At 75.3% G+C, this 55,364-nt stretch carries 51 protein-coding genes, 2 tRNA genes, 1 pseudogene and 2 riboswitches (2 of these 56 cut by a window edge); of the genes and pseudogenes, 27 read left to right on the top strand and 27 right to left on the bottom strand.

Going from position 1 to position 55,364, the window contains the following annotated elements:
- From LQU92_RS09740 to LQU92_RS09730, 3 genes are all read right to left on the bottom strand, one after another.
- Positions 1-221 carry the start of a di- and tripeptidase gene (locus tag LQU92_RS09740; protein ID WP_230780302.1) on the bottom strand. It extends 586 nt beyond the left edge of the window, so only the first 221 of its 807 coding nucleotides appear in the window; its start codon is at positions 219-221; its stop codon lies beyond the left edge, outside the window.
- A gap of 131 nt (positions 222-352) precedes the next feature.
- Positions 353-1,327, bottom strand: coding sequence for an acyl-CoA thioesterase (locus tag LQU92_RS09735; RefSeq protein WP_058857132.1), 975 nt, complete (start codon positions 1,325-1,327; stop codon positions 353-355).
- A 52-nt stretch (positions 1,328-1,379) separates the two neighbouring features.
- Positions 1,380-3,230 carry a pyruvate kinase gene (locus tag LQU92_RS09730; RefSeq protein ID WP_230780299.1) on the bottom strand — a complete coding sequence of 617 codons (1,851 nt, stop codon included), beginning with the start codon at positions 3,228-3,230 and terminating at the stop codon, positions 1,380-1,382.
- A 277-nt stretch (positions 3,231-3,507) separates the two neighbouring features.
- On the opposite strand from LQU92_RS09730, the gene LQU92_RS09725 reads away from it, so the two are divergent.
- A complete protein-coding gene (locus tag LQU92_RS09725) occupies positions 3,508-4,194 on the top strand; it encodes a cyclodeaminase/cyclohydrolase family protein (protein ID WP_230780296.1) in 687 nt (228 codons plus the stop codon).
- A 136-nt stretch (positions 4,195-4,330) separates the two neighbouring features.
- On the opposite strand, the gene LQU92_RS09720 is transcribed toward LQU92_RS09725, so the two are convergent.
- Entirely contained in the window at positions 4,331-5,809 is a 1,479-nt protein-coding gene (locus LQU92_RS09720) for a DHA2 family efflux MFS transporter permease subunit (RefSeq protein ID WP_374229683.1), read from the bottom strand.
- A 123-nt stretch (positions 5,810-5,932) separates the two neighbouring features.
- Between LQU92_RS09720 and LQU92_RS09715 the strand changes: the two genes are divergently transcribed.
- On the top strand, positions 5,933-6,703 hold the full coding sequence (locus LQU92_RS09715; protein WP_230780289.1) for a spermidine synthase: 771 nt from the start codon (positions 5,933-5,935) through the stop codon (positions 6,701-6,703).
- A 55-nt stretch (positions 6,704-6,758) separates the two neighbouring features.
- Positions 6,759-7,172: a DUF779 domain-containing protein gene (locus LQU92_RS09710; protein WP_230780286.1), complete on the top strand. Its 414-nt coding sequence runs from the start codon at positions 6,759-6,761 to the stop codon at positions 7,170-7,172.
- 24 nt (positions 7,173-7,196) lie between these two features.
- Here LQU92_RS09710 and LQU92_RS09705 read toward each other — a convergent pair whose 3' ends face one another.
- Genes LQU92_RS09705 through LQU92_RS09685 form a run of 5 tightly spaced genes read right to left on the bottom strand, consistent with a single transcriptional unit; the run spans position 7,197 to position 10,083 of the window.
- Positions 7,197-7,679 (bottom strand): nucleoside deaminase, encoded by a 483-nt coding sequence (locus LQU92_RS09705; RefSeq protein ID WP_230780284.1) that lies wholly within the window; start codon positions 7,677-7,679, stop codon positions 7,197-7,199.
- A gap of 31 nt (positions 7,680-7,710) precedes the next feature.
- On the bottom strand, positions 7,711-8,079 hold the full coding sequence (locus LQU92_RS09700) for a hypothetical protein (protein WP_230780281.1): 369 nt from the start codon (positions 8,077-8,079) through the stop codon (positions 7,711-7,713).
- Positions 8,069-9,034, bottom strand: coding sequence for a cation diffusion facilitator family transporter (locus LQU92_RS09695; protein WP_230780279.1), 966 nt, complete (start codon positions 9,032-9,034; stop codon positions 8,069-8,071). Before LQU92_RS09695 ends, LQU92_RS09700 begins: the two co-directional genes overlap by 11 nt.
- 39 nt (positions 9,035-9,073) lie before the next feature.
- Positions 9,074-9,412: an acylphosphatase gene (locus LQU92_RS09690; RefSeq protein WP_230780276.1), complete on the bottom strand. Its 339-nt coding sequence runs from the start codon at positions 9,410-9,412 to the stop codon at positions 9,074-9,076.
- Entirely contained in the window at positions 9,409-10,083 is a 675-nt protein-coding gene (locus LQU92_RS09685; protein WP_230780273.1) for an NAD(P)H-binding protein, read from the bottom strand. The genes LQU92_RS09690 and LQU92_RS09685 overlap by 4 nt, the downstream gene beginning before the upstream one ends.
- A gap of 134 nt (positions 10,084-10,217) precedes the next feature.
- On the opposite strand from LQU92_RS09685, the gene LQU92_RS09680 reads away from it, so the two are divergent.
- Positions 10,218-10,418, top strand: coding sequence for a hypothetical protein (locus tag LQU92_RS09680; RefSeq protein WP_058857141.1), 201 nt, complete (start codon positions 10,218-10,220; stop codon positions 10,416-10,418).
- A 54-nt stretch (positions 10,419-10,472) separates the two neighbouring features.
- Here the strand turns inward: LQU92_RS09680 and LQU92_RS09675 are convergent, their stop codons facing one another.
- Genes LQU92_RS09675 through LQU92_RS09665 form a run of 3 tightly spaced genes read right to left on the bottom strand, consistent with a single transcriptional unit; the run spans position 10,473 to position 11,879 of the window.
- Complete coding sequence (locus LQU92_RS09675; RefSeq protein ID WP_058857142.1) at positions 10,473-10,805, bottom strand: hypothetical protein; 333 nt, start codon at positions 10,803-10,805, stop codon at positions 10,473-10,475.
- On the bottom strand, positions 10,793-11,332 hold the full coding sequence (locus LQU92_RS09670) for a DUF488 family protein (protein WP_058857143.1): 540 nt from the start codon (positions 11,330-11,332) through the stop codon (positions 10,793-10,795). The genes LQU92_RS09675 and LQU92_RS09670 overlap by 13 nt, the downstream gene beginning before the upstream one ends.
- A gap of 46 nt (positions 11,333-11,378) precedes the next feature.
- Complete coding sequence (locus tag LQU92_RS09665) at positions 11,379-11,879, bottom strand: pyridoxamine 5'-phosphate oxidase family protein (RefSeq protein WP_230780270.1); 501 nt, start codon at positions 11,877-11,879, stop codon at positions 11,379-11,381.
- A gap of 140 nt (positions 11,880-12,019) precedes the next feature.
- Here LQU92_RS09665 and LQU92_RS09660 point away from each other — a divergent pair, with 140 nt between their 5' ends.
- A complete protein-coding gene (locus tag LQU92_RS09660; protein ID WP_230780267.1) occupies positions 12,020-12,859 on the top strand; it encodes an NAD-dependent epimerase/dehydratase family protein in 840 nt (279 codons plus the stop codon).
- Here LQU92_RS09660 and LQU92_RS09655 read toward each other — a convergent pair.
- Together LQU92_RS09655 and LQU92_RS09650 are read right to left on the bottom strand one after the other, a co-directional pair.
- Entirely contained in the window at positions 12,817-14,082 is a 1,266-nt protein-coding gene (locus tag LQU92_RS09655; RefSeq protein WP_230780264.1) for a cytochrome P450, read from the bottom strand. The two genes, LQU92_RS09660 and LQU92_RS09655, sit on opposite strands and share 43 nt — an antisense overlap.
- Positions 14,083-14,426: 344 nt before the next feature.
- Entirely contained in the window at positions 14,427-15,356 is a 930-nt protein-coding gene (locus LQU92_RS09650; RefSeq protein WP_230780261.1) for a hypothetical protein, read from the bottom strand.
- A gap of 313 nt (positions 15,357-15,669) precedes the next feature.
- Between LQU92_RS09650 and LQU92_RS09645 the strand changes: the two genes are divergently transcribed.
- The 4 genes from LQU92_RS09645 to nhaA all read left to right on the top strand — a co-directional run bounded on the left by LQU92_RS09645 (position 15,670) and on the right by nhaA (position 21,020).
- On the top strand, positions 15,670-16,797 hold the full coding sequence (locus LQU92_RS09645; protein ID WP_230780258.1) for an acyltransferase: 1,128 nt from the start codon (positions 15,670-15,672) through the stop codon (positions 16,795-16,797).
- A 106-nt stretch (positions 16,798-16,903) separates the two neighbouring features.
- Positions 16,904-17,896, top strand: a complete 993-nt coding sequence (locus LQU92_RS09640; RefSeq protein ID WP_230780255.1) for an ABC transporter ATP-binding protein — start codon at positions 16,904-16,906, stop codon at positions 17,894-17,896.
- Positions 17,893-19,500, top strand: coding sequence for an ABC transporter permease (locus tag LQU92_RS09635; protein ID WP_230780252.1), 1,608 nt, complete (start codon positions 17,893-17,895; stop codon positions 19,498-19,500). Before LQU92_RS09640 ends, LQU92_RS09635 begins: the two co-directional genes overlap by 4 nt.
- Positions 19,501-19,631: 131 nt before the next feature.
- Positions 19,632-21,020: a Na+/H+ antiporter NhaA gene (gene nhaA / locus LQU92_RS09630; protein WP_230780248.1), complete on the top strand. Its 1,389-nt coding sequence runs from the start codon at positions 19,632-19,634 to the stop codon at positions 21,018-21,020.
- Between the two features lie 75 nt (positions 21,021-21,095).
- On the opposite strand, the gene LQU92_RS09625 is transcribed toward nhaA, so the two are convergent.
- Positions 21,096-21,638, bottom strand: a complete 543-nt coding sequence (locus tag LQU92_RS09625; RefSeq protein WP_230780246.1) for a type 1 glutamine amidotransferase domain-containing protein — start codon at positions 21,636-21,638, stop codon at positions 21,096-21,098.
- A 60-nt stretch (positions 21,639-21,698) separates the two neighbouring features.
- Complete coding sequence (locus LQU92_RS09620; protein ID WP_230780244.1) at positions 21,699-22,124, bottom strand: DUF302 domain-containing protein; 426 nt, start codon at positions 22,122-22,124, stop codon at positions 21,699-21,701.
- A gap of 282 nt (positions 22,125-22,406) precedes the next feature.
- Between LQU92_RS09620 and LQU92_RS09615 the strand changes: the two genes are divergently transcribed.
- The 4 genes and pseudogenes from LQU92_RS09615 to LQU92_RS09600 all read left to right on the top strand — a co-directional run bounded on the left by LQU92_RS09615 (position 22,407) and on the right by LQU92_RS09600 (position 26,403).
- Positions 22,407-23,270 carry a sulfite exporter TauE/SafE family protein gene (locus tag LQU92_RS09615; protein WP_230780242.1) on the top strand — a complete coding sequence of 288 codons (864 nt, stop codon included), beginning with the start codon at positions 22,407-22,409 and terminating at the stop codon, positions 23,268-23,270.
- Positions 23,271-23,400: 130 nt separating this feature from the next.
- A pseudogene (locus LQU92_RS09610) lies at positions 23,401-24,752 on the top strand (rhodanese-like domain-containing protein).
- Between the two features lie 74 nt (positions 24,753-24,826).
- Positions 24,827-25,891 carry a HoxN/HupN/NixA family nickel/cobalt transporter gene (locus LQU92_RS09605; protein ID WP_230780240.1) on the top strand — a complete coding sequence of 355 codons (1,065 nt, stop codon included), beginning with the start codon at positions 24,827-24,829 and terminating at the stop codon, positions 25,889-25,891.
- Positions 25,892-25,896: 5 nt separating this feature from the next.
- The gene (locus LQU92_RS09600; protein ID WP_101851700.1) at positions 25,897-26,403 is read left to right on the top strand and encodes a metallophosphoesterase; all 507 of its coding nucleotides are present in this window, start codon (positions 25,897-25,899) and stop codon (positions 26,401-26,403) included.
- A gap of 27 nt (positions 26,404-26,430) precedes the next feature.
- Here LQU92_RS09600 and LQU92_RS09595 read toward each other — a convergent pair whose 3' ends face one another.
- A complete protein-coding gene (locus tag LQU92_RS09595; protein WP_230780238.1) occupies positions 26,431-27,003 on the bottom strand; it encodes a hypothetical protein in 573 nt (190 codons plus the stop codon).
- Between the two features lie 313 nt (positions 27,004-27,316).
- Here LQU92_RS09595 and LQU92_RS09590 point away from each other — a divergent pair, with 313 nt between their 5' ends.
- The 3 genes from LQU92_RS09590 (at position 27,317) to LQU92_RS09580 (ending at position 30,907) form a co-directional block, all read left to right on the top strand.
- On the top strand, positions 27,317-28,297 hold the full coding sequence (locus LQU92_RS09590) for a hypothetical protein (RefSeq protein WP_230780236.1): 981 nt from the start codon (positions 27,317-27,319) through the stop codon (positions 28,295-28,297).
- A 148-nt stretch (positions 28,298-28,445) separates the two neighbouring features.
- Positions 28,446-29,240 (top strand): cyclase family protein, encoded by a 795-nt coding sequence (locus LQU92_RS09585; RefSeq protein ID WP_230780234.1) that lies wholly within the window; start codon positions 28,446-28,448, stop codon positions 29,238-29,240.
- Entirely contained in the window at positions 29,237-30,907 is a 1,671-nt protein-coding gene (locus tag LQU92_RS09580) for a thiamine pyrophosphate-binding protein (RefSeq protein WP_230780231.1), read from the top strand. The genes LQU92_RS09585 and LQU92_RS09580 overlap by 4 nt, the downstream gene beginning before the upstream one ends.
- A gap of 181 nt (positions 30,908-31,088) precedes the next feature.
- Here the strand turns inward: LQU92_RS09580 and LQU92_RS09575 are convergent, their stop codons facing one another.
- Positions 31,089-32,429, bottom strand: a complete 1,341-nt coding sequence (locus LQU92_RS09575; protein ID WP_230780228.1) for a hemolysin family protein — start codon at positions 32,427-32,429, stop codon at positions 31,089-31,091.
- 130 nt (positions 32,430-32,559) lie between these two features.
- On the opposite strand from LQU92_RS09575, the gene LQU92_RS09570 reads away from it, so the two are divergent.
- The gene (locus LQU92_RS09570; protein ID WP_230780224.1) at positions 32,560-33,780 is read left to right on the top strand and encodes a glycerophosphodiester phosphodiesterase family protein; all 1,221 of its coding nucleotides are present in this window, start codon (positions 32,560-32,562) and stop codon (positions 33,778-33,780) included.
- A 57-nt stretch (positions 33,781-33,837) separates the two neighbouring features.
- On the opposite strand, the gene LQU92_RS09565 is transcribed toward LQU92_RS09570, so the two are convergent.
- Both LQU92_RS09565 and manA read right to left on the bottom strand, forming a co-directional pair.
- The gene (locus LQU92_RS09565; protein ID WP_101851695.1) at positions 33,838-34,050 is read right to left on the bottom strand and encodes a hypothetical protein; all 213 of its coding nucleotides are present in this window, start codon (positions 34,048-34,050) and stop codon (positions 33,838-33,840) included.
- Positions 34,051-34,115: 65 nt separating this feature from the next.
- The gene (gene manA, locus LQU92_RS09560) at positions 34,116-35,270 is read right to left on the bottom strand and encodes a mannose-6-phosphate isomerase, class I (protein WP_230780221.1); all 1,155 of its coding nucleotides are present in this window, start codon (positions 35,268-35,270) and stop codon (positions 34,116-34,118) included.
- A 63-nt stretch (positions 35,271-35,333) separates the two neighbouring features.
- Here manA and LQU92_RS09555 point away from each other — a divergent pair, with 63 nt between their 5' ends.
- Positions 35,334-36,734, top strand: coding sequence for a phosphomannomutase/phosphoglucomutase (locus tag LQU92_RS09555; protein ID WP_230780218.1), 1,401 nt, complete (start codon positions 35,334-35,336; stop codon positions 36,732-36,734).
- Between the two features lie 74 nt (positions 36,735-36,808).
- Here LQU92_RS09555 and LQU92_RS09550 read toward each other — a convergent pair whose 3' ends face one another.
- The 3 genes from LQU92_RS09550 to LQU92_RS09540 form a co-directional block, all read right to left on the bottom strand.
- A complete protein-coding gene (locus LQU92_RS09550; RefSeq protein ID WP_101851693.1) occupies positions 36,809-37,996 on the bottom strand; it encodes a globin domain-containing protein in 1,188 nt (395 codons plus the stop codon).
- 58 nt (positions 37,997-38,054) lie between these two features.
- Positions 38,055-38,537, bottom strand: coding sequence for an Rrf2 family transcriptional regulator (locus LQU92_RS09545; protein WP_230780215.1), 483 nt, complete (start codon positions 38,535-38,537; stop codon positions 38,055-38,057).
- Between the two features lie 187 nt (positions 38,538-38,724).
- Positions 38,725-40,590 carry a phosphoenolpyruvate carboxykinase (GTP) gene (locus LQU92_RS09540; RefSeq protein ID WP_180814641.1) on the bottom strand — a complete coding sequence of 622 codons (1,866 nt, stop codon included), beginning with the start codon at positions 40,588-40,590 and terminating at the stop codon, positions 38,725-38,727.
- Between the two features lie 378 nt (positions 40,591-40,968).
- On the opposite strand from LQU92_RS09540, the gene LQU92_RS09535 reads away from it, so the two are divergent.
- The 7 genes from LQU92_RS09535 to cycA all read left to right on the top strand — a co-directional run bounded on the left by LQU92_RS09535 (position 40,969) and on the right by cycA (position 50,959).
- Positions 40,969-41,044, top strand: a tRNA-Arg gene (locus tag LQU92_RS09535).
- A gap of 165 nt (positions 41,045-41,209) precedes the next feature.
- Positions 41,210-41,310, top strand: a riboswitch (glycine riboswitch).
- A 160-nt stretch (positions 41,311-41,470) separates the two neighbouring features.
- The gene (gcvP, locus tag LQU92_RS09530; RefSeq protein ID WP_230780212.1) at positions 41,471-44,365 is read left to right on the top strand and encodes an aminomethyl-transferring glycine dehydrogenase; all 2,895 of its coding nucleotides are present in this window, start codon (positions 41,471-41,473) and stop codon (positions 44,363-44,365) included.
- A 30-nt stretch (positions 44,366-44,395) separates the two neighbouring features.
- Entirely contained in the window at positions 44,396-45,517 is a 1,122-nt protein-coding gene (gene gcvT, locus LQU92_RS09525; protein ID WP_230780209.1) for a glycine cleavage system aminomethyltransferase GcvT, read from the top strand.
- Positions 45,518-45,547: 30 nt separating this feature from the next.
- A complete protein-coding gene (gcvH, locus tag LQU92_RS09520; protein ID WP_058857169.1) occupies positions 45,548-45,928 on the top strand; it encodes a glycine cleavage system protein GcvH in 381 nt (126 codons plus the stop codon).
- Positions 45,925-47,262, top strand: coding sequence for a serine hydroxymethyltransferase (gene glyA, locus LQU92_RS09515; RefSeq protein WP_230780207.1), 1,338 nt, complete (start codon positions 45,925-45,927; stop codon positions 47,260-47,262). Before gcvH ends, glyA begins: the two co-directional genes overlap by 4 nt.
- A 99-nt stretch (positions 47,263-47,361) precedes the next feature.
- On the top strand, positions 47,362-48,795 hold the full coding sequence (locus LQU92_RS09510; RefSeq protein ID WP_101851688.1) for an L-serine ammonia-lyase: 1,434 nt from the start codon (positions 47,362-47,364) through the stop codon (positions 48,793-48,795).
- Positions 48,796-48,998: 203 nt separating this feature from the next.
- Positions 48,999-49,099, top strand: a riboswitch (glycine riboswitch).
- A gap of 399 nt (positions 49,100-49,498) precedes the next feature.
- A complete protein-coding gene (gene cycA / locus LQU92_RS09505; protein ID WP_101851687.1) occupies positions 49,499-50,959 on the top strand; it encodes a D-serine/D-alanine/glycine transporter in 1,461 nt (486 codons plus the stop codon).
- Positions 50,960-51,014: 55 nt separating this feature from the next.
- On the opposite strand, the gene LQU92_RS09500 is transcribed toward cycA, so the two are convergent.
- From LQU92_RS09500 to upp, 4 genes are all read right to left on the bottom strand, one after another.
- The gene (locus LQU92_RS09500; RefSeq protein ID WP_230780204.1) at positions 51,015-51,998 is read right to left on the bottom strand and encodes an aldo/keto reductase; all 984 of its coding nucleotides are present in this window, start codon (positions 51,996-51,998) and stop codon (positions 51,015-51,017) included.
- Between the two features lie 74 nt (positions 51,999-52,072).
- Entirely contained in the window at positions 52,073-52,606 is a 534-nt protein-coding gene (locus LQU92_RS09495) for a histidine phosphatase family protein (protein ID WP_230780201.1), read from the bottom strand.
- A gap of 85 nt (positions 52,607-52,691) precedes the next feature.
- Entirely contained in the window at positions 52,692-53,516 is an 825-nt protein-coding gene (locus tag LQU92_RS09490) for a winged helix-turn-helix domain-containing protein (RefSeq protein ID WP_230780198.1), read from the bottom strand.
- Between the two features lie 496 nt (positions 53,517-54,012).
- Positions 54,013-54,648, bottom strand: a complete 636-nt coding sequence (upp, locus tag LQU92_RS09485; RefSeq protein ID WP_101851684.1) for a uracil phosphoribosyltransferase — start codon at positions 54,646-54,648, stop codon at positions 54,013-54,015.
- Between the two features lie 157 nt (positions 54,649-54,805).
- Here upp and tadA point away from each other — a divergent pair, with 157 nt between their 5' ends.
- Both tadA and LQU92_RS09475 read left to right on the top strand, forming a co-directional pair.
- Positions 54,806-55,327 carry a tRNA adenosine(34) deaminase TadA gene (gene tadA, locus LQU92_RS09480; protein WP_230780402.1) on the top strand — a complete coding sequence of 174 codons (522 nt, stop codon included), beginning with the start codon at positions 54,806-54,808 and terminating at the stop codon, positions 55,325-55,327.
- Between the two features lie 29 nt (positions 55,328-55,356).
- Positions 55,357-55,364: transfer RNA gene (locus LQU92_RS09475), tRNA-Ser, on the top strand; it runs 82 nt beyond the window's last position.

The following is a 55,364-nucleotide window of genomic DNA, read 5'->3' as shown; positions in this document are numbered from 1 at the left end:
CCCACGGCGCCGCCGCCGAGGGTCACGGAGCGGACGTAGATCTTCTCGAGCCGCCTGGCGATCTGCTCCGGGGTCTCCCCGGGGTGCTCGGCGAGCTCCTTCTTCACGAACGCCAGCACCACCGGGCGCTGGACGCGCAGCAGCGTGTCGAGAACCTTGTTCATGGCGGGCCTGGGCCTGCCCTGGTCGTCGAACGCCTTGTTCAGGGGGTTGAGGTCCATGGGACGTGCTCTCCTCGGGACGGGAACGGCTCTGGCTGCCCCCACTCTATGCACAGCAGGCTGAGCAGGTGCCGGGCTTCGCCCTCGGCGCACAGCACGCGGGCGGGCCGGGCGCGGGCGGGCCGGGCCGGTCAGGCGCCGGGCAGCCGGGAGACGGTGGGGTCGACCTGCTGGAACGAGTCCGGGAACTCCGCCCGCAGCCGCACGAGCTCCCGGGCGAAGGCGTCGAGGTCCCGGTCCTCCTGGCTGACCGGCTCCCACGGGCGGGCCGGCAGGGCGTGGCCCTCGTCGTCGAGGGCCACCATGACCATCAGGCAGTTGGTGGTCAGCTGCAGCTGCCCGGTGGCGGGATCGCCCGAGAAGCAGTTGACGGAGATGTGCAGGCCGCGGGCGGCGGTGTGGATGAGCCGGGCGCGGAGCTCCACGAGGTGGCCGATGTGCATGGGCCGGTAGAAGCGCACGCCGCCGGCGTAGACGGCGATCACCGGCCGCCCGGCCCAGCGGGAGCCGCAGACGTAGGCGGCCTCGTCGATCCAGCGCATCGCGGTGCCGCCGTGGACCTTCCCGCCCCAGTTGATGTCCGTGGGCGCGGCGAGGAAGCGCAGCACGGTCTCCTCGGCGGTGCCCTCGTCCGTGTACTTCTGCTCGGCCATGAGCTCCTCGATGCGGTTGCGCAGGGCGATCCGCCGCCGCGTCACCGCCTGCTGGCCGCGCTCGTGCTCGGTCTCGGGTGCCCACTGGGGCACCGGGGTGGGCCGGCCCTCGCCGTCGACGGCGACCATGATGATCAGGCACGTGTCCTTGAGCACCACGCCCTCGGCGCGCGGGTCCGCGGAGGCGACCTCCACGCGGATGTGCATCGAGGAGCGGCCGGTGTGCACGATCTTCGCGACGACCTCGACCATGTCGCCCACGCACACGGGGCGGTCGAAGTGGATGTTTCCCACGTAGGCGGTCACGCAGTAGGAGCGGGACCACCCCACGGCACAGGCGTAGGCGGCCTTGTCGATCCACTCGAGCACGCGGCCGCCGTCGACCGTGCCGGTGCGCCCGGCGTCGGTCGGGGCGGCGAGGAAGCGGAGGACGGCGGTGTCACGGGCGGCCATGCCCACCAGTGTGGCACGGACCACCCCGCCCGGGGGGGCGCGTCCGGTCCGCTCAGTCCACGAGCGGCGACCACGCCTCGAGGCGGCGGAGCAGGTCCGACTTCTTGCGCGCGTGGCCCTCCATGCGCACGAGGATGTCGTCGAGGGCCTCGATCGCGTCGACCACGAAGGGACCCTTGTTGAGCATCACGCACTCGGCGCGCTGGCCCATCGCGGCGTCGGTGACCTCGGCCCGGGACGGCAGGCCCTTCTTGGCGAGGGACTCCAGCACCTGGGTGGCCCACACCACGGGCACGTGCCCGGCCTCGCACAGCCACAGGATCTCCTCCTGCACCTCGGCCATCCGCTCGAACCCGGCCTCGACGGCGAGGTCCCCGCGGGCGATCATCACGCCCACGTCCTCCCAGCGCATCGCCTCGAGCAGCATCAGCGGCAGGGCCTCGAACCCGCCCACGGTCTCGATCTTGAGCGTGACGTCGAGGTCGTGGCGCCCGATGGCCCCGAGCTCCTCGAGCAGCGCGGCGACGTCGTGGCGCGAGCGCGCGAAGGACATGCTCACGACGTCCGCGTGCTCGGCCACGAAGGGCAGGTGGGCGCGGTCCTCGTCGGTGAGGGCCTCGAGCCGCAGCTGCGTCTGCGGGAGGTTGATGCCCTTCTCCGCCTTGAGCTTCGCCCCGCCGGGGCCGGCCTGGAGGACCTCGAGCTCGATCTCGTCGGGGTCCACCGTGCGGATCCGGCAGCGGATGCGCCCGTCGTCGATCCACACCGGCTGCCCGGGCCGGGCGTCGGCGAAGACCTCGGGCAGGGAGCAGCCGATCCGGTACGGGCCCTCCGCGGGGGCCGGGGCGGGGGTGAGGTCACGGGTCAGCACGACCGTGTCCCCGGTGCGCACCCGCACGGACTGCTCCACGGCGGGCAGCTCGCCGAGCCGGGCGCGCGTGCCGTCGGGGGCGGTGACGGCAAGGCCGGTGGCGAAGTACACGGTCTTGGCGCACTCCACGAGCACCCCGGGGCCGGTGGCCTCCAGCACCCGCAGGGTCCGCCCGGAGCCGCGGGCGTCCTTGAGCCGCAGCCGCTCCCCCGGGACGCGAGCGGCGGCCCAGGCGGGGTCGGCCAGCGGGACGGCGGGGGCGTCGTCGTCGACGGCGGGGTCCGGGTCCCCCAGCCACAGGCGGGCGGGCGCGACGACCCGGCCGGAGGCGTCCCGCACCGGCTTGATCTTCTCGACCTGGGGACCGGGCTCGAAGGGGCCGGTGCGCAGCTTGGGCCCGGCGAGGTCCATCGCCACGCGCACGTCGCGGCCGAGCTCGCGCCCGGCGGAGCGGACGTGGTCGATCATCGCCGCCCACTGCGCGGGGCCGTCGTGGGCGCAGTTGACCCGGGCCACGTCCATGCCGGCCGCGACCATGTCCCGCACCAGGGCCGGGTCCCCGGCCGCCTCGGAGGGGAGGGTGACCATGATGCGGGTGCTGCGCCCGGGGCCGCCGGGCCCGAGCAGGGCCTCGGCGTTGCGCACGAGGACGTCGTGGCCCTGCTCCCCCGTGCCGTCGGGGGCCTCGGGCAGGGACAGGTCCTCGTCCGTGCGCCCGGCGAGGACCTGCAGGGTGGTCACGACGGCGCGCAGGTGCTCGAGCACGCCCGCCTCCATGCGGCCCAGCGAGGACAGGCCCAGGGCGCGCAGCTCCAGCTGCAGCTCCCGGACGTCCTGGCTGCGCACGGCGACGTAGTCCACGAGGTTCAGCGCGGAGGCCCGGTGGCGGGGGATGACGCGCTCGAGGTCGGGGGCGGCCCGCTCCCGGGCGCGCACGACGACGTCGACCAGGGCCAGCACCCGGTCCAGCAGCGCCCCGGCCCGCTCCCGGCGGGATCCGCCCGGCTCCGTGGTCCTGCGGCTCGCGCCCATGGGGTCCTCCTCGTGCTCCGGCCGGGGGTGCCCGGCGCTCCTGCGGGTCGTCCGGACAGCACCGTAGCCCGCCCGGGCGAACGCCGGCTGAACGCCCGGGGGCCGCCCGCCCCGCCGGGCCCGGCCGTCCCGCCGCGGATCCGCCCTCCCCGTGCCCACCCGTCGCCGCCGCGCGGCCGGACCCGTCGTGCCCGGGGCCGAGCCGGGCGGCGCGGACGGGCCGCGGGACGGCTAGGCTCGGGCCCACCACGCCGTCGACACCCCGGGAGGGACCACCGTGACCGGATCCGAGCACCGCCCCGAGCCGTCCGCCGAGCCGTCCGCCACCGAGGGCCGCGGGGAGCGCCCGCGGATCGGGTCCGAGAACGTCCGGGCCTACGTCGAGCGGATGGCCTCGGGCGAGCCCGCCCCCGGCGGCGGGGCCGCCGGGGCGCTGCAGGCGGCCCTGGGCGCGGCCCTCGTGGCGATGTCGGCGCGCTACACCCACGGGGACGAGCGCGCCGCGGACGCCGAGCGGGCGGCCGCCCGCGCCGACGCGGTCGTGCCCGGGGCGCTGGGCCTGGCCGACGCGGACGCGGCCGCCTTCCGGGAGCTCTCCGCCGCCTACGCCCTGCCCGCGGACGACGAGGCGCAGCGCGCCGAGCGCTCCCGGGCGGTGCAGGCGGCCACGGCGGGGGCCGCGCAGCCCCCGCGCGAGCTCATCGCGGTCGCCGCGGAGGTCCTCGAGCTCGCCCGGGACCTCGCGCAGTGGTGCAACCCCAACGTCCTCAGCGATCTCGCCGCGGCGGCCGAGGCCGCCCGGGCCGCGGCGGCCACGGGCCTGGTCACCCTCGAGATCAACCTCCGCTCCCTGCGGGACGGGCCCGAGCGGGAGGCGCTCGCCGAGGCCGTGGGCCTCGGGGAGCGCACCGTGGCCGCGGCCGCCGAGCTGGCGGGCGGGATCCGGGAGCGCGTGCGCTCCTGAGGCCCCGGGCCGGACGGAGCGGACGGGCGGGCTGCCCCGGGCGGAGCGGACGGGCGGGCTGTCCGGGCGGAGGCCCCCGGGCCCTGCGCCCGGACGGGCGCGGCGCACGGGGCGGATCCCGTGCACGGGCCCCGGGTCAGGGCGCCGGGACGGACGGGGCCTGCGCCCCGGCCGGGCGGCGGACCCGCACGGCGCCGGCGACGGCGAGCAGCGACAGCACCGCCCCGCACAGGAACGCCAGCCGCACCCCGGCGGCGACCGCGCCCGCCTCCCCCGCCGCGGCCGGGGCCGCCTCGGCGCCGAGGGTGAGCACGGCGACGAACAGGGCGGCCCCGGCGGCGCCGGCGACCTGCTGGACCGTGCCCACCACGGCCGAGCCGTGGGCGTGCAGGTGCGGTGGCAGCGAGCCCAGCCCGGCGGTGAACAGCGGGGTGAACACGAGGGACAGCCCCGTGCTCAGCAGCACGTGCACGGCCAGCACCGCGGCCACCGGCGTGGCGGGCGAGGCCAGGGCCAGGCACCACAGGGCGAGGCTGACCACGGCCGTGCCGGGCACGAGCAGGCGGGTCGGCCCCCACCGGTCGTAGGCGCGCCCGACGACCGGGGCCAGCGCGCCCATGACGATCCCGCCGGGCAGCAGGAACAGCCCGGTGGCCAGGGGGTCGAGGCCGCGCACGTCCTGCAGGTAGATCGGGAGCACGAGCAGGGTCCCGAACAGGGCGGTGACGCTGACCCCCAGCACGGCGGTGGCCGCGCGGAAGGTCGGGGCGGCGAAGGTGCGCAGGTCCAGCAGGGCCCGGTCCGCGCGCTGCAGGCGCAGCTGCCGGCGCACGAACCCGGCCAGCGCCGCCGCCCCCACCGCCAGGGGCAGCCACGCGGGCACGGCGGCGGACCCGCCCTCCCCGAGGGTGCTCAGCCCGTGGACGAGCCCGCCGAAGCCCAGGGCGGAGAGCACCACCGAGCTCACGTCCAGCGGCGCCGGTCGGGGCTCGGTGACGTCCGGGATGCGCAGCGCGCCCAGCAGGAGGGCCCCGAGGGCGATCGGCAGGACCGCCCCGAACATCCAGCGCCAGTCCAGCACGCTGAGGATCAGCCCGGAGACGGTGGGGCCCACGGCCGGGGCGACCGAGATGACCACGGAGATGTTGCCCATCACCCGGCCCTGCCGCTCCGCCGGCACGAGCGCGAGCACCGTGGTCATCAGCAGCGGCAGCATGATCGCCGTGCCGCAGGCCTGCACCACCCGCCCGGCGAGCAGGACGCCGAAGCCGGGGGCGAGGGCGCAGACGAGGGTGCCGAGGCTGAACAGGCCCATCGCCGCGAGGAAGACGGGACGGGTGGCCAGGCGCTGGAGCAGGAACCCGGTGACCGGGATGACCACCGCCATGGTGAGCATGAAGGCGGTGGTCAGCCACTGCCCGGCGAGCGCCGTGATCGACAGGGCCTGCATGAGGGTCGGCAGCGCCACGCCCATGATCGTCTCGTTGAGGACGACCACGAACGTGGAGACCAGCAGCAGCCCGAGCACCAGCCGGTCGCGGGAGGCCCGGTCGGGGGCGTGCGGCGGGGCGGCGGGCTCCGTCGTCGCCGACGGGACGGAGGAGGCGGTCGTCACGGGCGGGGCGGGGGCCGCCGGCTCCTCGGGGACGGGCGCGGTGCGGGGGGAGGATGTCACCGCACGAGCATAGAGGTCCGGCCCGGGTGCGCCGCCCCGGGGCGGCGAGGGACAATGACGGGCATGCGCAGATTCCTCAAGGACGCCGGCGTGCACGCCGAGATCGCCCCCGACGGCTTCACCGAGGGCGGCTGGGTGCTGAGCATCGGCGGGGCGGAGCAGTCCCACGTGGACCTCGCGCACCCGGAGGAGATCTTCTACGAGTACCTGCGGCGGATCGGCCACGTCGCCGACGCCGTGGCCCCCGAGGGCCGGCCCGTCGCGGCGGTGCACCTGGGCGCCGGGGCGCTGACCCTGGCCCGCTACGTCGCGGTGACCCGGCCGGGGTCGGTGCAGGTGGCCGTGGAGCTCGAGCGGGAGCTGCCGGCGTTCGTCCTGGAGGCCCTGCCCCTGCCGGCGGGGGCGGACGTGCGCGTCGTCGTCGACGACGCCCGGGCGGCGCTGCCGGGGCTGGTCCCGCCGGGCAGCGCGGACCTCGTGGTGCTGGACGTCTTCGCGGGCCGCGACGCCCCCGCCCACCTCACGGAGCCCTCCTTCTACGCCGAGGCGGCCGCCCTGCTGCGCCCGGGCGGGGTGCTCGCCGTCAACGTGGGCGACGACCCCGGCCTGGCCTTCTTCGCCGCGCAGGCGCGGGCGGTGCGCGCGGCCCTGGCCGACGTGTGGTGCCTGGCCGACCGGGGAATGCTCACCGGCCGCTACCCGGGCAACCTCGTGCTCGTGGGCGGGACCCGGCCGCTGCCGCGGGAGTGGGCCGAGCGCTTCGCCGCGGCGGGCCCCCACCCGGCGGGCGTGCTCGACGGCCTGGGTCTGGAGGAGCTGATCGCCCGGCGGTAGCGTGGGGCCACCACCGGGCCCGTCCGGCCCGCCCCGAACCGAGCAGGAGGCCCCCGTGAGCACCGCCGAGAGCACCGAGATCCTGGAGTCCGCCCCCGCGATCGAGGGCGAGGACTTCTCCCGGGTGGCCCTCACCCCGGCGGCCGTCGAGCTGCTGGGCCGGCTGCGGGAGGTCCACGGCGCGCTGATGTTCCACCAGTCCGGCGGGTGCTGCGACGGCTCCGCGCCCATGTGCTACCCGGCCGGGGACTTCCTCACCGGACCCGCCGACGTGCTGCTCGGGGTGTTCCGGCTGCCCGGGGACCCCGCCACGGCGGAGCTGGAGTTATGGATCTCCCGCGAGCAGTTCGAGTACTGGCGGCACACGCACCTGACGGTCGACGTCGTGGCGGGCCGCGGCTCGGGCTTCTCGGTCGAGGCTCCCGAGGGCAGGCGCTTCCTCATCCGCTCGTCCCTGCTGCCGGGCTGAGCGCCGGCCGGGGTCCGGCGGGCGTCAGCGGCGGACGGCGTGCGCCCGGTGCAGCGCCCGGACCTCCTCGGCCAGCTCGGGGCACGGCCCGTCGACGGGCACGCCCGGGGCCACGGTGCGGATCGGCAGCGGGGCCACCGGCGCGGGCGGGACGCCGAGCTCGCCGAGCCACTGCACCAGCTGCGCGGCGGACGCGGCGTGGACGATCCGGCCCAGGCCCACCCAGGCGTGGGCGGCCGCGCACATCGGGCAGTGCTCCCCGGAGGTGTAGACGGTCGCGGCGGCCCGCTGTCCCGGGTCGAGGTGGGCGGCGGCCCAGCGGGCGATCGCGAACTCCGGGTGGCGGGTGGCGTCCCCGCCGGCGACCCGGTTGCGGTCCTCGAGCAGCACCTCCCCGTCCGCGGAGACGAGCAGGGAGCCGAAGGGCTCGTCGCCCGCCTCGAGGGCCTCGCGGGCCAGCTCGGCGCAGCGGCGCAGGTGCCGGAGGTCGGTGCCGGTGATCGTCATGGGCCCAGCCTAGGGGGCGGGACCGGACCGGTCAGCCCTCCCGCAGCCGGCCCTCGTCGTCGAAGGACGGGCCGCGCCCGTGCACGGGGAAGGTGTGGAAGGCCGGCACCTCGTAGGGGTGGGCGCGGGCCATGGCCCGCAGCACGGTCTCGCGGTCGGCCGCCGGGTAGAGGACCTCGATGCGGACCTCGTCGACCTCCTCGGGCCGCCCCACCGTCCCGACCGCGGGGTGGGCCCCGGGCAGCGGGGTGAACCGGCCCGTGCCGCGGGAGACGAAGGCCGCGTGGGAGTAGTTCCCGGCGCGCCCGGCCCCGGCGTCGCCGAGGGCCTGCAGCACCTGCTCGGCGTGGCCGGCCGGCACGAACACGACCAGGGCGTGGGTGGCGGGCTCAGTGCTCATGGGGGGTGCACACCTCCGGCTCGACGTGGTCGGCGGGCTCGAGCTGGATCGTGGAGTGCTGGACCGAGACGGGGAAGTGCTCGGCCACGCAGCGCTGGATCCGGCCGAGGGCCTCGGCCGAGCCGCCGGAGTAGAAGTACTCGTCCTCGAGCACCACGTGGGCGGTGAGCACGGGCAGGTCCGAGGAGATGCGGGAGGCGTGCAGGTCGTGGACCTCCACGACGTGGGGCAGCTCGAGGATGTGCCCGCGCACGTCGGCGAGGTCGAGCCCGGGCGGGGCGCTCTCCATGAGCACCGACAGCGACTCCGTGAGCAGCCGGATGGTGCGCGGCACGATGAGCACCCCGATGAGCAGGGCGACCAGGGCGTCGGCCTGCACCCAGCCGGTGAGGGTGATGACCACCGCCGCCACGACGACGGCCACCGAGCCCAGGGCGTCGTTGAGCACCTCGAGCATCGCCGCGCGCAGGTTCAGGTTGGAGCGGCGCCCGCCGAAGAGCACGACCATGGCGACGAGGTTGCCCAGCAGGCCCACGACGCCGAAGACGACCATCTCGGCGGAGGCCACCGGCTCCGGGTCGAAGAACCGCCGCACCCCCTCGACCAGCACGAACAGCCCCACGGCCAGCAGCACCCCGGCCTGCAGGGCCGCGGCGACGATCTCCGCCCGCCGCCAGCCCCACGTGCGCCGGGCCGTGGGCGGGCGCAGGCTCAGGTGGGCGGCGACCAGGGCGAGCAGCAGCCCGCCGGCGTCGGTGAGCACGTGGGCGGTGTCCAGGAGCAGGGCCAGGGACCCGGTCCACAGTGCGCCGACCAGCTGGACGACGAACAGCCCCGCGGTGATCCCGAAGGCCGTCGCGATCCGCCACCGGTCCGTGCCGGGCCCGGCGTGCGAGTGCCCGGGACCGTGCGCGTGGCCCTCGTGCCCGGGGTCCGCGGGATGCGCCTCAGCCATGGTCCCATCCTAGGCCGGGCACGGCCGCGGGGGCCGGTCTCAGCCGGTGGTGAACTCCGCGAACCCGCCGGTGGCGGCCCCGAAGTGCGCGTCCACGCGCATCACCGCGCCGGGGGTGTCGTTGCTGTTGAGCGCCTTGAGCAGCTCGCCCACGGCCCAGCGGGGGCCCTCCGCGATCACGCCCACGGTGCCGTCCGCGTTGTTGACCGCGGAGCCGCGCAGGCCCAGCTTCTCGGCGTGGCGCCAGGTCCAGTAGCGGAAGCCCACGCCCTGCACGGAGCCGTGGACCACGGCGGTCAGCCGCAGCGGCTCGTTGAGATCGAGCTCCTCGCGCCGGCGTCCCCCGGAGGGTCCCTGGTGGATGGGCGGCAGGCTCACCGGTCCGCCGCCTTCGGCTCGCCGAGGGCCTCCGCGATCAGGGTCCCGCCGTCGGAGAAGTCGATGGTGCGCCCGACGGTCGAGGGGTCGTCGAGCACCGCGGCGGCGACCAGGGCCACGTTGGCGCGGGAGGTGTGCTGCTCGCCCTCGCGCTCGCCGCCGTCCGCGACGTCGATCTTGCCGGTGGCCTCCTCCAGGGTGAGGGCGCCCGGGCCCAGCACCGTCCAGTCGAGGCCGGAGGCCCGCAGGTGGTCGTCGGCGTCGGCCTTGGCCTGGGCGTAGGCGAAGAAGGAGTCGTCCTCGGGGATGCCGTGGTCCTGTCCGGCGCCGAAGTAGGAGATCATCACGAAGCGCTTGACCCCCGCCTGCTCGGCGGCGTCGATCGCCCGGATCGCGGCGTCGCGGTCCACGGCCCAGGTCCGCTCCGGGTTCCCGCCGCCGGCGCCGGCGCTCCAGACCACGGCGTCCTGGCCCTCCAGCAGCCGGGCGATCTCCTCGGTGGAGAGCTGCTCGAGGTCGGCGACGCGGGCGGTCGCGCCCGTGGCCTCGACCTCGTCGGTGTGGTCGGGGTTGCGGAAGACGCTGGTGACGTCGTTGCCGCCGGTCTGCAGGAGGCGGGCGAGGATGAGGGCCACCTTGCCGTGGCCGCCGAGGATCGTCACGTGGGACATGGGGTGCTCCTTGGGAAGAGGGGTGTGCGGGTCGTCCGTCGTCGACGCTAGCCCCGCCCCGCGGGGCGGGGGAACGCCTCACGCGCAGGGCGAAACCGGGAATGCGGGGGTCCGCCCGGCGTGCGGTAGCGTCGGTGCGGCTGCCCGTCCCGTCCCCGGAGGTCCCCGTGCTGCTCTTCCAGCTCCTGCTGACCCTGATCGCCCTGGTCCTGCTCGTCCTCGCCCTGCTGGACGGCTCGGGGACGCTCGCGCTGCTGGCCACGATGATGCTCGTGGTGGCGCTGTCCGGGGTGCTCGTCGCCTGGCGGCGGGACCGTCGCGCGGGCCGCCGCTGAACCGCCCGCTCCCGCGCGGTCGGCGGCCCGCCAGGCGGCCCGCTCCGCGGCGGCCTACTCCGCGGCGTGCTCGATGCCGGTGACGGTGGTCAGGATGAACACGGCGTCCTCGAGCGCCGTGACGGCGTGGCGCTCCTGCGGGATCTCGTGCAGCTGCCCCGCCTCGAGGACCACGTCGGTGCTCGCCGCGAGCCGGATCCGCCCGTGCAGCACCTGCAGGGCGGCCGCGTAGGGGGCGTTGTGCTCCGCGAGCTCGGCGCCCTCCCGGAGCGCGATCAGGGTCTGGCGCAGGACCTTCTGGTGCAGCAGCTGGGCCGCGCTGCGCCCGTGGGCGCTGTGCCGGGCCTCGTTGAGGTGCTGCATGGCGATCTCGTTCAGGTGCTGCATGGTTCTCCTCCTGGGTAGGTGATCCGGTCGCCGTCGACCACGGCGAAGTCCCGCAGCCGGGCGGGGGTGAGCTTGCCGGGGCCCATGACGTGCTGGACGTCGTGGCCGCGCACGAGCAGCGCCTCGGCCACGAGCGAGCGGTGGCAGCGCCACCACACGGCCTCGGCGCACATGATCGCGACCGTGTGCTCGGCGGCGAGCTCCTCCAGCCCGGCGAGGGCCTCGCGGAACTCCTCGGTCTGCATGTGGTCGGCGTAGCCGCGGAAGGACGCGTTGCGCCAGGCGGTGTTGACCGACTCCGGCGAGGTGCGCCGCAGCCCGCCCAGTCCCTTGCAGTAGGTGTGGCCGATCCCGGCCCGCTCGAGCGTCGCCGGCAGCACGTCCAGGTTGAACTGCGGGTTCGTGCGCGAGCGCGGGACGGTGCGGATGTCCACGAGGTGGTCCACGCCGACCTCCGCCAGCAGCGCCACGAACTCCTCGGCGGAGCGCGTGGAGTGCCCCACGGTGTAGACGGTGTGCCCGGTCATGCCCCCACCCTACTGATGATCCCCGGCGGTGCGGGGGCGCCCGGGCTCAGTCCCGGCCGGGGCGCTCCTCGGTCCAGCGGGCGGAGCCGGTGGCGGTGCGCCGGCCCGCGGCGGCCCAGGACTCCCAGGCGCCGGGCTCGACCACCGGGAAGCGGCGGCCGGTCACGGCGGTGGGCACGATGCGCACGAACCGGTCCTTGATCCCGGCCTGCAGCGGGTACAGCGGCAGCTCGAGGGCCCGGAACAGCGCGTGCCCGCGCGGCACGGGTTCGGCGCGGCCCTTGAGCAGCACGCTCCACGCGCGGCCGGCGGCCTCGTCGTACCCGTCGGCCTCCAGGGCCACGGGCGCCGCCTCGAGCGCCGCGGCGGTCTTGGTGCCCTCGGCGGAGCGGAAGACGGCGGTGCGCCCCTCGACGGCGTAGTTGACGGGGAAGACCTCCGGGGCGCCGTCGACGACGACGGCGAGGCGGCCGATCCCGGCCCGGCCCAGCAGTGCCCAGCACTCCTCGGCGGAGAGCACCGCCACGTCCTCGTGGTACCACTGCACGGTTCCTGCCCGTCCTTCCCGGCCGCTTCCGCGCGGTGTCCGCGCGCGCCGGGTCCAGCCTACGGCGGGACCGGGGCCCACCGGCGGACGGGTCGCCGCGTGACGCCCCGCGCGGGGCCCGCGGGTGCGAGGATGGGCCCATGAGCGTGGTGATCGCGGGATGCGGAGACCTGGGCACGGAGATCGGGCTGCGGCTGGCGGAGCAGGGGCACGAGGTGGTGGGCCTGCGCCGGCACGCGGAGCGGGTGCCGGCGCCCCTGACGGGCCTGCCGGTGGACCTGCGCACGGAGGTGCCGCAGCTGCCCGGGGACGTGGAGCTGCTCTTGGTGGCCACCGCCGCCGACGGGCGCACCCCCGAGGACTACCGGGCGGCCTACGTCGACGGGCTGCGCAACCTGCTCACCGGGGTGCTCGAGGCCGGGGCCCTGCCGCGCCGGGCCCTGCTGATCTCCTCCACGGCCGTGTGCGGGGACGGCGACGGCGAGGAGGTCACCGAGGACGATCCCCCGGCGCCGGCCACCCCGACCGCCGAGGTGCTGCTGGAGGCCGAGGAGATCTTCCACGAGCACTTCCCCCACGGGACGGTCCTGCGCCTGGCCGGGATCTACGGGCCCGGGCGCACGCGGCTGATCGACCGGGCCCGCGCGGGCGCCGCGGCCGGGGCGGCCTGGACCAACCGCATCCACCGCGACGACGCCGCGGCCGCCGCGGTGCACCTGCTGACCACGGCGGCGCAGCCGCTGACCCTCTACCTGGGGGTCGACGACGAGCCGGCCCGCGAGCGCGACGTCCTGGCCTTCCTCGCCGAGCAGCTGGGGGCGCCGCCGCCCGAGGACGTGCCGGAGGCGGACGCCCCGCGGCGGGGCTCGAAGCGGCTGTCGAACCGGCGGCTGCGCGCGTCCGGCTTCGCGCTGCGCTACCCCACCTACCGGGAGGGCTACCGGGCGGTGCTCGCCGGGGAGGGCGAGCGCCACTCCTGAGCCGCCCCGACCCGCAGCACGAGCTCGCGCACCTCGTAGGCGGCGATCGTCTCGAGCCACGCGACGCGCGGCGGGTGCACGAGCTCGAGGGGCAGGCGCAGCAGCCGCTGCAGGAGCACGTCGCTCTCCTGGATCGCGAGGAACCCGCCCGGGCAGCGGTGGGCGCCGTCCCCGAAGGACAGCACCTCGGCGCGCACGCCCCGGGGCCGGGCCCGCCCCGGGCACAGCGCGGCGGCGTCCGGGCCGAGGGCACGGGCGTCGGTGTTGGCCGCGCGCACCGAGAGGTCGAGCAGGGCCCCGGCGGGGACCTCGTGGCGGCGCCCCTCGTGCTCGAGCACGAGCTCCCGGGTGGTGCGGCGGCGCAGGTGCCCCACGACCGGCTCGAGGCGCAGCACCTCGTGCAGGATCGCGTGGCGCCCGGCCTCCTCCGCCGAGAGGTAGCGGGCCCGCAGGGCGTCGTCGTCGAGCAGGTGCCAGGCCGCCACGGCGATGAACTCGCGGGTGGTGACCATGCCCGCGGCCGCGTAGGTGAGGCACTCCACGAGGATCTCCCGGTCGGTGTACCCCTCGGCCAGCAGGTGCGAGACGACGTCCTCCCGGGGCCGCTCCCGCCGGGCCCTGATCGCCGGGCGCACGTCGAGCAGGTGGAAGGCGCCCATCGCCCAGGCCGGGCGCACGGCCGCGGCCGCCGCCCGGGCGCGGCCCGGCACGCCCCGGGGCCGGTCCCCGGGCGGGGCCGGGATCGCGAAGAAGCGCTCGAGGCGCCGGGCCATGCCCTCGGTGCCCGAGTCGGTCAGCCCCACCACCTGGGCGGCGACCTCCACCGAGTAGCGCAGCGTCACCGCCGAGAGCTCGCAGCCGCCCTCGGCGCGGATCCGCGCGACCAGCTCGTCGGCGCGCTCCTCCATCAGCCCCCGGTAGCGCCGGCCCACGGCGGCCGGGGTGAAGAACCGGGCGGTGGCGCTGCGCTGGCGGCGGTGCTCGGGGCCGTCGGCGTAGAGCACCGGCGGGTGGTCGCCGGTGAGCCCCTGCGCGGCGGCCTCGGCGTTGAAGCCGGCCTGGACGGTGGCGTCGGCCTCCCGCAGGACCTCCCGCACGAGGGGCAGGGTGCGGAGGTGCCACACGCCGTCCACGACCTCGACCGGCGGGCCCGCGGGCTCGCCCGGCGGCACGGTCCGGCGCCGGTCGCCGTGGGGGACGGGGCAGCGGGAGGGCTCGTTCATGGGCTCATGCTAGTCCCGCCCCTCCCCCGCCGCGCCGAGCAGCGGCGACCGGTCGTTCCGGGCGCCTCGTTCCCGCCGGACGCCGCTCCTCGGGGCGCGCCGCCGGAGGGCGGGCGAGGGGACCGCCAGTCATTACTGATCAGTAGTGCGAGGCCGCGCGGGGACGGACCCGGAGGGGCCGGACACGGTCAGCATGCTAAGGTTGACGTGTCCCGCCGCAGGTCAGGAGGCTCTCGGCCCCCCGCGGCGGCGTCGCCCGCAGCGCCGGGGCGAGGCGTGGTCGTGGTCGCAGCACCGGTCCCGTGGGGGGACGACCCCGCCCGCCCGGCGCAGGCGGGAACGCCTCAGGGACGCTCCCCCAGGTGGAAGGCCGAGGCCGAGCGCTCGCCCGTGTCGGTCGGGAAGACCGTGTGCGCCTCGGACCACTTGTGCGCCACGAACGCGCGCAGCTTCTCCGCGAAGGCCCCGGGCCGCCACTCGAGGTAGGGCATGTCCTGGCTGGCGTCGAGCAGGTAGTAGCTGCTGTAGGCGCGCACCAGCTCGGGCTCGCGGCCGGCGTCGTCGTCGGCGCCCGCGGCGCCGTCGTCGAGCACGACGAAGACCGGGGCCCCGGGCTGGCCGTCGTAGACGCGCACCTCGAGGCGCTCGGCGACCACCGGGTCCATCGCGCCCAGGGCCCGCAGCTGGTGGCTGAGCGTGTCGAAGCCGCGCCGCAGGTCCATGGGCGAGAGCCCGTAGCGGTGGCGGATGTCGCGCAGCAGCGAGGCCAGGGCCGGCGAGCGGGGGTCGAGCAGCAGCAGGCGGATGCGCACCCCCGCGCCGAGGGCCTTGTGGATGGCGTCGAGGTCGCCCGCGAGGGTCAGCGGGAAGGTGTCCATCCACCACAGCTCCTGCCCGGGCCGCACGCCCCGCAGCACGTCGACCGTGTCGAGCTCCTCGCGCACCCCGGCGAGCCCCAGCCGGTCCTCGCGGACCGCCGGCGGAACGGGCTCCGGCGGCGGGGGCGCCGCGGCGGGCGGAGGGGCCTGCCGGCGCGCCAGGGCGGCGTCCAGGAGCAGCCCCACCCCGCCGACGGTCAGCAGCACGACCGCGGCGTCCAGGGCCAGCTCCGACCACGCCTGCCCGGCGGCCACCGCGACGACGGCGAGCGCCGCCCCGAGGCCGAGCAGCACGGCCGGGGCCGCGCTCGGGCGCCGCGGCGGCACGGCGCGCACGGGCGCGCCCCGGCCCTTCCCGGCGGTGTGGTCCTGGGTGGCGCTGCGGGTCTCCAGCACGGGACTCCCCCTTCCTCGAGCGGATCTGCCCACAGACTCCCACGCCTCCCGACCCGGGCGTCAATCCCGCGCTCACCGGGGCTTTTTGTGACAGCCGGCACCGCCGCCACCCTTCCTCCCCGGGGCCCGTCCCCCGATGAGCGCCCGTCCCCACTTCGGGGGCATCCGGGTCAGAACATGCATCTGCATCTCTATGCTCGTGCTCGGACGTGCGGGGGGCACGCCGCAGCCCGCTCCCGCGCCGGGGACCGTCCCGCGTCCCGCAGCGGACCGCGCCGGCCGCGCTGCCCACCACCGACGGAAGGCACCTCCCGTGGCCACAACGCTCCACGACCGTCTGGACGGCCGCACCAACCGCCTCAACGCGATCCGCCTGGCCCTGGCCTCGCTCGTCGTCCTCGGCCACGCCTGGCCGCTGACCGGCGCGGAGGGCCCGAGCCTGGAGGTCGTCTCCGACGTGGCCGTCAACGGCTTCTTCGTCCTCAGCGGCTTCCTCATCGCCCAGAGCCGGGTGCGGACGGGCCTGGTGCCGTTCCTGTGGCGCCGGTTCCTGCGGATCTACCCCGGCTTCCTGGTGAGCCTGCTCGTAGTGGCGGTCGTGCTGGCCCCGGTCGCCGCGGCGCTGGAGGGCACGGCGCTCGTCCCCGCCTCCGCCGCCGGGTTCGTGCTGGCCAACGCCGACCTGCGGATCTCCCAGTGGGGCATCGACGGGACCCTCGTGGGGGTGCCCGCGCCGGACTCCTGGAACGGCTCGCTGTGGACGCTGTTCCACGAGGCCCTCGCCTACCTGCTGATCGGCCTCGTGCTGAGCCTCGCGGTCGCGGTGCGCCGCGCCCGGTGGGTGCTCCCCGGCATGTTCCTGGCCGTGGTCGCCCTCCGGGCCCTGGCGGAGGGCCCGCTGGAGGTCTCGAGCGGGCTGTGGCTGAGCGCGGCCCGGCTGACGGGCTACTTCCTGGCGGGGGCCGCGGTGTGGGCCTTCGCCGGCACCTGGCGCCCGACCCCGAGCCACGTGGTGGCCGCTGCCTCGGTCTACGCTCTGCTGACGGACCTCGGCTGGGCCGACCTGTACGGGCAGCTGCCCCTGGCCGTGCTGCTCCTGGGCCTGGGGGCCGCTCCGGCCCGGGACTGGACCACCCGCACGGACCTGTCCTACGGCGTCTACATCTACGCCTACCCGGTGCAGCAGCTGCTCGTGCTGCTCGGCACGGCCTCGTGGGGTGTCGCCGCCAACACCGCGCTGGTGCTGGCCCTGACGCTGCCGCTGGCCCTGCTGTCGTGGCGGCTCGTCGAGCGGCCCGCCCTCCGGGCCAAGGCCTGGTTCGACCCCCGCGACCGCTCCGGCCGGCGCCCGCCCGGCGCCGTCCCCGCCGGGACGGCTCCGGCCGGGAGGTCCGCGGCCGGCGGCGGGCCCGGCCGGCCCGCCGCGCCCCCGGCGCCGTGAGGGGCCGCGCCGGGCGGCCTTGTCCGGAGCCCGGCGCGGTGCCTAGCGTGAACGCACGACGGGCGGGCGCGGCGGCGCCGGCCCCGGATCCCCCCAGGAGGCCCCCATGGACACCCCGGTGATCGAGGCCCGCGGGCTCGTGAAGACCTTCGGCCGCACCCGCGCCCTCGACGGCTTCGACCTGACCGTGGGCCCGGGGCAGGTTGCGGGCTTCCTGGGCCCCAACGGCTCGGGCAAGTCCACCGCGATCCGCGTGCTGCTGGGGCTGCTGCGCGCCGACGAGGGCTCGGCCCGGGTGCTGGGCCGCGACGCGTGGGCGGAGGCCGTGGAGGTCCACCGCCGCACCGCCTACGTCCCCGGGGACACGAACCTGTGGCCGGCCCTCACCGGTGGGGAGATCATCGACCTGCTCACCGGTGTGCGGGGCGGACGACGACGGCGCCGCCGCCGCGACGAGCTGATCGAGCGCTTCGAGCTGGACCCCTCGAAGAAGGCCCGCAGCTACTCCAGGGGCAACCGGCAGAAGGTGGCCCTCGTCGCCGCGCTGAGCGCCCAGGCGCAGCTCTACCTCCTCGACGAGCCCACGGCCGGCCTGGACCCGCTCATGGAGGCCGTGTTCACCGACGAGGTGCGCCGGCTCGCCGAGGAGGGGGCCACGGTCCTGCTCTCCAGCCACATCCTCGCCGAGGTCGAGAAGCTGTGCGGGACGGTCACGATCATCCGCGCGGGCCGGGACGTGGAGAGCGGCACCCTCGCCCAGCTGCGCCACCTCACCCGCTCGGCCGTGACCGCGAGGACCGACGCCGACCCGGCCCCGCTGGCGGGGCTGGACGGGGTGCACCGGCTCGTGCACGAGGACGGGCGGCTGTCCTTCGACCTCGACGACGCCCGCGCCGGCGAGGTGCTGCCGGTGCTGGCCGGGCTGGGGGTCCGCGAGCTCGCCGTGGCCCCGCCCTCCCTCGAGGAGCTGTTCCTGCGCCACTACGGGAACCGGCCCGGGGAGCCTGCGGACCGGCCGGGGGGCACGGAGCCGCGCCACGGCGCGGGCCGGCGGGACGGCGCAGGGCCGGCGCCCACCGGGAGCGGGCGGGCGCGGTGAGCACCGGCGCCCCGTGGACGGCGACCGGGCGGCTGCTGCGGCTGAACCTGCGCCTGGACCGGGTCCGGCTGCTCGTGTGGGTGCTCGCCCTGGCCGGCACGGTGTACGGGACCGTCGGGGCCCTGCGGGAGACGTTCCCGGACGGACAGGCCCGCCAGGCCCGGGCCGCGCTGCTGGAGAACCCCGCCGCGATCATGATGACCGGCCCGGCCTTCGGCGCCGACGACTACACCCTGGGCGCGATGACGGTCAACGAGCTGAGCCTGTCGGTGCTCGTGGCGGCGGCCGTGATGAGCATCCTACTGGCCGGCCGGCACGTGCGCGCGGAGGAGGAGTCCGGCCGCCTCGAGGTGCTGCTGGCGCTGCCGGTGGGCCGCTTCGCCCCGCCCGCGGCCGCCCTCGGGGCCGTCGCGGTCGCGGACGCCGCGGTGGGCGCCGGGGTGGCGGCCGCCCTGGCCGCGGCCGGACTGGGCGGTGCGGACGCCGTGGCCTGGGGCGCCGCCACCGCCCTGACGGGGCTGGTCTTCGGCGCGGTCGCGGCGGTCACCGCCCAGCTCAGCGGGCACGCCCGCACCGCGACCGGCCTGGCGCTGGCCGTGCTGGGCGCCGCGTTCCTGGCCCGCGGGATCGGGGACGTGCTGGAGCCCTCCGGGTCGTGGCTGTCCTGGCTGTCCCCGATCGCGTGGGCCCAGCAGACCCGCATGTACGTGGACCTGCGGTGGTGGCCGCTGACGCTCTCCGCGGCGGCGGCCGCGGCGCTGCTCGGCGCCGCCGTGGTGCTGGCCGGCCGCCGCGACCTCGGCGCAGGCCTGTGGCAGGGCCGCCCCGGGCCCGCGGCGGCCCGGCGCGGGCTGCTGTCCGTGCCGGGGACGGCCCGCCGCCTGCTGCGCGGGACCTTCCTGGGGTGGGCGGCCGGGCTGATGCTGTTCGGCCTGGCCTTCGGCACGCTCGCCGACTCCCTCGAGGACAGCGCCGCGGACATCCCCACGCTCGAGGACTGGCTCGTGGTGGACATGGACGCCCTCACGGAGTCCTTCGCCGCCGCGACCCTGTCCTACCTCGTGCTCGGGGTGAGCGCCTTCGCCGTCTCGGCGGTGCTGCGGCTGCGCACCGAGGAGGAGGAGGGCCGGACCGCCCTGCTGCTCACGGCCGGGGTGCCCCGGGCGCGCTGCCTGCTGGGCTGGCTGGGCGTCGTCGTCGTGCAGGTGCTCGTGCTGCTGGCGGCCTGCGGGGCCTCGCTCGGGGCCGGGGTCGCCGCGACCACCGGCGAGGCCCGGTGGGCGGGCGAGCTGACCCTGGCCGCCCTCGCCTACCTGCCGGCCGTGCTCGCCGTCGCAGCGCTCGTCGCGGCCCTGCTCGGGCTCGCCCCGCGGGCGGCCGCGGCCGTCGGCTGGGCGGTCGTCGCGTGGATCGTGTTCGTGGCCTGGTTCGGGCAGCTGCTCGAGCTGCCCGGCTGGGCCCGGCGGCTCTCGCCCGTCGAGCTCACGCCCCTGCTGCCCTCCGAGGACTGGGCCGCCGCCCCGCTCGCGGGCCTGGCCGCGGCGGCCCTCGTCCTGACGGCGGCCGCCGCAGCGGGCGCCGGACGCCGCGACCTCCTCGGCTGAGCCCCGCCCGGGCACGGCCGGCCCGCCCGGGGTGGCGCGCGCCACGCCGGCCCGTAGACTGGCACCTCAGGTGAGCCGGGAAGTCTGGTCGGCATGTCCGTGTTCGACGACCCCTGACGGAGGCACACCCCATGTCCAGCCACGACCCCACGGTCCGCCCGGAGGACGCCCCGGAGCACCGGGCCCAGGACGGCTCGCGCGACACCCTGCGCCGCGGCAGCTACCGCGAGGTGCTGCGCGTCGGCGATATCCTGCGCAAGGAGACCGTCGGCGGCCTGCTCCTGGTCGCCGCCGCCCTGGTCGCGATCGTCTGGGCCAACTCCCCCTTCGCCGACAGCTACTTCGCCCTGCGCGACCTCGAGGTCGGCTACGAGCCCTGGCACCTGAGGCTCAGCCTCGGCGCCTGGGCCGCCGACGGGCTGCTGGCGATCTTCTTCTTCCTCGTGGGCCTGGAGCTCAAGCGCGAGTTCGTGGCCGGGGACCTGCGCGAGTTCCGCAGGTCCGTCGTCCCGATCACGGCCGCCGTGGGCGGCGTGGTCGTCCCGGCGCTGATCTACGCCGCCCTCAACGCCGCCGACCCCGAGACCTCCGGCGGCTGGGCGATCCCCACCGCCACGGACATCGCCTTCGCCGTGGCGGTGCTGGCCATCATCGGCTCGCACCTGCCCGCGGCGCTGCGGCTGTTCCTGCTGACCCTCGCCGTGGTCGACGACCTGCTGGCGATCACGATCATCGCCGTCTTCTACTCGGAGGACGTCAGCTTCTCCCCGCTGCTGCTGGCCCTGGTCCCCTACGCCCTGTACCTGTTCCTCGCCCAGAAGTACCGCCGGTTCTTCGGCCTGAAGGCCCCGGCCGCCTGGCTGATCCTGCTGCCGATCGGCATCGTGGTGTGGGTGCTGGTGCACGAGGCCGGCATCCACGCCACCGTCGCCGGTGTGCTCCTGGGCTTCGCCGTGCCCGTGCTCCGCAGCGAGGCCGGCGGCGGCCCCGGGGCCGGGCCCGGCCTCGCCGAGATCTTCGAGCACCGCTTCCGCCCGCTCTCCGCCGGCTTCGCCGTGCCGGTCTTCGCGTTCTTCTCGGCCGGGGTGGCCGTGGGCGGCTGGGACGGGCTGACCTCCGCGCTCTCCTCGCCGGTGACGCTGGGCATCGTCGCCGGGCTCGTGCTGGGCAAGCCGATCGGCATCGTGGGCGCCACGTGGCTGGTCACGAAGCTCACGCGCGCCCGGCTCGACCCGGCCTTCCAGTGGATCGACCTCGTGGGCGTGGCGCTGCTGGCCGGGATCGGCTTCACCGTCTCCCTGCTGATCGCGGAGCTGAGCTTCGCCCCGGGCAGCCTGCCGGGCGACCAGGCCAAGGTCGCGATCCTCAGCGCGTCCGTGCTGGCGGCGGCCCTGGCCTCGGTCCTGCTGCGGGCGCGGAACAAGCGCTACCGCATGATCGAGAAGCTCGAGTCCGTGGACGAGGACCACGACGGCGTCCCGGACGTCTACGAGGAGGACGAGGCGCGCGGCAGCTCCTGAGGACCCCGCCCGCAGGCGCAGGCCCCCGGCCCGGGGAACCGGGCCGGGGGCCTGCGCCTTCGCGCGGCGCCGGGCTCAGCCGGCGAACTGCTGGAGCGCCTCGCGGTTGAACGCCTCGAGGTCCCCGGGATTGCGGGAGGTGACGAGCCGGCCGTCGACGACGACCTCCTCGTCGACCCAGTCGGCCCCGGCGTTCTTCAGGTCGGTGGCCAGGGAGCTGTAGGACGTCAGCCGCTTGCCGCGGGCCAGGCCGGCCTCGATGAGGATCCAGGGCGCGTGGCAGATCGCGGCGATCGGCTTTCCCGCGGCGTCGAACTCCTTGACCAGGCGCAGCACGTCCTGGTCGGCGCGGACGCTGTCGGCGTTGAGGGTGCCGCCGGGCAGCACCAGGCCGTCGAAGTCCTCGGCGCGGGCCTCGGCCAGCGTGCCGTCGACCTCGTAGCTGCCGGCGCGGTCCCAGTCGCCCTGCATGGCGGTGATGCTGCCCTTCTCCCGGGACAGCAGCACGGGGGTGCCGCCGGCCTCCTGCACGGCCTTCCAGGGCTCGGTGAGCTCGGGCTCCTCGACGCCGTTGACGGCGACGAACGCGATCTTCTTGCCGGTGATGTCGGTGCTCATGGACGTTCCTCCTGAACGGGGTGGTGGGGTCGGGTGCTCGCGCCCTCCGGGCGCCGCGGGCTACCGTGCGCCGGCGGGACGGCCGTCGAGGGCCTCGAGCGCGGCGCGCAGGCGCGCACCGGCGTCGTCGGCGACCTCTCGGACCGCCTCCGTGCCGCTGAGCTGCACCATGGTCTGCGGGTCGATCGCCTCGACGGTGCTGGACCCGGCCTCCGGGCCCCGGCGCACGACCACGTTGCACGGCAGCAGCGCCCCCAGCTCCGGCTCCGCGGCGAGCGCCTTGCCGGCGAGGCCGGGGTTGCAGGCGCCGAGGATCACGTAGTCGCCGACGCCCTCCGCGGCCTCGGGGCCGAGCTTCTTCTCGAACGTCGCGCGGACGTCGATCTCGGTGAGGATCCCGAAGCCCTGCTCGGACAGCGCCTCGCGGGTGCGCCGGACGGCGTCCTCGTAGGACAGGGGGACGACGACGGCGGTGGTGTAGCTCATGCTGCGCTCCTCTTCTCGGGCCGGCGGAGGGCGCGGCCCGACGGACGGACGGTCACAGGACCACTGTGGGCACGACGGGCACCGAAAAGGAAGCATCCTGGCCTTCGGTTCTCGCTGGGCGATCAGGCGGACCCGCCCACCCCGGGGAGCGCATACCCCCGGGGGTAGCTGAATACCCCCTAGGGTATCTTCCATACTCGGGTCGAACCGCCGGCCCACGAGCCGGCCCGCATCGCCCCCGTCGAGCCCGCGCCTGCCGCGGGCAGCAAAGGATCCGGTTTCATGACCGTCACCCTCGTCCTGACCCTCCTGCTGTCGGTGTTGATCGGACTCTCGCTCGGCCTGCTCGGCGGCGGCGGGTCCATCCTCACTGTCCCGATCCTGACCTACGTGGCGGGCCTGGACCCGAAGGAGGCCATCGCGGCCTCGCTGTTCGTGGTGGGCGCGACCTCCGCCGTCAGCGCCGTCAACCACGCCCGCAACGGCCGGGTGAAGTGGCGCACCGGGCTCGTCTTCGGCGCCGCCGGCATGGCCGGGGCGTTCCTGGGCGGCATCCTCGGCGGGCACATCCCCGGCACCGTGCTGATGATCGCCTTCGCCCTGATGATGGTCGCGACCTCCCTCGCGATGATCCGCGGCCGGAGGGGCTCCGCGGCCACCGACCACGACGGCGAGCTGCCGCTGCTGAAGGTCGTGCTCGAGGGCCTCGTCGTCGGCCTCGTCACCGGCCTCGTCGGCGCCGGCGGCGGCTTCCTGGTCGTGCCCGCGCTGGCGCTGCTGGGCGGGCTGTCCATGCCCGTGGCGGTCGGGACCTCCCTCGTGGTCATCGCCATGAAGTCCTTCGCCGGTCTCGCCGGCTACCTCACCACCGTGCAGCTGGACCGGGCGCTCGTGCTCTCGGTGACCGCCGCCGCGATCGCAGGCTCGGTCGTCGGTGCCCGCCTGGCCGGGGTCGTCCCCGAGGCCGCCCTGCGCAAGGGCTTCGGCGTCTTCGTCCTGGTGATGGGTGTGTCCGTGCTCGTCCAGGAGCTGCCCGGCGCCGCCGGGGCCGCGGTGGGCATCGGGGCCGGCGCCCTGGCCGTCGCCGCGCTGGCGTGCTGGTTCGCCGTCCCGAGGTGCCCGCTGCGCGCTCCCCGCACCGCCTGAGCACCGACCCGCCCCCACCGTCCGGGGACGCAGCGCCTGCCCCGTCCCCGCCGCGTTCTCTGGAACACTCCCTTCACACCCGCCCGACACCGCGGCCCCCGCGCCGCGGCGAGACGCAGGAGGAACGACCATGGACGTCATCGTCATCGACACCCCCCAGCTCGGGGACCGCAGCTACCTCGTCCACGACGGCACCACCGGACTGCTGGTGGACGCCCAGCGCGACATCGACCGCGTCGAGGCCGCCGCCGAGCAGGCCGGGGTGCGCATCACCCACGTGGCCGAGACCCACATCCACAACGACTACCTGACCGGCGGACTGGCCTACGCCCGCAAGCACGGGGCGACGTATCTCGTCAACGCCGCCGACGACGTCTCCTTCGTGCGCACCCCCGTCTCCGACGGCGAGACGCTGCAGGTCGGCGGGCTCACCGTGAAGGCGGTGGCCACGCCCGGGCACACCCACCACCACCTGTCCTTCGTCGTCGTCCACGACGGCGAGCAGGCCGTGTTCTCCGGCGGCAGCGTGCTCTACGGCTCCGTGGGCCGCACGGACCTGCTGGGCCGCGAGCACATGGTCGGGCTGACGCACGACCAGTACGCCTCGGCCCGCCGCCTGGCCGAGGAGGCCGCGGAGGAGGCCGCGCTGTACCCGACCCACGGGTTCGGCTCCTTCTGCTCCTCCGGGCCGGCCACCGGGGCGGACGAGTCGACGCTGGGCGAGCAGATGCGCACGAACCACGTCTACACGGACGGCGACGAGGAGCACTTCGTCTCCGAGCTGATCGCCAACCTCACCGCGTACCCGAACTACTACGTGCACATGATGCCCGGGAACACGGAGGGCCCGCCGAACCGGACCTGTCCGTGCCCGACTCCCTGGACGCGCAGGAGCTGACCTCGCGCCTGGCCGAGGGCGAGTGGGTCGTGGACCTGCGCCACCGGGTGGCCTACTCCTCGAACCACCTGAAGGGGACCATCAGCTTCGAGTACGGCGACGGCTCGAGCTTCACCGCCTTCCTGGGCTGGATCTTCCCGTACGACCGGAAGCTGACGCTGGTGGGCTCCCGGGAGGACGTCGAGAACGCCGTGCGGGACCTGTCCCGGATCGGCATCGACTCCCCCGACGCCGCCCTCGGCGAGGACCCGGAGCAGCTCGCCCCCGGCGCGCCCGTCTCCTCCTACCCGCGGGTCGACTGGCAGGGCATGCTCGCCGAGCGCCCCGAGGGCGAGACGGTCCTCGACGTCCGCCGCACCGACGAGTACGAGGACTCCCACATCCCCGGCGCGGTGAACATCCCGCTGCACGAGCTGCTGACGCGCCTGGACGAGGTGCCCGCCGGCCGGCTGTGGATCCACTGCGGCTCCGGCTACCGCTCGGGCACCGCCGCCAGCCTGCTGGAGCGGGAGGGCCACGACGTCGTGCACGTCGACGCCCTCTTCGCCGAGGCCGAGCAGGCCGGCGTGCCGCTGGAGAGCTGAGCCGGGGACCCGCGGGGCGGACCCCGCCCCGCGGGTCCCGCCCCGTCCCCGACCTCCTCGACGAAAGGCCACCCGTGAGCTCCGCCCGCACCGCAGCCCCGCCGACCGCCGGGAGCCGGGGCCTTCCCCTGATCGGCGCCGCCGTCGTCCTGCTCCACGTCGTGGGGTGGGGGGCGCTGCTCCTGCTCGTGGCGGGCAGCGGCACCGCCGGCACCGCGGTGTTCACCGGCCTCGCGCTCAGCGCCTACGCCCTGGGCGTGCGCCACGCCTTCGACGCCGACCACATCGCGGCCATCGACAACGCCACCCGCTCGCTCACGGCCCGCGGCCGGCCCTCCGCCGCCACCGGCTTCTGGTTCGCCCTGGGCCACTCCTCCGTGGTCCTGCTCTCCGTGCTGGCCCTCGCACTGGGTTTGGAGGTCGTCGCCGGCGGGCTCGCCGACGAGGGGTCGGGGCTGCGCCGGGCCGCCGGGATCTGGGGCGGGACCGTCTCCGGGCTGTTCCTGCTCACCGCGGGCGTGCTCAACCTCGGGGTGCTGCTGCGCCTGCGCCGGGCCCGCCGGGCCGCGCGCACCGGGACCCTGGACGCCGCGGCGCTCGCGGCCCAGCTCGACCGCCGCGGGGTCCTCCACCGGGTGCTGCACCCCGTCACCCGGGCCGTGGACCGGCCCGCCCGGATGTACCCGGTCGGCTTCCTGTTCGGCCTGGGCCTGGACACGGCGGCTTCGATCGGGCTGTTCGTCATGGCCGGCGGGCTCGCCCCCGAGCTGCCGTGGTACGCCGTGCTCGTGCTGCCGGTGCTCTTCACCGCCGGCATGACGCTGTTCGACAGCGCCGACGGCGTGCTCATGCACCGGGTCTACGGCTGGGCCTCGACCGACGCCCGCCGGAAGCTCGACTACGACCTGACCGTCACCACGGTCTCGGTCGCCATCGCCTTCGTGATCGGCGGGACCGGCCTGCTCTCCGTGCTCGCGGAGCCGGTGGACCCCTCCGGCGGGCTGCTCGCCGCCGTCGCGGCCCTGGACCTGAACTTCCTGGGCGTCGCGGTGATCGTCTTCTTCGCCCTCGCCTGGCTCGGGGCCCGGCTGCTCGACCGCTTCCGGGGCCGGCCCCTGCGGGCGTCCGTGGGAGGCTGAGGGGCATGGTCCGTCTCCTGCTGCTCGCCGACACCCACCTGCCCAAGCGCGCCCGCGACCTGCCCGCGCAGGTCTGGGACGCCGTGGACGCGGCCGACGTCGTCCTCCACGCCGGGGACTGGGTCGATCTGGACACCCTGGAGCGGCTCGAGTCCCGAGCGGCCCGCCTGATCGGGGTGTGGGGCAACAACGACGGCCCCGAGCTGCGGGAGCGCCTGCCCGAGGTCGCGCGGGAGACCCTCGGCGGCGTGCGCTTCGGGATGGTCCACGAGACCGGGGCCGCGGCCGGGCGCGAGGCCCGCGCGGACCGGGACCACCCCGGCCTCGACGTCCTCGTCTTCGGCCACAGCCACATCCCCTGGGACAGCACGACCCCGGCCGGGACGCGGCTGCTCAACCCCGGCTCCCCCACCGACCGGCGGCGCCAGCCCCACTGCACCTACCTCACGGCGGTCGCCGAGGAGGGCCGGCTGCACGACGTCGAGCTCGTGCGCCTGCCGCCCCGCCGCTGAGCGCACGCCCCCGCCGGTCCGGTGCGCTCAGTCCAGGCCGCGCAGCCGGTAGTAGCGCCGGCCCACCACGGTGCCGTTGACCCGGACCGCCGCCCACACCACCACGAGCGCCAGCACGACCACCACGCTGGGCAGCGGGACGAAGATCCCCCACAGCACGAGCGCCATGCCCGGCACCGCGAGCACGATCGGCCAGGCGTACTGGACCATCTCCACGGCCATGTAGTCCTGCATCTCCCGCAGCACGGGGTCCTGCGGGACGGCTGCGCGCCGGACCGAGGTGCGCAGGCCCTTGGCGGCCCGGGAGCGGGCGTCCATCAGGTCGTTGCGCGGGGCCCGGTCGGCGCGGGTCAGGGACAGCACCACCCCGCTGACCACGAGCCCGGCCCCCGCCGCGGTCAGCCCCCACTGGGCGGGGCCGAGCCCCGCCGCGTCCTCGCCCACCAGCCACGCCGCGGCGATGCCGGCGACCAGCCCCACGACCAGGCTGAGCACGGCCGCGACGACGACCCGCTTCGTCCAGATCGCGTCGAGCTCCCGCAGCCGCGGGATCGGCACGTGCGGGTGGTCGGCCCCGCTGAGCCGGATCTGCTCGTCCATCGTCCTGCCGTCCTCTCGTGGTCGCTCTCCTGCACGGTCCCTCCCATTGTCCCGCGCCCGCCCACGGGAGGCCGAGCCGCCCGCACCGCGAGCACCGCGAGGGGCGCATAGGGTCGCGAGGGGCGGCGTTCGGCGGCTCTGGGCAGGTCTGACCCGCCGAACGCCGCCCCTCGCGGTGAGGACAGGGACCACGTGGCGCGGCACCGCGGCTCCGGCACTGCACCGGGCTCCCTCCCGCGATCGGAGCGGACCCGGGTCCACAGGGACGGCCGAGGAGAACCGGGACCTGTGTCCGGTGCGCCACCGTGACCGGATGAGAACGCCCGCACCGCTGCCGGAGGAGTTCCGGGACACCGGGTTCTCCGTCCGGAGCGCCCTGGACGCCGGGATCGACCGGGCTCGTCTGCGCACCCGGGACCTGTCCGCACCCGTGGGCCGGGGTGTGCGCGTACCGGCGCGCAGCGAGGAGCCGCTGCGGGAGGCCGCCAGGGCGCTCACGGAGCGGTTCCCCGGGACCGTGGTCAGCAGGCGCAGCGCGGCGGTGCTGTGGCGGATGAGGGTGCCCGCCGGGTGGGAGGACGATCCCGTGCTCCACCTGACCCGCGCCGACGCCGCCCGCGCGCTGGAGCGCCCCGGCGTCGTCTGCCGGCGCTCCCGCATCCCCGGCGGGCACCTGGCCCTTCTGGACGGAATCCCCGTCACCAGCCCGGCCCGCACCTTCGTGGACTGCGCCGCCGAGCTGGGCCCGGACGCCCTCGTGGTGCTCGGCGACGGCATCGTCTGCGCCCACCGCCACGGCGTGCTGCGCGGCGTGCGACCGCAGGCCACCGTCGCGGAGCTGGAGCGGACCGTCGCCGCGCTGACCGGCCGCCGGGGAGTGCGGCGGGCCCGCCGAGCGCTCGAGCGGATCCGGGTCGGCTCGGACTCCGCCCCGGAGACCCGCCTGCGGCTGCTGCTGGAGGACCACGGGATCGACGGCCTCGAGACCGACCTCGCCCTGTGCGAGGCGGGCGGCTTCCCGCTCGTCCAGCCGGACCTCGCGATCCCGGGGGCACGCCTGAGCATCCAGTACGAGGGTGCGCACCACGACCTGCGGGGACAGCGGGTGCGCGACGTCCACCGCCGGCGCGCGACGGAGCGCCTCGGGTGGCGGGAGGTGCGCATCGTCGCCGCCGACCTCCGCACCCTGACGGCCACGCCGTGGGGCACGGTGCCGACCGCGGTGGCACTGGTGCGCGAGGCACTGGACCCCGCCCCGCGAGGGGCGGCGTTCGGCGGCTCCGGCCACGGCTGAACCGCCGAACGCCGCCCCTCGCGACAGGGGGCCCGCCCCTCGCGGCGCCGGGAGCGCGGCGCCGGGAGCGGGGGCGGTCCGGGCGGGTGCCAGAATGACCGGGAACACACACGGAGGGCCCCGGCGGGCCCGGCGAGGAGGAGGCCCCATGAGCGTGCTGGACGGACTGGGCGCGGCGCTGGCCGCCGGAGCGGTCGAGGTGGTCGACCTGACCACGCCCCTGAGCCCGCGGACCCCGGTCCTGCGACTGCCGGAGCCCTTCGCGAACACGGTGGGGCTGAGCACCACCCCGGTCAGCCGCTACGACGAGGCCGGACCCGCCTGGGCCTGGAACGACCTGCACGTGGGCGAGCACGCCGGCACCCACCTGGACGCCCCCGTCCACTGGATCACCGGACGCGGGGGGAGGTCGGTCGACCGGATCGAGCCGGCCCGGCTGGTGGGCCCGGCCGCGGTCGTGGACGTCACCGCGCAGGCCGCCGCGGACGCCGACTTCCTCCTGGAGCCCGAGCACCTCGAGGCCTGGGAGGACGAGCACGGGCGCCTGCCGCGCAACTGCTGGGTGCTGCTGCGCACCGGGTGGGCGGCCCGCGGGGACGACCCCGAGCGCTTCCTCAACGCGGACGAGCACGGCCTGCACGCCCCCGGCCCCTCCGTGGCGGCGGCCGAGTGGCTGGCCGCCCACCCGCACGTCAGCGGCTTCGGCGTGGAGACGGTGGGCATCGACGCCGGGATCGCCGGCGGCTTCGACCCGCCCTTCCCCGCCCACCACCACCTGCTGGGCGCCGACAAGTACGGGCTGACCTCCCTGCGCGGCCTCGACCGGCTGCCGGTGCTCGGCGCGCAGCTCGTCGTCGCGCCGCTGCCCGTGGTCGGCGGCACGGGCAGCCCCGCCCGGGTCCTGGCCCTGGTGGAGCGCACCGCGCAGGAGCCGGAGGCGTGACGGGCACGGTCGCGGCGCTCGTGGCCCGCACCCTGGCCGAGCTGGGGGTGGGCCACGTCTTCGGCGTGGTCGGCAGCGGCAACTTCCACCTCGTCAACGCACTGGTCGCCTGCGGGGTGCCCTTCACCGCGGCCCGGCACGAGAACGGGGCGGCCACGATGGCCGACGCCTTCGCGCGCACCAGCGGGCAGGTCGCCGTGGTGACCACCCACCAGGGCTGCGGGCTGACCAACGCCACGACCGGGATCGGGGAGGCCGCGAAGTCGCGCACCCCGCTGGTGGTGCTCACCGCCGACACGCAGGCCGCGGCGGTGCACTCCAACTTCCGCATCGACCAGGACGGGCTCGCCCGCTCGGTCGGCGCCGTGGCCGAGCGGGTGCACTCCCCCGCCTCCGCCGCGGCGGACACGGCCCGCGCCTACCGCCGCGCCCGCAACGACCGGCGCACCGTGGTGCTCTCCGTCCCGCTCGACGTCCAGGCCGCGCCGGCGCCCGGGCACGCCCCCGTCCCCGCCCTGCCGGACCCGCCCCGCCCGCGCCCCCACGACGACGACGCCGCCCGCCTCGCCGGGCTGCTGGCCTCGGCGCGGCGGCCGGTGTTCGTGGCCGGGCGCGGGGCCCGGGGCGCCCGCGCCGAGCTGATCGCCCTGGCCGAGCGCTGCGGGGCGCTGCTGGCGACCTCCGCGGTGGCCAAGGGCCTGTTCGCCGGGGAGGTCTTCGACCTCGGGATCTCCGGCGGCTTCTCCGCCCCGCTCACCGCCGAGCTGATCCGCGGGGCCGACCTCGCGGTGGGGTGGGGCTGCGCCCTGAACATGTGGACCACCCGCCACGGCCGGCTGCTGGGCCCGGAGGCCGCCGTGGTGCAGGTCGACCTCGAGGAGCAGGCCCTGGGCGCCCACCGGGACCCGGACCGGCCCCTGGCGCTGGGGGTCGTCGGCGACTGCGCGCTCACGGCCCGCGACGTCCTGGCGCGGCTGGAGGGCACGGCGGCCCCGTCGTCGTCGTGGCGCACACCGGAGCTGGCCGCGCGGCTCGCGCGGGAGGGCCGCTGGCGGGACGTCGCCCACGAGGACCTGTCCACCTCCGAGCGGATCGACCCGCGGGTCCTGTCGCGGGCGCTGGACGAGATCCTGCCGGCGGAGCGGGTCGTGGCCGTGGACAGCGGCAACTTCATGGGCTACCCCAGCCAGTACCTGGACGTGCCGGACGAGCGCGGCTTCTGCTTCACCCAGGCGTTCCAGTCGGTCGGGCTCGGGCTGGCCACCGCGATCGGCGCGGCGCTGGCGCAGCCGCACCGGCTGCCCGTGCTCGGCACCGGGGACGGCGGGTTCCTCATGGGGGTCGCCGAGCTGGAGACGGCGGTGCGCCTGGGGCTGCCGCTGGTGTGCGTGGTCTACGACGACGCCGCCTACGGCGCCGAGGTCCACCACTTCGCCGGTCCCGGTGCGCCGGAGGTGCCGCTGGACACGGTGGTGTTCCCCGACACCGACCTCGCGGCCGTCGGCCGCGGCTTCGGCGCGGAGGGGGTCGTGGTGCGCACCCCCGAGGACCTCGAGGCGGTCCGGGCGTGGGTCGCCGGCCCGCGGGAGCGGCCCCTGGTCGTCGACGCGAAGATCGCCTCCGACGGCGGGTCGTGGTGGCTGGCGGAGGCCTTCCGGGGCCACTGACCCCTCGCTCGCCCCCGCACCCGCCCCGCCTCCTGCGCGCGATCCCACGCCCGGCACGAGCTCCCGTGCCGCAGCGGTCCGCGGCGCGGGAGCTCGCGAACGCCGTGGGATCCCGCGGGAGGGGACGGCGCGGTGGCGCGGTCGCGGGACGGGCCGCGGGCGGGGACCGGGCGGGGCCGGGTCAGTCCGGCGGGGTGTCCGTGGCGGCCGTGCTGCCCGGGCGGCGGGAGATGCGCACCCGCTCCACCCGGGCGCCGTCGACCGCGAGGACCTCGAGCCGGTACTCCTCCTCGTCCACCACGTCCCCGGGGCGGGCGACCCGGCCCAGGCGCGACATCACGAACCCGCCGACGGTCTCGTAGTGGCCCTCGGGGATGACCAGCCCGGTCTCCTCGGGCACCTCCTGGATGATCAGCCCGCCGTCGACGAGCACCGCCTCGCCGCGGCGCAGCACCGTGTCCTCGTGCTCGCGCCGGCCGGCGTCGAACTCGTCGTAGATCTCGCCCACGAGCTCCTCCACGAGGTCCTCGAGCGTGACGATCCCGGCGGTCCCGCCGTACTCGTCGACCACGAGCCCGATGTGCCGGCCCTCCGCGCGCATCGTGTGCAGGGTGCGCAGCACGTGGTTGGTCTGCGGCAGGAACGGGATCGGCCGCACGACGTCGCGCAGGGTCCGCGGCGGGGTGCCGATCACGCCGTCGCCGTCGGCGTCGAGGACCACGAGGTCGCGGATGTGCACGAAGCCCAGGACGTCGTCCACGCCCCGGCCCGTCACCGGGTAGCGCGAGTGCGGCAGGGCCAGGGCCGTCCGGTAGGCCTCGGTGACCGGCAGGTCGCCGTCGAGGAAGTGCACCTCCGTGCGCGGGCGCATCACCTCCGCGAGCCGGCGCTCGCCGGCCTCGAAGACGTCGGTGAGGATCGAGCGGGAGACCGGTCCCAGCCCGCGGGTGTCCACGACCATCTCCCGGATCTCCTCGGCGGAGACCTCCTCGCCGGCCGCGTGCGGATCGCCGCCGACGAGCCGGACCACGGCGTTCGTGGAGGCCGACAGCAGCCGGATCACCGGCCGCATCAGGCGGGCGAAGAGGTTCAGCGGCGGGGCCAGCACCCGGGTGAACCCCTCGGCGCGCTGCATCGCGAGCCGCTTGGGCACGAGCTCGCCGAAGACCAGGGAGAGGTAGGCGATCACGAGCGTCATCCCGATCAGCGCGGTGGTCTGCGCCGCGGCGGGGGCCAGGCCCAGCTCCTCGAGCAGCGGGGCGAGGTCCGGGGCGATCGTGGAGGCGCCGTAGGCGGAGGAGAAGAACCCGGCCACGGTCACCCCGATCTGCACCGCGGAGAGGAACATGTTGGGGTCGCGCACGAGGGCCGCGGTCCGCGCGCCCTTGCGCCCGGAGCGCTCGATCCGCTTCACCTGGCTCTCGCGCAGGCTCACGATCGCCATCTCCGTCCCGGCGAACACTCCTCCGATCAGCACGAAGGCGAGCACGAGCAGGAGGTTGACGAGGGTGTCCGAGTCCATGGCGCCCACGCTACCGGGGCCGCGGCGGCCGCCGGGATCTCATCCGGGCGTCACCCCGTGTTCTCCCGCCCGTCGCCGGGCCCGGCTTGCCTGGGGACCGCACCGTTGCCGTCCCCCGAGGAGTCCCCCCGTGAGCACCGCCCCCGCCCCCCGCACCGTGCGCGCCGCGACCGCCGGCGCCCTGGCCGCCGCCGCCGTCCTGGGTCCCGCCGTCCCCGCGGCCGCCGCCCCGGCCGGGACCGAGCGCCCCCTGCTGATCGGCCACCGCGGCGCCGCCGGCACCGCCCCCGAGAACACCGTGCCCGCGTTCCGCGACGCCCGCGCGGCCGGGGCCGACTACCTGGAGGTCGACGTCCAGCTCAGCGCCGACGGCGTCCCGTTCCTGTTCCACGACGACACCCCGGCCCGCACCACGGACGTCGAGGAGGTCTTCCCCGGCCGCGAGGACGACCCCGTCACCTCGTTCACCTGGGCCGAGCTGCAGCGCCTCGACGCCGGCTCCGCCTTCGGCGAGCGCTGGGCCGGGGAGCGGATCCCCCACCTCGACGACGCGGCCGAGGTGGCCACCGTCAACACCGGCGTGTACATCGAGATCAAGTCCCCCCGCAGCTCCCCCGGCATCGAGCAGGTCGTGGCCGGCGCCCTGGCCGAGGACCCGCGGTGGGCCCGGCTGCTCGAGGCCGGCAAGGTGACCGTGATCGGCTTCGACGAGGCCTCCAACCGCACCTTCGCCGGGCTCGCCCCCGACGTGCCGCTGCAGCAGCTCTCCGGCACCGTCCCGGACGCCGCCACGCTGGCGCGGTGGGCGCAGGTGGTCGACTCGGTGGGCACCGACTACCGCGCCCTCGACGCCGCGGGCGTCGACCGCGCCCGGTCCGCCGGACTGGACCTCGGGGTCTACACCGTCAACTCCCCCGAGGCCGTCCGGCACGTGCTGGACCTGGGCGTGGACATGGTCACCGGTGACTTCCCGGTCCAGACCGACCGGCTGCTCGACGGCCTGGACCCCGTCCCGGGCGACCACGGGGTCGAGATCGCCGGGGCCGTCAACGACGCCCCCGGCGACGACCTCCGCCCCGAGGGCGGCGAGCACGTGGTGCTGGCCAACACCGGGCAGCGCAGCGTGGACGTGAGCGGCTGGACGATCCGCGACGCCGCGTACAACGTGCTGACCGTGGGCGAGGGCTACGTGCTGGCTCCCGGCGAGCAGCTGCGGGTCCACACCGGCCCCGGCACGGACGGCCCGGACGCCTGGTTCGGCGACCGGACCTCGGCCGTGCTCAACAACGGCGGCGACTCCGTGGCGCTGTGGACGGACGAGGACCGGCTGCAGGACGTCTTCGCGAACTGAGCACCGGCCCCCTGCAGCGCACCGCACCGGCCGCGGGCGCCGCGGCCGGTGCGGCGCTCACCACAGGTGGCGGCAGGCGGGGTCCTGGCAGGCGAACTCGGGGGCCCGGCCGTCCGGCAGCATCATCGACGGCGAGGCGAGCTCGACGTCGCGGGCCCGGTCCCAGTCGTCGGGCATGATCTGGACGTAGACGAGCTCGAAGCCCGTGCCGCCGCAGCGGGGGCACGGCGCGGTGGTGCCGCGCAGGCCGTCGGACGAGGTGGTGACCACGGTGGACCTCCCTGCCGGGCCCGGGCCTTCCGGGACCGGTGGGCCCAGTGTAGGGGCCGGGTCCGTCAGCGGCACCCGGCCGTGAACACGGTCCCCTCGCCGCTCAGCTCCACGGGCGTGGGCCCGCCCGTGTGCAGCAGGGACTGTCCGCCGCCCAGGGGCCACTGCCGCCCGCCGGCGCGCAGCGCGGCCGTGCCGGCGGCGGTCAGGACCACCGCGGTGCCGCGCAGCTGCGCGCGGGCGGTGCGGCCGGGGACCAGCTCGTGGGCGGTGAGCTCGAGCCGGTCGTCCCACAGCGGGTAGTGCCGGGCGCCGTCGGGCCCGGTGGGCGGGTCCACGACCTCGGGGGCCGCCTGCTCGGGGGCCAGCACCGCCAGCAGCTCGGCGACGTCGACGTGCTTGCCGGTCAGCCCCGCGCGCAGCACGTTGTCCGAGGAGGCCATGACCTCCACGGCGGTCCCTGAGAGGTAGGCGTGCAGCTGCCCGGCCGGGGTGTGCAGGGACTGCCCCGGTTCCAGCACCACGTGGTGCATGCACACGGCCACGAGCAGCCCGCGGTCGCCCGGGTGGCGGTCGTGGACGTGGCGGACCAGCCGGGCGACCGGGTCCTGAGGGTCCGCGGCGCGGGCCGCGGCGAGGGTCGCCGCGACGGCGGTGCGGGCGGCGTCGTCGTCCAGGCCCAGGACGGCCGGCAGGAGGGGCCGGTCCGCGTCGAGCAGCCGGCACAGCCAGTCCAGGTCCAGGCGCCGGGCCGTGGCGCGCAGCCGGTCCGCGGGCTGCAGGCCCGTGAGCACCTCGGTGCGGGAGACCGCGACGACGGTCTCGGGCTTGGCGGAGCGGTCCTTGTAGTTGCGCTCGGGCGCCTCGAGGGGGATCCCGGCGCGCTCCTCGCGCTCGAAGCCGGCCCGGGCCTGCTCGGGGGTGGGGTGGACCTGCAGGGACAGCGGGGCGTCGATCGCCAGGATCTTCAGCAGGAACGGCAGCCGGTCCCCCGTCCCCTCCGGCAGGAAGCGCCCGGGGTCCGCCCCGACCAGGGCGTCCAGCGGCTCCTCCCGCCCGTCGACGAGCACCGCGGAGGGCGCCGCGGGGTGGGCCCCGACCCACAGCTCGGCCTCCGGCTCGGGGCTCGGGACGGGCCCGCCGCGCAGCCGCGCCAGGACCTCGCGGGAGCCCCACGCGTAGTGCTGGACCGGATTGCGCATGCCGAAGATCTCACCCATGCCGCTCATCCAACCACAGGGATCCGCGTGCCCCGGGGAGCCCGTGGCATAGGATCACCCCTTGTGACTATCGATCTCTCAGCTTCGTTCAAGGCCTACGACGTCCGCGGCATCGTGGGCGAGTCCATCACCGAGGACACCGTGCGCGCCACCGGCGCCGCGTTCGTGGACGTCCTGGACCTGGCCGGTCGCACGGTGCTGGTCGGCGGGGACATGCGCCCCTCCTCCCCCGCGTTCGTGGACGCCTTCGCCGAGGGCGCGACCCGCCGCGGGGCCGACGTCGTGAAGATCGGGCTGATCTCCACCGACGAGCTCTACTTCGCCTGCGGCACCCTCGACGCGGCCGGGGTGACCTTCACCGCGAGCCACAACCCGGCCCAGTACAACGGGATGAAGATGTCCCGGGCCGGGGCCGTGCCGGTCTCCTCGGAGACCGGGCTCCACGAGATCCGCGACCTCGCCCAGCGCTACCTCGACGACGGCGCCGTCCCGGCCGCCGCCGCTGCCGGCACGGTGGGCGAGCGCGACGTGCTGGCCGACTACGCCGCCTACCTGCGCGGGCTCGTGGACCTCTCCGGGACCCGTCCGCTGAAGGTCGTGGTCGACGCCGGCAACGGCATGGCCGGGCTGACCACCCCCGCGGTGCTGGGCGGGTCCGTGCTGGAGCCGCTGCCCCTGGAGATCGTGCCCCTGTACTTCGAGCTCGACGGCACCTTCCCGAACCACCCGGCGAACCCGCTCGAGCCGGAGAACCTGCGCGACCTGCAGGCGGCGGTGCGCGAGCACGGCGCCGACCTCGGGATCGCCTTCGACGGCGACGCCGACCGCTGCTTCGTGGTCGACGAGCAGGGCGGGACGATCTCCCCCTCGGCCGTCACGGCGCTCGTGGCCGAGCGCGAGATCGACCGGGCCCGGGCCGAGGGCGTCGAGTCCCCGGTGATCATCCACAACCTCATCACCTCCCGGGCCGTCCCGGAGCTGGTCACGGCCCGTGGCGGCCGGCCGGTGCGCACCCGGGTGGGGCACTCCTTCATCAAGGCCGTGATGGCCGAGGAGGGGGCCGTGTTCGGGGGGGAGCACTCCGCGCACTACTACTTCAAGGACTTCTTCAACGCGGACACCGGCATGCTCGCGGCCATGCACCTGCTGGCCGCCCTGGGCGAGCAGGACCGCCCGCTGAGCGAGCTGATGCACCAGTACGACCCCTACGCCGCCTCGGGCGAGATCAACTCCGAGGTCGCGGACAAGGACGCCGCCGTGCGCCGGGTCGCCGAGGCCTTCGCGGGCCCCGGGGTCGATGTCGAGGACCTGGACGGGACCACGTTCACCAGCGCCGGGGAGGGCTGGTGGTTCAACCTGCGCCCGTCCAACACCGAGCCGTTCCTGCGCCTGAACGTCGAGGCCGAGGACGCCGCGACCATGGAGCGGGTGCGCGACCGGGTGCTGGGGATCGTGCGCGCCTGAGCGCCGAGCGCACGGAGCCCCGCCGGACACCGTCCGGCGGGGCTCCGTGCTGCCGGGGCTCCCGGCCCCCGGTCTCAGGCCGCGACGGCCTCGCGCGCCTCGTCGTGGAGCATCCACTGGTCGGGGCCGAGGATCTCGTAGGCGATGCTGCGGCCGGGCACGCCCTGGGCGATCGCGGCCGAGCGGGCCGCCCGCATGAAGGGCAGGGGACCGCACAGCACCACCTGGGCGTCGGCGGGGATCGGCACGCCGGTCAGGTCCATGAACCCGTGGTGGTCGCCCTCGCCGGGGGTCTCCATCCAGGTCTCCAGGCGCGCGGCGGGCAGCTCGGCCACGAGCAGCTCGTGCAGCTCCCGCAGCGGCCAGGTGGCCAGCGAGCGGTCGGCGTGCAGCACCAGGACCTCGCGCCGGGACTCCTCGCGGACGAGCCGGTCCAGGAACGCGAGCATGGGGGTGACGCCGATGCCGGCGGAGGCCAGCACCAGGGGGCCCTCCCCCTCGGGGAGCACGACGTCGCCGTAGGGGTTCGAGACCCGCAGCACGTCGCCCACCTGCACGTCGTGGTGCAGCACCGGGGTGACCTCGCCGCGCTCGTCGAGGCGGACGGCGATGCGGCGGGCCCCCTCCGGTCCGGGCACGAGCGTGAACTGCCGCGGCTGCTCCACGCCGTCGGGCATCCGGACCTGGACGGTCACGTACTGGCCCGCCACCGCGGGGGTCATCGGGGTGTCGTCGGCGGGCTCGAGGGTGATGGCCGTGGTGGTGGCCCCGGTCCGCTCCTTGGCCGCGACCCGGAACGGGGCGAACGCCACGGCGTTGGCCTGGGCTGCGTACAGGCCCTCCTCGATCTTGATGAGGGCGTCGGCCATCAGCCAGTACACCTCGTCCCAGGCGGCCGCGACCTCGGGCGTGACGGCGTCGCCGAGGTCCCGGGCGATCGCGCCGAACAGGTGCTCGTGGACGATCGGGTAGTGCTCGGGCAGCACGCCCAGGGACGCGTGCTTGTGCGCCACGCGGGACAGCAGCTCGTCGGGGTAGCTGTCCGGGTGGGAGAGCAGCCAGGAGGCGAACATCGCGATCGAGCCGGCGAGGGCCTGCGCCTGCGTCCCGTTCTTCTGGTTGGAGCGGCTGAACATCCCGTCCAGCAGATCGGGGCGCGCCTCGAACATGGAGCGGTAGAACTCCGGGGTGATGAACGGGATGCGCTCGGCGACGACGCCGATGGTCTGCTCGATGACGGGGCGGGACTTCTCGGACAGCACGGTTGCCTCCTGGGGTGCCGGTGGTGGACACCCCAAAACTAGCATCTGAGATGCTTTATTAAGGAATCGGCGCGGCGGCCGTGCTGCCGGGCTGCTCCGGGGGCCGCAGCCCGATGCTGACGAGCACCGGCCCGGCCTGGCGCCCGCTCACGAGCTCGCGCACACGGACGCCGTCGAGCTCGCGGAAGAAGGCCTCGCGGGCGTCGGCCAGCACGCGGCGCAGCCGGCAGGACCGGTCCAGGGGGCAGCTGCCGCCGGGGGCCTCGCACTCGACCATCGCGGAGCCGGCCTCGAGCTCGCGCAGCAGCGCCCCGACGGAGGCCTCCAGGCCGGCGGGCGTGATCGACACCCCGCCGGCGCGCCCGCGGCTGGAGGCGAGCAGCCCCAGCCCGCTGAGCCGGCCCACGGTCTTGGTCACGTGGTGGTAGGGCGCGCCGACGCCCTCGGCGATGGCGCGCGTGGTGAGCCTCTCGCCCTCGGGCGCCGCGCCGGTCAGCAGCAGCACCCGCAGGGCGATGTCCGAGAACGCCGTCAGCCGCACGGTGGCACCCCTTCCTCCGGGGATCGCTCCCCGTCCTCCCGCCCGTCCCGGGACTCGCGGGCGGACCGTCCATTCTCCCACGCGGGCCCCGGGCGGGCGAGCGACCCCGGGTCCGCGGCGGCCCGGGACGCCGCGAGGGGCCCTCCCCGTGGCGGGAAGGGCCCCTCGCGGACCGCGGAGCAGGTGCTCAGGCCTGGTTCAGGCGCTCCTCGAGCCCGGCGCGCTGCTCGAGCAGGACCTCCGGGACGGCCCCGAGCCTGCGGAACCACTCGTCGATGCTGGGCAGCTCGGCCCGCCACTCCTCGGCGTCGACCGTCAGGGCGGCCTCGAGCTCGGCGTCGGTGATCTCCAGGCCCGTCAGGTCCAGGTCCTCCTTGCGGGGCAGGACGCCGACCGGGGTCTCCCGGCCGCCGGCCCGGCCCTGCAGCCGCTCGACGATCCACTTCACCACGCGGGTGTTCTCGCCGAAGCCGGGCCAGGCGAACCCGCCCTCGGGGGTGCGGCGGAACCAGTTGACGTAGAAGATCTTCGGCATGTTCTCCTCGCCGACCCGCGCCCCGGTGTCGAGCCAGTGCTCGAGGTAGTCGTTGGCGTTGTAGCCGATGAACGGGAGCATCGCCATGGGGTCGCGGCGGACCACGCCCACGGCGCCCTTGGCGGCCGCCGTGGTCTCCGAGGAGAGCGTGGCGCCCTGGAAGACGCCGTGCTCCCAGCCGAAGGACTGCGAGACGAGCGGGACGGTGGTCTTGCGCCGGCCACCGAAGATGATCGCGGACAGCGGCACGCCGTTCGGGTCGTCGTACTCGGGGGCGAGCGTGTCGACCTGCTTGATGGGCGTGCAGAAGCGGGAGTTGGGGTGCGCGGCCGGGCGCCCGGAGTCGGGGGTCCAGTCGTTGCCCTTCCAGTCGGTCAGGTGCGCCGGGGTCTCCTCGGTCATCCCCTCCCACCACACGCCGCCGTCGTCGGTGAGCGCCACGTTGGTGAAGATGGTGTTGCCCTTGGCGATCGCGTGCATCGCGTTGGGGTTGGTCGGCCACCCGGTGCCGGGGGCCACGCCGAAGAGGCCGGCCTCGGGGTTGACCACCCGCGCCTGGCCGTCCTTGCCGAAGCGGATCCAGGAGATGTCGTCCCCGACCATCTCGGTCTTCCAGCCCTCCAGCGTGGAGTCCAGCATCGCGAAGTTCGTCTTGCCGCACGCGGACGGGAACGCCGCGGAGATGAAGTGCGTCCCGCCCTGCGGGTCGGTGATCTTGAGGATGAGCATGTGCTCGGCCAGCCAGCCCTCGTCGTGGGCGATCGCGGAGGCGATGCGCAGGGCGTAGCACTTCTTGCCCAGCAGCGCGTTGCCGCCGTAGCCGGAGCCGAAGGACCAGATCGCGCGGTCCTCGGGGAACTGCACGATGTACTTGGTGGGGTTGCACGGCCAGGGCACGTCCTGCTGGCCCGGCTCCAGCGGGGCGCCCAGGGAGTGCAGGCACTCGACGAAGAACGCGTTCTGCGCCGTCATCTTCTCCAGCACGGGCGTGCCGATCGTGGCCATGATCCGCATGGAGCACACCACGTAGGCGGAGTCGGAGATCTCCACGCCGTAGCTGGGGTGCTCGGCGTCGAGGTGGCCCATGACGAAGGGGATGACGTACATGGTGCGCCCGCGCATCGAGCCCGCGAACTTCTTGCGCAGGGTCGCCTTCATCACCTCCGGGTCCTCCCAGTTGTTGGTGGGACCCGCGCCCTTCTCGGTCTTGGTGCAGATGAAGGTCCGCTCCTCGACGCGGGCGACGTCGTCCGGGTCGGAGAAGGCGGCGAAGGAGTTCGGGAACTTGTCCTCGGCCAGGCGCACGAACGTGCCGGCCTCCACCAGCTCGCCGGTGAGCCGGTCCCACTCCTCCTCGGAGCCGTCCACCCAGTGGATGCGCTCGGGCTGCGTGAGCTCCGCCATCTCCCGCACCCACCCGAGCAGGTGCGCGTGGGTGGTGGGCGGGTTCTCCAGCGCGTCCTTCACAGCCTCGTTCAGCCCGGTGGTCTCCGTCGTTGCAGTGGGGTTGTCAGCCATTGACATGTCTCCTCGTTGAGGCCGTCCGCCGACCGCCCGGCCCTCGTCGTGCGCGCTCGCCGTCGAGCGCTCCGGCCCGGGGGGCACCGGGCCCACAGCGAGCGGCGTGCATGGAAGCAGGGGCGGCCGGTCTCTACTGTGATGTGCGGCCCATCCTAGCCCCCAGGACCCGCGCCGGGGCGCAGGGTTACGCCCCGCGGGCCGGGCCCTCCCGCACCCCGCCCCGCGGGCACCCCGGCGGGGCGCACCCCTCGCTCCCGTCGCGCCGGCCGCGCGTTCCCCCGGCTTCCCGCACCCTTCACCCCGGTTTTGCAGAACCGCAGGCCGCATGTAAGGTTGTACCCGGCTCGAGCGGCGGAGACGCCGGGCGGAGCCGATGCGCCTGTAGCTCAACGGATAGAGCATCTGACTACGGATCAGAAGGTTGGGGGTTCGAATCCCTCCAGGCGCACCACCAGAAGGCCCCGGACCGCACGGTCCGGGGCCTTCTCGCGCTCCCCGCCGGACGCGGGCCGGCGCGTCTCCCGGCGTCACAGCACCCGCGGGACCGGGCGATCCTGTTGCACCTGGCGCAACACCTCGGCTACGGTGTGGGAACAGTCACATCGACTGCAGTCGACGACGTGCGGCGGGAGAGTCCCGCTCAGCAGTTGTGGAGCGGGCGCCGTAGGAGCAATTCCTCCCCGGGAAACTCTCAGGCCCCCGTACCGCCGCACCGAGGCGCATCTGGAAAGTGGCGCGGAGCACCTCCGCGCACGCCGAAGGAGCAAGCCCCACCCCCAGTCCGGGAGGGCGGAAACTCTCAGGCAGAGCAACAGATCGGGGAGGACCCACGGACCGCGCGGCAGGGCCGCGCCGAGCACTGGAGTTCTCCCGAGACATGACGATCACCGCTCCCCTCCCCACGACCACCCGCCCGGCCGGCGACGCCTTCGCCGACCGCCACATCGGCCCCGACGCCGGGGCGGCCGCCACGATGCTCGCGGCCGTCGGCCTGACCGGCCTCGACGAGCTCGTCGACACCGCCGTGCCCGCGGACATCCGCCAGCAGGCGCCGCTGGAGCTGCCCGCGCCGCGCTCCGAGGCCGAAGCCCTCGCCGAGCTGCGCCGGATGGCCTCGCGCAACGTCCTGCGCACGCAGATGATCGGCCAGGGCTTCTCCGACACCCTCACCCCGCCGGTGATCCTGCGCAACGTGCTGGAGAACCCCGCCTGGTACACCGCCTACACCCCCTACCAGCCCGAGATCTCGCAGGGCCGGCTGGAGGCGCTGCTGAACTACCAGACGATGGTCGCGGACCTGACCGGGCTGCCCGTGGCCAACGCCTCCCTGCTCGACGAGGCCTCCGCCGTGGCCGAGGCGGTGCTGCTGATGCGCCGGACCAACAAGGCCCGCGCCGAGGCCCGCACCGTCCTGGACGCCAACCTCTTCCCGCAGACCCTCGCCGTGGTGCAGGGCCGGGCCCGCGCGCTCGGCTTCGAGGTCGAGGTCGCGGACCTCTCGGCGGGCCTGCCCGAGGGGGAGATCTCCGGGATCGTCCTCCAGCAGCCCGGCGACGACGGCGCCGTCGTCGACCACGCCGCGGTCGTCGCCGCGGCGAAGGAGCGCGGGGCCATGGTGACCGTCGCCGCCGACATCCTCGCCCTGACCCTGATCGTCCCCCCGGGCGAGCAGGGCGCGGACATCGCCGTCGGCAGCACCCAGCGCTTCGGCGTCCCCCTGTTCTTCGGCGGCCCGCACGCCGCCTACATGGCCGTGCGCAAGGGCCTGGAGCGCTCCCTGCCCGGCCGTCTCGTGGGGGTCTCCACCGACGACGCCGGGGCCCGGGCCTACCGGCTCGCGCTGCAGACGCGCGAGCAGCACATCCGCCGGGAGAAGGCGACCTCCAACATCTGCACCGCCCAGGCGCTGCTCGCGGTGGTGGCCTCCATGTACGCGGTGTACCACGGCCCCTCCGGGCTGCGCGCCATCGCCGAGCGCGTGCACGCCCACGCCCGCACCCTGGCCGGCGCGCTCGCCGGCGCCGGCGTCGAGCTCGCCGCCGAGCAGTTCTTCGACACCGTCCGCGCCCGGGTGCCCGGCCGCGCCGAGGCCGTGGTCGAGGCCGCCGAGGCCCTGGGCGTGAACCTGCGCCTCGTCGACGCGGACAGCGTCGGCGTCTCGGCCGACGAGGTCACGACGACCGAGCACCTCGTCGCCGTGGTCACCGCCTTCGGGATCCGCGACGCCGGAGCGGCCGTGGCCGCCGCCGCGGCGGCGGCCCGGGACGGCGCCCACGCCCTGTCCCCGGCCGTGGCCCGCAGCTCCGAGTACCTGACGCACCCGATCTTCCACACGGTCCGCTCCGAGACCCAGATGATGCGCTACCTGCGCCGGCTCTCCGACCGGGACCTGGCGCTGGACCGCACGATGATCCCGCTGGGCTCGTGCACCATGAAGCTCAACGCCACCGCCGAGATGGAGGCGATCTCCTGGCCGGAGTTCGCCGGGATCCACCCGTTCGCCCCGGGCCACCAGACCGCGGGGTGGCGGGAGCTCATCGACGACCTCGAGGCGCGCCTGTGCGCGATCACCGGCTACGCCGGGGTGTCCATCGCCCCGAACGCCGGCTCGCAGGGCGAGTACGCGGGGCTGCTGGCCATCCGCCAGTACCACCTGGCCAACGGCGCCGGCGAGCGGACCGTGTGCCTCATCCCCGCCTCCGCCCACGGCACCAACGCCGCCTCGGCCGTGCTCGCCGGGCTGCAGGTCGTCGTGGTGCGGACGGCCGCCGACGGCACCATCGACGCCGCCGACCTGGACGCGAAGCTCGAGGCCCACCGGGACCGGCTGGCGGCCATCATGATCACCTACCCCTCCACGCACGGGGTCTACGACGCCGACGTGCGCGAGGTCTGCGACAAGGTCCACGCCGCCGGCGGGCAGGTCTACATCGACGGGGCGAACCTCAACGCCCTGGTCGGCCTGGCCCAGCCCGGGCGCTTCGGCGGGGACGTCTCGCACCTGAACCTGCACAAGACCTTCTGCATCCCCCACGGCGGCGGCGGGCCCGGCGTCGGGCCCGTGGCCGTGGCCGAGCACCTCGTGCCGTTCCTGCCCGGGGCCGCCGCGGGCGGGTCCAACGGCCGCACGGGCACGCCCGTCACCTCGGCCCCCTACGGCTCCGCCGGGGTGCTGCCCATCTCGTGGGCCTACGTCGCGATGATGGGCGGTGAGGGCCTGACCGAGGCCACGAAGCACGCCCTGCTCTCCGCCAACTACGTCGCGGCGCGGCTGGACGAGCACTTCCCGGTGCTCTACACCGGCAACCGCGGGCTCGTGGCCCACGAGTGCATCCTCGACCTGCGCGAGCTGACGGCCCGCAGCGGGGTCACCGCCGAGGACGTCGCCAAGCGGCTGATCGACTACGGCTTCCACGCGCCCACGCTGTCCTTCCCGGTGGCGGGCACCCTGATGGTCGAGCCGACCGAGTCCGAGGACCTCGCGGAGCTGGACCGGTTCGTCGAGGCGATGATCGCGATCCGCGCCGAGATCGACCAGGTCCTCGCCGGGGACTTCCCGGTGGAGGACTCGCCGCTGCGCCGGGCCCCGCACACCGCCGTCGCCGTCGCCGGCACGCAGTGGGACCGGCCCTACTCCCGCGAGCAGGCGGCCTTCCCCGTCCCCTCCCTGCGGCAGGACAAGTACTTCCCGCCCGTGGGCCGCATCGACGGTGCGGCCGGGGACCGGACCCTGATCTGCTCCTGCCCGGCCCCCGAGGCCTTCGAGAACTGACCCGGCGCAGCCACGAAAGGCACCGAGACCATGACTGTCAGCACCACCTCCCGGCACACCGCCCTGCACGACCGGCACGCCACCCTCGGCGCGTCCTTCACCGACTTCGGCGGCTGGGACATGCCCCTGAAGTACACCTCCGAGCTCACCGAGCACCGCGCGGTGCGCGAGGCGGCCGGGCTCTTCGACCTCTCCCACATGGGCGAGGTGCGGGTCTCCGGCCCCGACGCGGGCACGTTCCTGAACACCGCGCTCGTCGGCAACCTCGCCGTGATCGCCGTGGGCCGGGCCAAGTACTCCCTCCTGTGCACCCCCGAGGGCGGGATCGTCGACGACCTGATCACCTACCGGCTCGCCGAGCAGGAGTTCCTCGTCGTGCCCAACGCCGGCAACGCGGCCACGGTCGCCGCCGCCCTCCGGGAGCGGGCGGCCGGCTTCGACGTCGTCGTCGCCGACGAGTCCGCCGAGACCTCCCTGGTCGCGGTCCAGGGCCCGGCCGCCGAGGCGATCCTGCTGGGCCTGGTCCCGGACGGGCAGCACGAGGCCGTGACCGGGCTGAAGTACTACGCCGCCGGGACCGTCACGGTCGCCGGGACCCCCGTGCTGCTGGCCCGCACCGGCTACACCGGCGAGGACGGCTTCGAGCTCTACGTCCCGAACGCGCAGGCCGTCCCGCTGTGGGACGCCCTGCTGGCGGCCGGCCGGGAGCACGGGCTCGTCCCCTGCGGGCTGGCCAGCCGCGACTCCCTCCGGCTCGAGGCCGGCATGCCGCTCTACGGCCAGGAGCTCGGCCTCGAGGTCACGCCCTTCGAGGCGGGCCTGGGCCCGGTCGTGTCCTTCAAGAAGGAGGAGGACTTCGTCGGCCGCGCCGCCCTCGAGGCCCGCCGCGACGAGGGCGTCACCCGCACCCTGGTCGGCCTGCGCGGCCGCGGCCGCCGCTCCGCCCGCAGCCACTACCCGGTGCTCGCCGAGGGCCGCCGCGTCGGGGAGGTCACCTCCGGGGCGCCGAGCCCCACCCTCGGCCACCCCGTCGCCCTCGCCTACGTGGAGACCGCGTTCGCCGAGCCCGGCACCGTCCTCGAGGTGGACCTGCGGGGCAAGCCCGAGACCTTCGACGTCGTCCCCCTGCCGTTCTACCGGCGCCAGAAGTAGACCCCGAGCCCTGACCGAAAGGACCCCACCATGAGCACCGTCCTGCCCGACCTGCGCTACTCCGCGGAGCACGAGTGGATCGACTCCGCCTCCCCCGCCCGCATCGGCATCAGCCAGGTCGCCGTCGACGCCCTGGGCGACGTCGTCTACCTCGACCTGCCCGAGGCCGGCTCCACCGTCACCGCGGGCGAGGTCTGCGGCGAGGTCGAGTCCACCAAGTCCGTCTCCGAGCTGTTCTCCCCCGTCACGGGCACCGTGGTCGAGGTCAACGCCGAGGCCGTGGACAACCCCGCCGTCCTCAACGAGGACCCCTACGGCGCCGGCTGGCTGTTCACCGTCGAGGTCTCCGAGGAGGGCCCGCTGCTCTCCGCCCAGGAGTACGCCGACGCCAACGGGGGTGAGCTCGGATGAGCGCGGACGCCACCGCCCTGACCTCCGCCCTCGACCAGGACCTCGCCCTGCTCGACCCCGAGGTCGCCGAGCGCATCGACGCCGAGCTGCGCCGCCAGCAGGACGGGCTGGAGATGATCGCCTCGGAGAACCACACCGCCCGCGCCGTGATGCAGGCCCAGGGCTCCGTGCTGACCAACAAGTACGCCGAGGGCTACCCCGGCCGGCGCTACTACGGCGGCTGCGAGCACGTCGACGTGATCGAGCAGCTGGCCGTCGACCGGGTCAAGGACCTGTTCGGCGCCGCCTTCGCCAACGTCCAGCCCCACTCCGGGGCCCAGGCCAACGCCGCGGTGATGCACGCGCTGCTCACCCCCGGGGACACCATCCTCGGGCTCGACCTCGCCCACGGCGGGCACCTGACCCACGGCATGAAGCTGAACTTCTCCGGCAAGCTCTACCGGGTCGTGGCCTACGGCGTGGACGAGGCCACGTGCACGGTGGACATGGACGAGGTCGCCCGCCTGGCCCGGGAGCACCGCCCCCGGCTCATCGTCGCCGGCTGGTCGGCGTACCCGCGTCAGCTGGACTTCGCCGCGTTCCGCCGCATCGCCGACGAGGTGGGCGCCTGGCTCATGGTCGACATGGCCCACTTCGCCGGGCTCGTCGCCGCCGGGCTGCACCCCAGCCCCGTGCCCCACGCCCACGTGGTCACCTCGACCACGCACAAGACCCTGGCAGGTCCCCGGGGCGGGATCATCCTGTCGAACGAGGCCGAGGTCGCCAAGAAGATCAACTCGGCGGTCTTCCCCGGCCAGCAGGGCGGCCCCCTGGAGCACGTGATCGCCGGCAAGGCGGTCGCCTTCGGCATCGCCGCCGGGGAGGAGTTCCGCGACCGCCAGCGGCGCACCCTCGAGGGCGCCCGCCTGCTCGCCGAGCGCCTGCTCGCCCCGGACGTCGCCGAGGCCGGGATCTCCGTGGTCAGCGGAGGCACCGACGTGCACCTGGTCCTCGTGGACCTGCGCGACTCCGAGCTGGACGGCAAGCAGGCCGAGGACCTCCTCGCCCGGGTCGACATCACGGTCAACCGCAACGCGGTGCCCTTCGACCCCCGCCCGCCGATGGTCACCTCCGGGCTGCGCATCGGCACCCCGGCCCTGGCCACCCGCGGCTTCGGGACGGAGGCCTTCGCCGAGGTGGCCGATATCATCGCCGAGACCCTCGTGGCCGGCGCCCGCGCGGGCGCCGGGGGCGTGGACCCGGCGGTGCTGGCCGCCCTCGAGTCCCGCGTCCGGGCGCTGGCCTCGGCGCACCCGCTCTACCCCGGCCTGGCCCCGCTGACCGCGGGCCGCTGAGGACCGGGCCACCGGTTCCCCACCGGGCGGCGCCGGGTGCGCAGGGAGATCCCCTCCGCACCCGGCGCCGCCCCGCACCCCTCTCGTCTGGAGCACATCATGGCCATCAGCGTCTTCGACCTCTTCTCCGTGGGCATCGGCCCCTCGAGCTCCCACACCGTCGGCCCCATGCGCGCCGCCCGCCGCTTCGCCCAGACCCTCGTCGGGCAGGAGCTCCTCGAGCGGACCGCCGGCCTGCGCGTGGACGTCTACGGCTCCCTCGCCGCCACCGGCCGCGGGCACGGCACGTTCACCGCGATCCTCCTCGGCCTCGAGGGCTACGACCCCGAGACCGTGCTGCCCGACCAGGTCGAGGAGCGCCTGGCGGACATCGCCGCCGGCGGCACCCTGCGGCTGTGCGCCGCCCTCGGCCGGCGCAAGGACCTCCCGTACGCCGTGGAGGACATGGTCCAGCACCCGCTGACCGTGCTCGAGCGGCACACCAACGGCATGCGCTTCCAGGCCCTCGACGCGGACGGGGCCGTGCTGGCCGACGAGACCTGGTTCTCGGTCGGCGGCGGGTTCATCGTCCAGGAGGGCGAGGAGGACGCGGCGGCGGCCGAGCTCGACGAGGCCAGCAAGCAGGTCCCGCACCCGTTCCGCACCGCGCGGGAGCTCCTGGCGCACTGCCGGGCCACGGGCCTGTCCATCAGCGACGTGATGCTGGCCGACGAGCGCACCTGGCGCACCGAGGAGGAGATCCGGGCGGGGCTGCTGCACATCTGGGACGTCATGGAGCAGTGCAAGGACTCCAGCCTGCGCCGCACCGGCACCCTGCCGGGCGGGCTCAAGGTCGCCCGCCGGGCCCCGGCCTGGCACGACCGGCTGCGCCGGGAGGACCCGGACCGGGACCCGTCCTACTGGCAGGAGTGGGTGAACCTCGTGGCTCTGGCCGTCAACGAGGAGAACGCCTCCGGCGGGCGGGTCGTCACCGCCCCGACCAACGGGGCGGCCGGGATCATCCCCGCCGTGCTGTTCTACGCCACCCACTACGCCCCCGAGATCCGGCGGGCGATGGCCGGCGGGGACGCCGAGGAGCTGCGGCGGGTCCGCGAGTCCGTCGTGGTCCGCTTCCTGCTGGCCGCCGGCGCCGTGGGCGTCCTGTACAAGGAGCAGGCCTCCATCTCCGGGGCCGAGGTCGGCTGCCAGGGCGAGGTCGGCTCCGCCTCCTCGATGGCCGCCGGCGGCCTGGCCGAGGTCCTCGGCGGGACCCCGGAGCAGGTGGAGAACGCCGCGGAGATCGCCATGGAGCACAACCTCGGCCTGACCTGCGACCCCATCGGCGGGCTCGTGCAGGTGCCCTGCATCGAGCGCAACGCGATCGCCGCCGCCAAGGCCATCAACGCCGCGAAGATGGCGCTGTGGGGCGACGGCACCCACCGGGTGAGCCTCGACGAGGTCATCGTCACCATGCGCGAGACCGGCAAGGACATGAGCCACAAGTACAAGGAGACCGCGCTCGGCGGACTGGCCGTCAACGTCGTCGAGTGCTGAGCCGCGCACCGCGAGCTCCCCTGCCCCTCCCGGCCCCGTCCGGCGCCCCTCCGGGGACGCCGGGCGGGGCCGTCGCGCTCCGCACCGCGCGGACGTGCCGTGCCGCGGGCACGGTCGCGACCTGCGACGACACGGCAGAACGGCCGAGTTGTGCGCTGCGGCACACCCGGCCTATGGTGTGACTGCAGTCACAGCACAGCCGTGGACGTGCGGCGGGAGAGTCCCGCTCAGCAGTCGTGGAGCGGGCGCCGTAGGAGCAATTCCTCCCCGGGAAACTCTCAGGCCCCCGTACCGCCGCACCGAGGCGCATCTGGAAAGTGGCGCGGAGCACCTCCGCGCACGCCGAAGGAGCAAGCCCCACCCCCAGTCCGGGAGGGCGGAAACTCTCAGGCAGAGCAACAGATCGGGGAGGACCCACGGACCGCGCGGCAGGGCCGCGCCGAGCACTGGAGTTCTCCCGAGACATGACGATCACCGCTCCCCTCCCCACGACCACCCGCCCGGGTGGAGGGGCGCCCGCCGACCGTCACCCCGGCACCGACTCCCGTCACGGCACGACGCTGCCCGCCGCAGGGCCCGGCACAGGCCGTTCCCGTTCCCCCCGCGGGGAGCGGTGGGCCCTGTCCGCACCCCGGCGCGGTCCTGCACCGGTGCAGCACCCCGTTCCGTGTTCCGCGAGGAACCGACAGGAAGAGACCACGTCATGAGCTCAGCCACGCAGCAGCCCCATCTCGAGAGAGCCCTGTCCAGCCGCCACATCCAGCTCATCGCCATCGGCGGCGCCATCGGCACCGGCCTGTTCATGGGCTCGGGCAAGACCATCTCCGTCGCCGGGCCCGCGGTGATCTTCGTCTACATGCTCATCGGCTTCATGCTCTTCTTCGTCATGCGGGCGATGGGCGAGCTGCTGCTGAGCAACACCGAGTACAAGAACTTCTCCGACTTCGCCGGGGACCTCCTGGGCCCCTGGGCCTCGTACTTCACGGGGTGGACCTACTGGTTCTGCTGGGTGGTCACCGGGATCGCGGACGTGGTCGCGATCGCCCACTACGTCTCCTTCTGGTGGCCCGACCTGCCGCTGTGGATCCCCGCGGTCTCCTGCGTCGTGCTCCTGCTGGCGCTGAACCTCCCGACGGTGCGCGCCTTCGGGGAGACCGAGTTCTGGTTCGCCCTGATCAAGATCGTCGCCATCCTCGCCCTGATCGTCGTCGGCCTGGTCATGATCATCACCGGCTTCGAGACCGACGGCGCCCGCGCGTCGGTGAGCAACCTGTGGGCGCACGGCGGCATGTTCCCCACCGGCTTCATGGGCTTCGTGGCCGGCTTCCAGATCGCCGTGTTCGCCTTCGTGGGCATCGAGCTGGTCGGCGCCACCGCGGCCGAGGCCAAGGACCCCGAGGTGACCCTGCCGCGGGCGGTGAACTCGATCCCGGTCCGCATCCTCGTCTTCTACGTGGGTGCGCTGATCGTGCTCATGGCCGTGCGCCCCTGGACCACCTACAGCGCCGCCGAGTCGCCGTTCGTGGGCATGTTCGCCCTCGCGGGCCTCGTCGGGGCCGCCGGCGTGGTGAACTTCGTGGTCCTCACCTCGGCGACCTCCTCGGCGAACTCCGGCATCTACTCGACCTCGCGCATGGTCTACGGCCTGGCCCAGGAGGGCGACGCGCCGAAGGCCTTCGGCCGGCTCTCGACCCGCAGGGTCCCCCGCAACGCCCTGCTGTTCTCCTGCATGTTCCTGCTCGCCGGCGTCGTGCTGCTCTACGCGGAGGGCAGCGTCGCGGCGGCCTTCACCATGGTGACCACCGTCTCGGCCCTGTGCTTCATGTTCGTGTGGTCGATCATCCTGATCAGCTACATCGTCTACCGGCGCCGCCGTCCGCAGGTCCACGCCGCGAGCGCGTTCAAGATGCCCGGCGGGACGTTCATGCCCTGGGTGGTCCTGGCGTTCTTCGGGTTCGTCCTCTGGGCGCTGACCACGCAGCCGGACACCCGCACGGCGCTGCTGCTCACCCCGCTGTGGTTCGCGGTCCTGGGCGCCGGCTACCTGGTGCTGCGCCGCAACCCCGAGCACGCCGCCCTGCGCGCCCTGCACGAGGCCAAGGTCCGTCAGGAGCTCGAGGACCGGCACGCCGCGGCCGAGGAGGCCCCCGCACTCACCCGCTGAGTCCCGCGCCCCGTTCCGGACGGGAGGCCCCCGCCGCGGGGGCCTCCCGTCCGCGTCAGTACCGCGGGGCGGGGGCCGCCACGCGGTCGAGCACCGCGAGGTCCTCGGCCGTGAGCCGCAGCTCCGCCGCGGCCGCGTCCTCGCGCAGGTGGCCGAGGTCGCTCGTGCCGGGGATGGGGACGACGTGCTCGCCGGCCACCGTGGTCCACGCGATCGCGACCGCCGCCGGAGAGGTCCCGTGGCGCTCGGCGACCTCCCGGAGCGGGGCGAGCACCGTCTCCTGGGCGGCCATCGCCTCGGGCGCGAAGCGGGGGTTGCGGGAGCGGAAGTCGTCCGCGGAGAAGGCGCGCCCGCCGAGCGCGCCGGCGAGGTAGCCGCGGCCCAGCGGGGAGAACGGCACGAACGCGGCGCCGTGCTCGGCGCACCAGCCGATCACGTCCCCGGCGGGCTCGCCGTCGGCGGTGACCCCGGAGCCGTCGGGGTCGCGCGTCCACAGGGAGTACTCGGACTGGACCGCCGCGACGGGGTGGACGGCGTGCGCGCGGTCGGCCTGGGCGGTACTCACCTCGGAGAGCCCGAGGTGGCGGACCTTGCCCTCCGCGACCAGCTCGGCCAGTGCGCCCCAGGTCTCCTCGAGGGGCACCTCCGGGTCCACGCGGTGGAGGTAGTAGAGGTCGAGCACGTCGGTGCGCAGCCGGCGCAGGCTGTCCTCCGCGCTGCGGCGCACCTCGTCCGGGTGCCCGCAGCGCTCCGTGCGCGGGGGCTCCAGGGAGCGGGCCCGCAGGCCGGTCTTGGAGCACAGGAGGACCTCGTCGCGCCGGTGGGCGAGCGCAGCGCCGACGAGCTCCTCGTTGGCCCCGCCGCCGTAGAGGACGGCGGTGTCCACGACGGTCATGCCGAGGTCGACCGCCGTCTCGAGCACCGCCCGCTTCTGCCGCTCCTCCAGGCCCCGCCGGTCGTAGGCCCAGCTCAGGCCCATGGCCCCGTAGCCGATCGCCCCCACGGGCCGCCCCGTCGGGGGGAACACCACCTGCCGCATCCTCGCTCCTGTCCGCTCGTCGTCCGTGCCGGGTCCTCGGGGCCGCGATCTGCGACCCCGGGCGCGGCGCCGCGTCAGCGGCGACCGGGTCCCGGCACCGAGAAGTCCACCAGGCGGGCGTCGGCCCCGTCCAGTGCGGCCCACGGGCCGGGGACTTCGAGCACGGCATAGGCGCCGGTGGGGCAGCCGTCGGCGAGGGCCATCACGGCGTCGTAGTCGGAGTCGGGCGTGGCCAGGCGCAGGGCTGCCTCCCGCAGGCCGGGCAGGTGGCCGATCACGAGCAGCGCCTCCACGGTCTCCGGCACGTGGTTGACCACGGCCAGGATCCGGGCGTCGGCCGCCGCGTAGAGGGAGTCCTCGAGCTTGGCCGTCGGGGCGGCCTCGCCCAGCGCGCTGCACACCCACGTGCAGCTCTGCCGGGCGCGCAGGGCGCTCGAGCACAGGATCATGTCCGGAGCGTGGCCGCCCGCCAGCAGCCGCCGGCCCGCCTCCTCGGCCTCGGCGGCCCCGCGGCGGGTCAGCGGGCGGTCGTGGTCGGCCGTGCCGAGGGGGTGCTCCGCCTCGGCGTGGCGCATGAGGACGAGCTTCTTCACGTCGTGGCGGCTCATCGTCCCATCGTGCCACGGCGTCCGCGCACGGCACGGCCCCGGACCCGCAGGGGCGCGGCCGGGGCCGGACGGGGCGCGGGCCGGCTCAGATGGAGTACTCCGGGGCCGCCCAGACGACGACCTCGGGGTGCTCGTAGAAGCGGTAGCCCTGGCCGCGGACGGTGCGCACCGTGTTGGCCAGGCGCCCGAGCTTGGAGCGCAGCCGGCGGATGTGGACGTCGATGGTGCGCTCGTTGGGCACCTCCTCGGCGTCGCGCCAGAGGCTGGAGAGCAGCTCGTGGCGGCCGACGGTGCGGCTGCCGTTCTCCACGAGGTAGTTCAGCAGCTCGAACTCCTTGAACGTGAGGTTCAGGACGCTGCCGTCCAGGAACACCTCGCGGCGGGAGAGGTCGATCAGCACGCCCGTGGACTGGCTGGTCCGGGTCTCGGGGGCCTGCGCCGGGGCCGCGGTGGCCGCGGGCCGGACCGTGCCGGTCGTCGGGTCGCCCAGGGCGTTGCGCACGACCTCGAGGTCGGTGCCCGGGGTCTCGGCCGGGGCCAGGGCCACGGCCGCGTAGGAGTCGGCCTGCGGGACGAGCTGCTGGGCGTAGGCGCGGATGCTCTGCACCATCTTCACCAGCGAGGTCCCGTGGGCGGCGGCGGTCTCCTCGTCGAGGCCGACGTAGATCACGAAGCCGCGCGCCTCGTGCTCCTGGGCCGGCGGCCGCGGCGGGGCCTCGCGCCGGAGCCGGTTGGGCAACGGCTGCTCGCCGGGGGCGGTGGGCACGGCCCCGAGCGGGCCGCGCAGGCTGCGGTAGTCGGCCGGCGCCGCCGGCCCGCGGTCGTGGCCCGGCTGGGGACGACGGACCCCACGGGCCTCCCCGGCGCGCGTGCGCTGGGAGATGTGAACGTATCCCGGTGTACCTGGCATCTGGCAGTCCCTCGTTCCTGCGTCGATCGGCGGACGGGTGCCCCGTCCGGATGCCCCGGAGGGCGACCGCGCCACCGCCGGACCACGGTTCCGCCGATCCGTGGTCCAGGAGCTCAGGGCATTGCTGTGAGCTTCCTGACAAGTGGCACGTTCCTCATCCTCCACCAGGCAGGACGGGTACGCAAGAAACATTTTCGTCATTATCTCACGATGTGAGACAACGGCGACGCGCCGTCGGCCGGAACGCCAAAATGAACCCCCTTCGTCAGCTCACTGCTCATGCCGTGCTCCGCATTTCACCGAGAATTCAACAGAACGGTCGGTCCGCGCGTCCTGATTGCAGGTCATGCACGTATTGATCTCGGTGTCAAGGGAGGAGTTTGGGGGACAGCGCTGTCTCAGCATCCGGACTGCCGCCCGGGACGAGAAGGGCCCGCCGAGCACCGTCGTGCTCGGCGGGCCCTCGCCCTCCGACCCGGTCCGGGCCGCGGGCCGCTCAGTCCACGACGCCGTAGAGACGGTCGCCGGCGTCCCCCAGACCGGGGACGATGTAGGCGTTCTCGTCGAGCCGCTCGTCGCGCGCGGCCAGGACGATGTTCACCTCCGAGTCCCCCAGCTCCTCCTCGAGGGCGGCGAGGCCCTCGGGGGCGGCGAGCAGGCACACGCACGTGATCTGCTCCGCGCCGCGGCGGTAGAGGAACTTGATCGCCTCGCGCAGCGTGCCACCGGTGGCGAGCATCGGGTCGAGGACGAAGACCTGGCGCCCGGTGAGGTCGTCGGGCAGGCGCTCGGCGTAGGTGATGATGTCCAGCGTGTCCTCGTGGCGGGCCATCCCGAGGAAGCCCACCTCCGCGGTCGGGATCAGCCGGGTCATGCCCTCGAGCATGCCCAGACCCGCGCGCAGGATGGGCACGACCAGGGGCCGGGGCTTGGACAGCCCCACCCCGGCGGTCCGGGTGACGGGGGTGTCGATCTCCACGGGCTCGACGCGCACCTCGCGCGTGGCCTCGTAGGCGAGCAGCGTCACGAGCTCCTCGACGAGCAGGCGGAACACCGGGGACGTGGTGTTCTTGTCCCGGAGCACGGTCAGTTTGTGGGCCACCAGGGGGTGGTCGAGAACGGTCACTCGCATGGGCCAGAATTTACCACCGGGGTCCCGCGGTCCCCGACGGACCGGGGTCCCGGACCCGGCGCGCGCACGCGGGTCCCGAGCCCGCCCCGCCGACCGGAAGGAGCACCCCGTGGCACTGCCCCCGCGCACCCGGGACCAGGTCCGCGCTGAGCGGTGGATGCGCCTGGCCCTCGACGAGGCCGCGGCGGCCCCCGCCACCGGGGACGTGCCGATCGGTGCCGTCGTCGTCGGCCCGGACGGCACGGTGCTCGGGCGCGGGCGCAACCGCCGCGAGGCCGACGCCGACCCCACCGCCCACGCCGAGGTGCTGGCCCTGCGCGAGGCCGCGCGCACCCTGGGGTCGTGGCGGCTGGACGGCTGCACCCTCGTGGTGACGCTCGAGCCCTGCGCGATGTGCGCCGGGGCGATCGTGCTGGCCCGGGCGCCGCGGGTGGTGCTCGGCGCGTGGGACGAGAAGGCCGGGGCGGCCGGCTCCGTGCTCGACGTCCTGCGCGAGCGCCGGCTCAACCACTGGGTGGAGGTCACCGGCGGGATCCTCGAGGAGGAGTGCGCCCGCCTGCTCCTGGACTTCTTCGCGGGCCACCGCCGGTCCCCGCGCGCCCCCGGGGCAGGACGGGGGGACGACGACGGCGCCCCGCCGCGCCCCTCCCCCGGCCCGCCCCCGGGTTTTGGCGCTTGAGCGCTCCGGCCGGTACAGTACTGCGAGCTGGTGACGT

Origin of the sequence: Kocuria sp. LUK, from assembly GCF_021012935.1 — a bacterium.
GTDB lineage: Bacteria > Actinomycetota > Actinomycetes > Actinomycetales > Micrococcaceae > Kocuria > Kocuria flava.
Note: the sequence above shows the minus strand (reverse complement) of the source record. Positions and strands in the feature narration are given on the sequence as shown.

Excerpts from the sequence above, each read along its gene's own strand:
- LQU92_RS09735 (WP_058857132.1), bottom strand. The coding sequence starts at position 1,327 with ATGGCCGCCCGTGACACCGCCGTCCTCCGCTTCCTCGCCGCCCCGACC.
- LQU92_RS09730 (WP_230780299.1), bottom strand. The coding sequence starts at position 3,230 with ATGGGCGCGAGCCGCAGGACCACGGAGCCGGGCGGATCCCGCCGGGAG.
- LQU92_RS09715 (WP_230780289.1), top strand. The coding sequence starts at position 5,933 with ATGCGCAGATTCCTCAAGGACGCCGGCGTGCACGCCGAGATCGCCCCC.
- LQU92_RS09705 (WP_230780284.1), bottom strand. The coding sequence starts at position 7,679 with ATGACGATCACCGGCACCGACCTCCGGCACCTGCGCCGCTGCGCCGAG.
- LQU92_RS09700 (WP_230780281.1), bottom strand. The coding sequence starts at position 8,079 with ATGAGCACTGAGCCCGCCACCCACGCCCTGGTCGTGTTCGTGCCGGCC.
- LQU92_RS09695 (WP_230780279.1), bottom strand. The coding sequence starts at position 9,034 with ATGGCTGAGGCGCATCCCGCGGACCCCGGGCACGAGGGCCACGCGCAC.
- LQU92_RS09685 (WP_230780273.1), bottom strand. The coding sequence starts at position 10,083 with ATGTCCCACGTGACGATCCTCGGCGGCCACGGCAAGGTGGCCCTCATC.
- LQU92_RS09675 (WP_058857142.1), bottom strand. The coding sequence starts at position 10,805 with ATGCAGCACCTGAACGAGATCGCCATGCAGCACCTCAACGAGGCCCGG.
- LQU92_RS09670 (WP_058857143.1), bottom strand. The coding sequence starts at position 11,332 with ATGACCGGGCACACCGTCTACACCGTGGGGCACTCCACGCGCTCCGCC.
- LQU92_RS09660 (WP_230780267.1), top strand. The coding sequence starts at position 12,020 with ATGAGCGTGGTGATCGCGGGATGCGGAGACCTGGGCACGGAGATCGGG.
- LQU92_RS09655 (WP_230780264.1), bottom strand. The coding sequence starts at position 14,082 with ATGAACGAGCCCTCCCGCTGCCCCGTCCCCCACGGCGACCGGCGCCGG.
- LQU92_RS09640 (WP_230780255.1), top strand. The coding sequence starts at position 16,904 with ATGGACACCCCGGTGATCGAGGCCCGCGGGCTCGTGAAGACCTTCGGC.
- nhaA (WP_230780248.1), top strand. The coding sequence starts at position 19,632 with ATGTCCAGCCACGACCCCACGGTCCGCCCGGAGGACGCCCCGGAGCAC.
- LQU92_RS09625 (WP_230780246.1), bottom strand. The coding sequence starts at position 21,638 with ATGAGCACCGACATCACCGGCAAGAAGATCGCGTTCGTCGCCGTCAAC.
- LQU92_RS09620 (WP_230780244.1), bottom strand. The coding sequence starts at position 22,124 with ATGAGCTACACCACCGCCGTCGTCGTCCCCCTGTCCTACGAGGACGCC.
- LQU92_RS09615 (WP_230780242.1), top strand. The coding sequence starts at position 22,407 with ATGACCGTCACCCTCGTCCTGACCCTCCTGCTGTCGGTGTTGATCGGA.
- LQU92_RS09600 (WP_101851700.1), top strand. The coding sequence starts at position 25,897 with ATGGTCCGTCTCCTGCTGCTCGCCGACACCCACCTGCCCAAGCGCGCC.
- LQU92_RS09595 (WP_230780238.1), bottom strand. The coding sequence starts at position 27,003 with ATGGACGAGCAGATCCGGCTCAGCGGGGCCGACCACCCGCACGTGCCG.
- LQU92_RS09590 (WP_230780236.1), top strand. The coding sequence starts at position 27,317 with ATGAGAACGCCCGCACCGCTGCCGGAGGAGTTCCGGGACACCGGGTTC.
- LQU92_RS09585 (WP_230780234.1), top strand. The coding sequence starts at position 28,446 with ATGAGCGTGCTGGACGGACTGGGCGCGGCGCTGGCCGCCGGAGCGGTC.
- LQU92_RS09575 (WP_230780228.1), bottom strand. The coding sequence starts at position 32,429 with ATGGACTCGGACACCCTCGTCAACCTCCTGCTCGTGCTCGCCTTCGTG.
- manA (WP_230780221.1), bottom strand. The coding sequence starts at position 35,270 with ATGGGTGAGATCTTCGGCATGCGCAATCCGGTCCAGCACTACGCGTGG.
- LQU92_RS09540 (WP_180814641.1), bottom strand. The coding sequence starts at position 40,590 with ATGGCTGACAACCCCACTGCAACGACGGAGACCACCGGGCTGAACGAG.
- gcvP (WP_230780212.1), top strand. The coding sequence starts at position 41,471 with ATGACGATCACCGCTCCCCTCCCCACGACCACCCGCCCGGCCGGCGAC.
- gcvT (WP_230780209.1), top strand. The coding sequence starts at position 44,396 with ATGACTGTCAGCACCACCTCCCGGCACACCGCCCTGCACGACCGGCAC.
- gcvH (WP_058857169.1), top strand. The coding sequence starts at position 45,548 with ATGAGCACCGTCCTGCCCGACCTGCGCTACTCCGCGGAGCACGAGTGG.
- glyA (WP_230780207.1), top strand. The coding sequence starts at position 45,925 with ATGAGCGCGGACGCCACCGCCCTGACCTCCGCCCTCGACCAGGACCTC.
- LQU92_RS09510 (WP_101851688.1), top strand. The coding sequence starts at position 47,362 with ATGGCCATCAGCGTCTTCGACCTCTTCTCCGTGGGCATCGGCCCCTCG.
- cycA (WP_101851687.1), top strand. The coding sequence starts at position 49,499 with ATGAGCTCAGCCACGCAGCAGCCCCATCTCGAGAGAGCCCTGTCCAGC.
- LQU92_RS09500 (WP_230780204.1), bottom strand. The coding sequence starts at position 51,998 with ATGCGGCAGGTGGTGTTCCCCCCGACGGGGCGGCCCGTGGGGGCGATC.
- LQU92_RS09495 (WP_230780201.1), bottom strand. The coding sequence starts at position 52,606 with ATGAGCCGCCACGACGTGAAGAAGCTCGTCCTCATGCGCCACGCCGAG.
- LQU92_RS09490 (WP_230780198.1), bottom strand. The coding sequence starts at position 53,516 with ATGCCAGGTACACCGGGATACGTTCACATCTCCCAGCGCACGCGCGCC.
- upp (WP_101851684.1), bottom strand. The coding sequence starts at position 54,648 with ATGCGAGTGACCGTTCTCGACCACCCCCTGGTGGCCCACAAACTGACC.
- tadA (WP_230780402.1), top strand. The coding sequence starts at position 54,806 with ATGCGCCTGGCCCTCGACGAGGCCGCGGCGGCCCCCGCCACCGGGGAC.